At 50.5% G+C, this 57,671-nt stretch carries 49 protein-coding genes (2 of these 49 only partly in view); 28 read left to right on the top strand and 21 right to left on the bottom strand.

The features are described 5' to 3' along the window. Window positions 1-665, top strand: the 3' portion of a protein-coding gene (locus ACYU8Y_RS23150) for an RluA family pseudouridine synthase (RefSeq protein WP_460940516.1). Its footprint begins 58 nt before the window's first position; only the last 665 of its 723 coding nucleotides appear in the window; the start codon falls outside the window, past its left edge; it ends in the stop codon at window positions 663-665. A 125-nt stretch (window positions 666-790) separates the two neighbouring features. Here ACYU8Y_RS23150 and ACYU8Y_RS23145 read toward each other — a convergent pair whose 3' ends face one another. Further along, window positions 791-1,297, bottom strand: a complete 507-nt coding sequence (locus ACYU8Y_RS23145; protein ID WP_460940515.1) for a DinB family protein — start codon at window positions 1,295-1,297, stop codon at window positions 791-793. A gap of 123 nt (window positions 1,298-1,420) precedes the next feature. Here ACYU8Y_RS23145 and ACYU8Y_RS23140 point away from each other — a divergent pair, with 123 nt between their 5' ends. After that, a complete protein-coding gene (locus tag ACYU8Y_RS23140; protein ID WP_460940514.1) occupies window positions 1,421-2,386 on the top strand; it encodes an NAD(P)H-quinone oxidoreductase in 966 nt (321 codons plus the stop codon). A 56-nt stretch (window positions 2,387-2,442) separates the two neighbouring features. Here ACYU8Y_RS23140 and ACYU8Y_RS23135 read toward each other — a convergent pair whose 3' ends face one another. The 3 genes from ACYU8Y_RS23135 to ACYU8Y_RS23125 form a co-directional block, all read right to left on the bottom strand. Then, entirely contained in the window at window positions 2,443-5,625 is a 3,183-nt protein-coding gene (locus tag ACYU8Y_RS23135) for an efflux RND transporter permease subunit (protein ID WP_460940513.1), read from the bottom strand. A gap of 106 nt (window positions 5,626-5,731) precedes the next feature. After that, the gene (locus ACYU8Y_RS23130) at window positions 5,732-6,688 is read right to left on the bottom strand and encodes an efflux RND transporter periplasmic adaptor subunit (protein ID WP_460940512.1); all 957 of its coding nucleotides are present in this window, start codon (window positions 6,686-6,688) and stop codon (window positions 5,732-5,734) included. 2 nt (window positions 6,689-6,690) lie between these two features. Continuing rightward, window positions 6,691-7,986: a TolC family protein gene (locus tag ACYU8Y_RS23125; protein ID WP_460940511.1), complete on the bottom strand. Its 1,296-nt coding sequence runs from the start codon at window positions 7,984-7,986 to the stop codon at window positions 6,691-6,693. Between the two features lie 257 nt (window positions 7,987-8,243). Between ACYU8Y_RS23125 and ACYU8Y_RS23120 the strand changes: the two genes are divergently transcribed. Then, a complete protein-coding gene (locus ACYU8Y_RS23120; RefSeq protein ID WP_460940510.1) occupies window positions 8,244-9,182 on the top strand; it encodes a nucleoside hydrolase in 939 nt (312 codons plus the stop codon). 206 nt (window positions 9,183-9,388) lie between these two features. Here ACYU8Y_RS23120 and ACYU8Y_RS23115 read toward each other — a convergent pair whose 3' ends face one another. Further along, window positions 9,389-9,973, bottom strand: a complete 585-nt coding sequence (locus tag ACYU8Y_RS23115; protein WP_460940509.1) for a hypothetical protein — start codon at window positions 9,971-9,973, stop codon at window positions 9,389-9,391. Between the two features lie 229 nt (window positions 9,974-10,202). On the opposite strand from ACYU8Y_RS23115, the gene ACYU8Y_RS23110 reads away from it, so the two are divergent. The 7 genes from ACYU8Y_RS23110 (at window position 10,203) to ACYU8Y_RS23080 (ending at window position 15,547) form a co-directional block, all read left to right on the top strand. Next, window positions 10,203-10,781 carry an NUDIX hydrolase gene (locus ACYU8Y_RS23110; protein ID WP_460940508.1) on the top strand — a complete coding sequence of 193 codons (579 nt, stop codon included), beginning with the start codon at window positions 10,203-10,205 and terminating at the stop codon, window positions 10,779-10,781. A 131-nt stretch (window positions 10,782-10,912) separates the two neighbouring features. Then, a complete protein-coding gene (locus ACYU8Y_RS23105; RefSeq protein ID WP_460940507.1) occupies window positions 10,913-12,091 on the top strand; it encodes a pyridoxal phosphate-dependent aminotransferase in 1,179 nt (392 codons plus the stop codon). Between the two features lie 47 nt (window positions 12,092-12,138). Continuing rightward, window positions 12,139-12,996, top strand: coding sequence for a prephenate dehydrogenase (locus ACYU8Y_RS23100; protein WP_460940505.1), 858 nt, complete (start codon window positions 12,139-12,141; stop codon window positions 12,994-12,996). Between the two features lie 110 nt (window positions 12,997-13,106). Continuing rightward, a complete protein-coding gene (locus ACYU8Y_RS23095) occupies window positions 13,107-13,973 on the top strand; it encodes an aldo/keto reductase (RefSeq protein ID WP_460940504.1) in 867 nt (288 codons plus the stop codon). Window positions 13,974-14,052: 79 nt separating this feature from the next. Further along, window positions 14,053-14,406, top strand: coding sequence for a hypothetical protein (locus tag ACYU8Y_RS23090; protein ID WP_460940503.1), 354 nt, complete (start codon window positions 14,053-14,055; stop codon window positions 14,404-14,406). A gap of 106 nt (window positions 14,407-14,512) precedes the next feature. Further along, on the top strand, window positions 14,513-14,905 hold the full coding sequence (locus tag ACYU8Y_RS23085) for a hypothetical protein (RefSeq protein ID WP_460940502.1): 393 nt from the start codon (window positions 14,513-14,515) through the stop codon (window positions 14,903-14,905). 111 nt (window positions 14,906-15,016) lie between these two features. Further along, window positions 15,017-15,547 (top strand): ferritin, encoded by a 531-nt coding sequence (locus ACYU8Y_RS23080; RefSeq protein ID WP_460940501.1) that lies wholly within the window; start codon window positions 15,017-15,019, stop codon window positions 15,545-15,547. 74 nt (window positions 15,548-15,621) lie between these two features. Here the strand turns inward: ACYU8Y_RS23080 and ACYU8Y_RS23075 are convergent, their stop codons facing one another. Together ACYU8Y_RS23075 and ACYU8Y_RS23070 are read right to left on the bottom strand one after the other, a co-directional pair. Next, window positions 15,622-15,849: a hypothetical protein gene (locus ACYU8Y_RS23075; RefSeq protein ID WP_460940500.1), complete on the bottom strand. Its 228-nt coding sequence runs from the start codon at window positions 15,847-15,849 to the stop codon at window positions 15,622-15,624. A 12-nt stretch (window positions 15,850-15,861) separates the two neighbouring features. Beyond that, window positions 15,862-16,242 carry a hypothetical protein gene (locus ACYU8Y_RS23070; RefSeq protein WP_460940499.1) on the bottom strand — a complete coding sequence of 127 codons (381 nt, stop codon included), beginning with the start codon at window positions 16,240-16,242 and terminating at the stop codon, window positions 15,862-15,864. Between the two features lie 285 nt (window positions 16,243-16,527). On the opposite strand from ACYU8Y_RS23070, the gene ACYU8Y_RS23065 reads away from it, so the two are divergent. Further along, window positions 16,528-17,457 (top strand): DUF6607 family protein, encoded by a 930-nt coding sequence (locus ACYU8Y_RS23065; RefSeq protein ID WP_460941204.1) that lies wholly within the window; start codon window positions 16,528-16,530, stop codon window positions 17,455-17,457. 425 nt (window positions 17,458-17,882) lie between these two features. Here the strand turns inward: ACYU8Y_RS23065 and ACYU8Y_RS23060 are convergent, their stop codons facing one another. The 4 genes from ACYU8Y_RS23060 to atpA all read right to left on the bottom strand — a co-directional run bounded on the left by ACYU8Y_RS23060 (window position 17,883) and on the right by atpA (window position 21,647). After that, window positions 17,883-18,179 carry a hypothetical protein gene (locus tag ACYU8Y_RS23060; RefSeq protein WP_460940498.1) on the bottom strand — a complete coding sequence of 99 codons (297 nt, stop codon included), beginning with the start codon at window positions 18,177-18,179 and terminating at the stop codon, window positions 17,883-17,885. A 99-nt stretch (window positions 18,180-18,278) separates the two neighbouring features. After that, the gene (locus ACYU8Y_RS23055; RefSeq protein ID WP_046375685.1) at window positions 18,279-18,848 is read right to left on the bottom strand and encodes a DUF4136 domain-containing protein; all 570 of its coding nucleotides are present in this window, start codon (window positions 18,846-18,848) and stop codon (window positions 18,279-18,281) included. Window positions 18,849-19,110: 262 nt separating this feature from the next. After that, the gene (gene atpG, locus ACYU8Y_RS23050) at window positions 19,111-20,004 is read right to left on the bottom strand and encodes an ATP synthase F1 subunit gamma (RefSeq protein WP_460940497.1); all 894 of its coding nucleotides are present in this window, start codon (window positions 20,002-20,004) and stop codon (window positions 19,111-19,113) included. Window positions 20,005-20,072: 68 nt separating this feature from the next. Further along, window positions 20,073-21,647 carry a F0F1 ATP synthase subunit alpha gene (gene atpA, locus ACYU8Y_RS23045; RefSeq protein ID WP_460940496.1) on the bottom strand — a complete coding sequence of 525 codons (1,575 nt, stop codon included), beginning with the start codon at window positions 21,645-21,647 and terminating at the stop codon, window positions 20,073-20,075. A 378-nt stretch (window positions 21,648-22,025) separates the two neighbouring features. Here atpA and ACYU8Y_RS23040 point away from each other — a divergent pair, with 378 nt between their 5' ends. From ACYU8Y_RS23040 to ACYU8Y_RS23030, 3 genes are all read left to right on the top strand, one after another. After that, entirely contained in the window at window positions 22,026-22,799 is a 774-nt protein-coding gene (locus ACYU8Y_RS23040) for an FKBP-type peptidyl-prolyl cis-trans isomerase (protein WP_460940495.1), read from the top strand. 110 nt (window positions 22,800-22,909) lie between these two features. Continuing rightward, entirely contained in the window at window positions 22,910-25,060 is a 2,151-nt protein-coding gene (locus ACYU8Y_RS23035; RefSeq protein ID WP_460940494.1) for a carboxy terminal-processing peptidase, read from the top strand. Window positions 25,061-25,188: 128 nt separating this feature from the next. Then, complete coding sequence (locus tag ACYU8Y_RS23030; RefSeq protein ID WP_460940493.1) at window positions 25,189-25,428, top strand: hypothetical protein; 240 nt, start codon at window positions 25,189-25,191, stop codon at window positions 25,426-25,428. Between the two features lie 5 nt (window positions 25,429-25,433). Here the strand turns inward: ACYU8Y_RS23030 and ACYU8Y_RS23025 are convergent, their stop codons facing one another. Beyond that, window positions 25,434-26,837, bottom strand: coding sequence for an MATE family efflux transporter (locus tag ACYU8Y_RS23025; protein WP_460940492.1), 1,404 nt, complete (start codon window positions 26,835-26,837; stop codon window positions 25,434-25,436). Window positions 26,838-26,972: 135 nt separating this feature from the next. On the opposite strand from ACYU8Y_RS23025, the gene ACYU8Y_RS23020 reads away from it, so the two are divergent. From ACYU8Y_RS23020 to ACYU8Y_RS22990, 7 genes are all read left to right on the top strand, one after another. After that, complete coding sequence (locus tag ACYU8Y_RS23020) at window positions 26,973-27,821, top strand: DUF4290 domain-containing protein (protein WP_460940491.1); 849 nt, start codon at window positions 26,973-26,975, stop codon at window positions 27,819-27,821. Window positions 27,822-27,907: 86 nt separating this feature from the next. Next, window positions 27,908-29,215 carry a UDP-N-acetylglucosamine 1-carboxyvinyltransferase gene (gene murA / locus ACYU8Y_RS23015; RefSeq protein WP_460940490.1) on the top strand — a complete coding sequence of 436 codons (1,308 nt, stop codon included), beginning with the start codon at window positions 27,908-27,910 and terminating at the stop codon, window positions 29,213-29,215. Between the two features lie 74 nt (window positions 29,216-29,289). Further along, on the top strand, window positions 29,290-30,417 hold the full coding sequence (locus ACYU8Y_RS23010) for an outer membrane protein assembly factor BamB family protein (protein WP_460940489.1): 1,128 nt from the start codon (window positions 29,290-29,292) through the stop codon (window positions 30,415-30,417). A 121-nt stretch (window positions 30,418-30,538) separates the two neighbouring features. Continuing rightward, window positions 30,539-31,201 (top strand): DUF305 domain-containing protein, encoded by a 663-nt coding sequence (locus tag ACYU8Y_RS23005; RefSeq protein WP_460940488.1) that lies wholly within the window; start codon window positions 30,539-30,541, stop codon window positions 31,199-31,201. A 63-nt stretch (window positions 31,202-31,264) separates the two neighbouring features. Continuing rightward, window positions 31,265-32,071, top strand: coding sequence for a bacteriorhodopsin (locus tag ACYU8Y_RS23000; protein WP_460940487.1), 807 nt, complete (start codon window positions 31,265-31,267; stop codon window positions 32,069-32,071). Continuing rightward, entirely contained in the window at window positions 32,068-32,880 is an 813-nt protein-coding gene (blaOXA, locus tag ACYU8Y_RS22995) for a class D beta-lactamase (protein ID WP_460940486.1), read from the top strand. Before ACYU8Y_RS23000 ends, blaOXA begins: the two co-directional genes overlap by 4 nt. A 70-nt stretch (window positions 32,881-32,950) precedes the next feature. Beyond that, window positions 32,951-33,844 carry an SAM hydrolase/SAM-dependent halogenase family protein gene (locus ACYU8Y_RS22990; protein WP_460940484.1) on the top strand — a complete coding sequence of 298 codons (894 nt, stop codon included), beginning with the start codon at window positions 32,951-32,953 and terminating at the stop codon, window positions 33,842-33,844. Window positions 33,845-33,862: 18 nt separating this feature from the next. Here ACYU8Y_RS22990 and ACYU8Y_RS22985 read toward each other — a convergent pair whose 3' ends face one another. Then, window positions 33,863-35,695, bottom strand: a complete 1,833-nt coding sequence (locus ACYU8Y_RS22985) for an ABC transporter ATP-binding protein (RefSeq protein WP_460940483.1) — start codon at window positions 35,693-35,695, stop codon at window positions 33,863-33,865. A 215-nt stretch (window positions 35,696-35,910) separates the two neighbouring features. Here ACYU8Y_RS22985 and ACYU8Y_RS22980 point away from each other — a divergent pair, with 215 nt between their 5' ends. Then, window positions 35,911-36,777 carry a tetratricopeptide repeat protein gene (locus ACYU8Y_RS22980; protein WP_460940481.1) on the top strand — a complete coding sequence of 289 codons (867 nt, stop codon included), beginning with the start codon at window positions 35,911-35,913 and terminating at the stop codon, window positions 36,775-36,777. 397 nt (window positions 36,778-37,174) lie between these two features. Here ACYU8Y_RS22980 and ACYU8Y_RS22975 read toward each other — a convergent pair whose 3' ends face one another. Beyond that, window positions 37,175-38,272, bottom strand: a complete 1,098-nt coding sequence (locus ACYU8Y_RS22975) for a glycosyltransferase family 4 protein (RefSeq protein ID WP_460940480.1) — start codon at window positions 38,270-38,272, stop codon at window positions 37,175-37,177. 185 nt (window positions 38,273-38,457) lie between these two features. Here ACYU8Y_RS22975 and hemE point away from each other — a divergent pair, with 185 nt between their 5' ends. After that, complete coding sequence (gene hemE / locus ACYU8Y_RS22970) at window positions 38,458-39,492, top strand: uroporphyrinogen decarboxylase (protein WP_460940479.1); 1,035 nt, start codon at window positions 38,458-38,460, stop codon at window positions 39,490-39,492. A gap of 54 nt (window positions 39,493-39,546) precedes the next feature. On the opposite strand, the gene ACYU8Y_RS22965 is transcribed toward hemE, so the two are convergent. From ACYU8Y_RS22965 to ACYU8Y_RS22955, 3 genes are all read right to left on the bottom strand, one after another. Continuing rightward, the gene (locus ACYU8Y_RS22965; protein WP_460941203.1) at window positions 39,547-40,536 is read right to left on the bottom strand and encodes a bifunctional heptose 7-phosphate kinase/heptose 1-phosphate adenyltransferase; all 990 of its coding nucleotides are present in this window, start codon (window positions 40,534-40,536) and stop codon (window positions 39,547-39,549) included. A 108-nt stretch (window positions 40,537-40,644) separates the two neighbouring features. Then, complete coding sequence (locus tag ACYU8Y_RS22960; protein WP_460940478.1) at window positions 40,645-42,213, bottom strand: NADH-quinone oxidoreductase subunit N; 1,569 nt, start codon at window positions 42,211-42,213, stop codon at window positions 40,645-40,647. Between the two features lie 87 nt (window positions 42,214-42,300). Beyond that, the gene (locus ACYU8Y_RS22955) at window positions 42,301-43,113 is read right to left on the bottom strand and encodes a TerC family protein (RefSeq protein ID WP_460940477.1); all 813 of its coding nucleotides are present in this window, start codon (window positions 43,111-43,113) and stop codon (window positions 42,301-42,303) included. Window positions 43,114-43,477: 364 nt separating this feature from the next. On the opposite strand from ACYU8Y_RS22955, the gene ACYU8Y_RS22950 reads away from it, so the two are divergent. Both ACYU8Y_RS22950 and tamL read left to right on the top strand, forming a co-directional pair. Further along, window positions 43,478-48,550, top strand: coding sequence for a translocation/assembly module TamB domain-containing protein (locus ACYU8Y_RS22950; protein WP_460940476.1), 5,073 nt, complete (start codon window positions 43,478-43,480; stop codon window positions 48,548-48,550). A gap of 6 nt (window positions 48,551-48,556) precedes the next feature. Next, window positions 48,557-50,980, top strand: a complete 2,424-nt coding sequence (gene tamL / locus ACYU8Y_RS22945) for a translocation and assembly module lipoprotein TamL (protein ID WP_460940474.1) — start codon at window positions 48,557-48,559, stop codon at window positions 50,978-50,980. 45 nt (window positions 50,981-51,025) lie between these two features. Here tamL and ACYU8Y_RS22940 read toward each other — a convergent pair whose 3' ends face one another. Further along, the gene (locus ACYU8Y_RS22940) at window positions 51,026-51,730 is read right to left on the bottom strand and encodes an arylesterase (RefSeq protein ID WP_460940473.1); all 705 of its coding nucleotides are present in this window, start codon (window positions 51,728-51,730) and stop codon (window positions 51,026-51,028) included. 119 nt (window positions 51,731-51,849) lie between these two features. Here ACYU8Y_RS22940 and ACYU8Y_RS22935 point away from each other — a divergent pair, with 119 nt between their 5' ends. The 3 genes from ACYU8Y_RS22935 (at window position 51,850) to ACYU8Y_RS22925 (ending at window position 55,980) form a co-directional block, all read left to right on the top strand. Continuing rightward, complete coding sequence (locus ACYU8Y_RS22935; RefSeq protein ID WP_460940472.1) at window positions 51,850-52,530, top strand: ABC transporter ATP-binding protein; 681 nt, start codon at window positions 51,850-51,852, stop codon at window positions 52,528-52,530. A gap of 88 nt (window positions 52,531-52,618) precedes the next feature. Further along, the gene (locus ACYU8Y_RS22930) at window positions 52,619-55,117 is read left to right on the top strand and encodes an ABC transporter permease (protein ID WP_460941202.1); all 2,499 of its coding nucleotides are present in this window, start codon (window positions 52,619-52,621) and stop codon (window positions 55,115-55,117) included. A 170-nt stretch (window positions 55,118-55,287) separates the two neighbouring features. Then, a complete protein-coding gene (locus tag ACYU8Y_RS22925) occupies window positions 55,288-55,980 on the top strand; it encodes a class I SAM-dependent methyltransferase (protein WP_460940471.1) in 693 nt (230 codons plus the stop codon). Window positions 55,981-55,996: 16 nt separating this feature from the next. Here ACYU8Y_RS22925 and ACYU8Y_RS22920 read toward each other — a convergent pair whose 3' ends face one another. The 3 genes from ACYU8Y_RS22920 to ACYU8Y_RS22910 all read right to left on the bottom strand — a co-directional run. Next, window positions 55,997-56,617 carry an ABC transporter ATP-binding protein gene (locus tag ACYU8Y_RS22920; RefSeq protein ID WP_460940469.1) on the bottom strand — a complete coding sequence of 207 codons (621 nt, stop codon included), beginning with the start codon at window positions 56,615-56,617 and terminating at the stop codon, window positions 55,997-55,999. 78 nt (window positions 56,618-56,695) lie between these two features. Next, on the bottom strand, window positions 56,696-57,493 hold the full coding sequence (gene lpxA, locus ACYU8Y_RS22915) for an acyl-ACP--UDP-N-acetylglucosamine O-acyltransferase (protein ID WP_460940468.1): 798 nt from the start codon (window positions 57,491-57,493) through the stop codon (window positions 56,696-56,698). A gap of 120 nt (window positions 57,494-57,613) precedes the next feature. Further along, window positions 57,614-57,671: the 3' end of a bifunctional UDP-3-O-[3-hydroxymyristoyl] N-acetylglucosamine deacetylase/3-hydroxyacyl-ACP dehydratase gene (locus ACYU8Y_RS22910; RefSeq protein ID WP_460940467.1), read on the bottom strand. It continues 1,337 nt past the right edge of the window; only the last 58 of its 1,395 coding nucleotides appear in the window; the start codon falls outside the window, past its right edge; the stop codon is at window positions 57,614-57,616.

The raw sequence follows: 57,671 nt of genomic DNA, 5'->3' as shown, positions 1-57,671 counted from the left end.
ACAAACCGCCCCACGTAGCCTCCCTCGACGAGCGAACAACCGACCGGGGCGGTCAGAGCATTCTACGTCTGGCTAAAGGGTACCACGCCGACGCGCAACTCGGCCATCGACTCGATAAAGAGACGTCGGGCGTTCTGGCCATCGCTAAAAATCCGGAGGCTTACCGCCACCTGGCCATGCAGTTTGAACACCGCGAGGTAACAAAGCGCTACCACGCCGTAACAAACGGGGTACATAACTTCGAAGGTATTTCAGTCTATCTGCCCATTTCGCCCATTAAAGATGGAACCGCTGTCCGGATTGACCGCGAACATGGAAAAGTGGCCGAAACGATCTTTAATACACTGCAGGCTTACCGGACAGCGACTCTGGTCGAGTGCATGCCTGTTACGGGCCGAATGCACCAGATTCGGGTGCACTTGATGTGCCTGAAAGCCCCCATTGTCAACGACCCGACTTACGGCGGAAAGCCCGTTTTTTTATCCGATATAAAGCGGAACTTCAACCTGAAAGAAGGTACAGAAGAGCTTCCGCTCATTCACCGGGTTGCGCTGCACGCCCACTCCCTGACCTTTGCGCTGCTGGATGGCGAAGAGCAAACGTTTGTAGCGCCTTATCCAAAAGATTTCAACGTGCTGGTGAAGCAATTGGAGAAATTCGCGTAAAACGAGTGATAAATGACTATCTCCCCGGCTCGTGTCCTCACGGGCCGTTTTTGCGTCAACCATAATGTCGCCACAATCAAGCGGTTCGTGAGGACACGGACCGAGGAAGCAATCAGCAGCTTTACCTACTTCTTCCACGCATCCAGCAACCGCCGGATAATGATTATTTCGCCAACATGGTAAGCCGTATGGTCGGCAATCAGCAGCGCTTCGCGGAGCAGATTCTGGCCATCACCATGATCGAAGGGTGCATATAGATCACGGCTGGAATCGTTCAATAGGGTGACAAAAGCAGCCCGATCTTCCCTGATTTGCGTCAACGCCTGCTGCCAGGCTCCCTCATCCGCCGGAGCCAGTTCCTTCGGCCAGTATCCCGATGGCCAGGGTGGCGATTGATGGCTGGAATCGCGGGAAAATTCGAGAATATCCCATTGGGCGATACGAATATGATCGACGAGTTGCCAGATACTATACGGCAATTTGTCGGGCTTTACGCCACGAAGTTCAGCGGGTAAATCCTGAACTGCATCGTCGAATGACTGATGCGCATTACTGCCAGTCAGTAAGGAAATCAATTGCTTACGAACGGCATCGTTTACCTCGGCGATAGATTGATTGGGTTGAGTCATCATCCAGTTTGTAGGGTCTTTTACCAACTACTCATTTTCGGATAGAGTGGTTTAATAAAAGAACACTTCCGGTTCTGGCAGTAGCTTTCTTTTCTGACAAAAGGCGACCACAATGGTTATACCGGTATGAAAGCAATCCTAATCACCCGCCCCGGCGATAGTTCCGTCCTTGAGTTACAGGAACGGCCTACTCCACTCCCTCAATCAGGACAAATTCTTGTACGCGTACGGGCAGCTGGCGTCAATCGAAGTGATCTTCATCAGCGAACGGGTGGTTACGGAACGGACCCGACGGGGCAGATTCCCGGCCTGGAAATAGCGGGTATTGTTGAGCAATGTGGACCCGACACCAGCCGCTGGCGGGTCGGCGACGCGGTATGCGCCCTGATTAGCGGAGGAGGCTATGCCGATTATGTAACGGTCGACGAGCGGCACTGTCTCCCTGTCCCCTCGAATCTGACCTTTGCGGAAGCAGCCTCTCTACCCGAAACGATCCTGACCGTCTGGTCGACGGTTTTTCGATGGGGGCATTTGTCTAGTGGCGAAAACCTGTTGGTACACGGAGGCAGCAGTGGCATTGGCGTAACCGCCATTCAGCTAGCCAAAGCGTTCGGGGCCAGGGCCTACGCCACGGCAGGAAGCGACGACAAATGCGCTTTCTGCGAACAGTTAGGCGCTTTAAAGTGCGTCAACTACAAGAAAGACGATTTTGAAAAGACACTGAATGGCATAGCTATCAATGTCGTTCTGGATATGGTTGGCGGAGACTACACATCCAAAAACCTGCGCTTGCTGGCCACGGACGGTCGGCTCATGTTTATTAATGCTATGCAGGGTGCCAACAGCCAGATTCACATTCCAACGCTGATGAAAAAGCGAATTACGATAAGCGGGAGTATGTTAAAGCCGCGCGATGCCAACTTTAAGGCCAACCTCACCGCCGATGTTGAAAAACAGGTATGGCCACTCCTGAACGATGGCCGATTCAGACCGATTATCTACAAGACCTTTCCCCTATCTGAAGCAGCCAAAGCTCAGGAGTTGATGGCCAGTAGCGAGCATATCGGCAAAATTATTTTGGAGGTTGATTGACATCATCTCCTCGGCCCGTGTCTGCACGGGCCGAGGAGATGTACCAGTAAATGACCTTACAGCTCCGTCCCTTCCTCGATGGGCTCCGGGGCAGGATGCCCGGATGAGTCGACGGCGGTTGGGCGGGGACGTCGGCGGTTGACCAGATAAAACAAAGGCGGAATGATGAGTGGCGCGAAAAACAGTGTCGTTGTCAGGCCACCGATGATAACCGTTGCTAATGGCCGCTGAACGTCGGAACCAATACCGCTCGAAATGGCAGCTGGCACAAGGCCGATGATCGCCACGACCATGATGGCCATAATGGCCCGGAATTGCTCCTGCGCCGTTTCGATGGTAATTTCCTTCAGCGACTTCGGATTATTAATGAGGTTTCTATTGAGGGCCGACACGAGTAACACGCCCGCCATAACCGAAATTCCGAAAATCGATACGAAGCCCACCCCCGCCGATACATTGAAATTATACCCCCGCAGCAGCAGCGCGCCAATGCCCCCGGCCAACGCGAACAGCAGACAGGTCAGCGTTAATAGCGTATCGCGGACGTTTCCGTACAGCATAAACAGAAATAGAAAAACCACTACGATCGTCAGCGGAATGGAGACCTCCAACTGCCCGCCAGCCCGTTCGAGGTTTTCGTACTGACCGCCGTAAATGACGCTGTAGCCTTCCGGAATTTTGACGTGCTGCCGAACCTTCTCGCTGATTTCTTTCACAAACCCGCCCTGATCGCGGCCGCGAATGTTGGTTCGAACGGTGACCATCCGCTTCCCGTTGATCCGGTAAATATTCGTTTGGCCCTGCACATACCGAATATCGGCCAGCTCACTCATGGGGATAAGCGCACCCGTTGCCGAGGGTACCTGCAGCAGTCGAACAGCCTCGATACTTCCCCGGCTTTCGGGCGTGAATCGTACCACAATATCGTAGCGCTTGGCTTCGTCGTAAATAGATCCGATGGCTTTGCCCCCAATGGCGGCTTCGATCATGTTTTCAATCTCGGCTACATTGATACCGTATCGCGCTGCCGCCGGTCGGTTAATGTTAATAGCCAATTGATCCTGCGGACCCTCCTGCTCGATGTTTACCGATACGGCACCGTTCATGCCTTTCACCAGAGCGGCAATGCTGTCCGCTTTGGCGCGCATCAGCGTCAGGTCATTGCCTACTACCGAAATCGCCAGGTCGGCCGCGCTACCCGTCACGATTTCCATTACCTGATCAATAATCGGTTGGCCTGATGAGAAAAATGCCCCCGGAAAAGCCTCCTGTAACTTGGCCTGCATAGACCGCACGATCTCTTTTTTCGAGATCGTGTCTGACCAGGTACTGTAATCTTTAAGTCCAATCAGGATTTCGGTACGATCGGTTGGAAAGGGGTCAGTACCATCATCATTACGTCCCGACTGGGTGATGACAAAACTGACTGGTTTGTAGGTGCTGATGATGTCCCGAATCTTGGGGGCAATCTTCGCATTTTCCTGAATGGTAATACCCGATGGCATAAACGCCCGCATGAAAATCGAGCCCTCATCGAGCTCGGGCAGGAATTCGGTGCCGAGCTTCAGCCCAAAGCCAATCATAATCAGCACGATTGTCATGCCAATGCCAACGACCATACCCGGTGCCCGAAACAAGGTCGATGTCAGGAGCCACTGATAGCCCCGCTCCAGGGGCGACAGCAGGAAGTTTTTGTGTTCTTTCAGGGGTTTACCATCAGGGGCCAGCACTTTACGGAACGCAAACGAAATAAGAACCGGAATCACCGTCAGGGCACAAATCAGCGAACCGATGACGGCGAACGACAAGGTCAGCGCCATTGGACTGAATAGCTTTCCTTCAACGCGCTGCATCAGCAGAATCGGCATGTAGGCCAGTATGATGATGGTTACGGAGAAAAAGATTTCTCTGGCTACCTCCCCGGCCGAGCGAGCTGTAACGTTCACAATTCCCTGGTTCCGATCAGCTGGCCCCGCAGATCGATAACGCCGTATAAGGTGTTCGGCCATCACGCTTGCCCCGTCGACAATGATACCGAAATCAATGGCTCCCAACGACAGCAGGTTGGCAGGAATCCCCACCAGTTTCATCAGAATAAAAGCAAATAACAGCGAGAAAGGGATGGTCACCGTAACGACCAGCGCGGCCCGCAGACTACCCAGAAACAGCACCAGCAGGATCGTCACAATGGAGATACCTTCGATGAGCGTATGGGCAACCGTTTCGAGGGAGTGGTCAATTAAAAAGCCACGGTCGTACAGTACCCGTAAATGAACTCCTTTGGGAAGTTCGCGGGCTTCGAGGTCAGCAATTTTCTCTTTGAGTAGTTCCAGTACCTCGCTCGGGTTTTCGCCCCGGCGGAGTAAAACAATTCCCTCGGTAGCCCCAATCACGTCCAGCTTTTCGTCGGGAATCCGGTAGCCCAGAATACCTGAAGGGGACGGTGGATTTATTTCAACGCTGGCGACATCACGCACCAGAATGGGCACACCCTCATTCGCCTTGAGCACAATGTTCTGCACATCATCGGGCGATTTGAGCGCACCCAGCCCGCGCACCGCAAAACCCTGCCCGCCCCTGGAAATGATGTTCCCTCCCGTATTCTGGTTGTTCTTCTGAACAGCCTCGATAACGTCCTGTAACGTCAAACCGAACTTACGCAGCTTTGCCGGATCCGGAATGACCTGGTACTGCTTGATCGGCCCGCCAAACGTCGTTACGTCCGCCAGTCCGGGCACCTGAAGCAACTGCGGAATAATAACCCAATCCTGCAAATCGCGCAGTTGCATGGGCGTCATGCTCGCTGGCGCTTCAATCACATAGCGGTAAATTTCGCCAACGGCCGTGGTCAACGGAGCCAGCTCCGGCGAAACACCATCGGGCAACTGGGCACTGCTGAGCCGCTCAATGATCTGCTGCCGGGCAAAATAATCGGTCACCGTTTCATCAAAGTTCAACTGCACCACCGACAAGCCAAAGATCGTCCGCGACCGGCGATCCGTTACGTGTGGTACGTTGTTCAGTACGCGCTCAATCGGGATGGTCACCTGCTGCTCAACTTCTTCGGCCGCCCGGCCATCATATTTACTGATGACAATTACGTTTGTATCCGCAATATCGGGGTAGGCTTCAATCTTAAGTAGTTTGAAACACCACAACCCCAGCCCCATGATCGCCACCGCAAGACCCACAACGATCCAGCGGTTTTTGAGGGAAAATAAAATCAGTTTCTGAATCATAATTGTAGGGAACAGCATCCTGCTGTACCAGCCGTGTCAACGGCTAATATGTATATAGATAGTAAAGCTAGCCTGACGCCTGGCACAGCAGGATGCTGTACCTTACTCAATACCCAAAACTTAATCCTTTCAATTGCAGCACATTAGCAGTGACGACCTGATCATTTTCTTTCAGTCCATTCTGCACGACCACCCGGTCGGCACGTTGCTGACCTAATTCAACAGCTCGCCGTTCAACAGCTCTTGGCCCCGTCTGGACGAAGACATAATCGCGCCCCTGCACGGTTACGATCGCATCGCGCGAGACGGTCATCAGGTTGCCTTCCGAAACACCAAATTCTGCCTGAGCAAACATGCCCGCTTTCAGTCGGCCATCGGGGTTAGCCACCGAAATACGTAGCTTGATCTGGCGGGTCGTGTTATCAACGTAGTCGTTGACATTGTCAATGACGCCCACGAACCGCTCGTTGGGGAAAGCCGTAAAATTGAGTCTACAGACCAGGCCTTTCCGGATGCTGCCAAACTGATTTTCCGGGATTTCGCACACCACCAGAATCGTATTCGGTCGTGCTTTCCGGAGGGCTTCGGGGTCGAAACCCGCCAGTTTCAGGGTTGCTTCGTCCGAAATAATGGCCGCTTCTTCGTTGGCCAACTGCGTCTGGGCCTCAATTACTTCTTTGCCCGATGCGGCCCCATGCGCCTGCAAATCCTTTACCCGTTCCAGGTTGCCGCGTTCTGTCTGTATATTGATCCGGTGCTGTAAAATAGCCGTGTAATTATCCGACAAACTTGGTTCGTCGAACAGCACCAGTCGCTCAGACGGGTTCTCGGTTGAGCGCAGAACCATAGCCGCCACATGCCCCGGAGCCGAAAAGTCGGTACGGATAGCCCCCGACCGGGCTGGCTGGGTTGTAAAGGGGCTCATCATCAGCGAATCTGGAAACGTGATGCGGGCCCCATCGGTACTGACAGTTGGGTGAGGTATGGATGTAACAACCGGTTTTGGCTTGTCTTTGCAGGCAACCGTCAGAAAAGCCAGTAGTACTAGTGAATGAAATTTCATGGTCAGTAAGCGTTAATCTGCCCGGTTACGTACAGTAGCCGGACATAGTTTTGGCGGTGGGTGTAGAGAGCCTGATAATACGCGGTTTGTGTATCAAACCAGGACGTTTGCGCCTGCAACAGGTCGATTAACGTAGTCGCTCCCCGCAGATACGCGTACCGAACCGATGCCAGTACCCGATCGGCATCGCGCCGGATACCCACATACTGTTCGATATTCCGGCGGCTTGTCGTAAACGATTGGTAAGCCGTTTGTACTTCGGCCCGTATTTGCCGTTGAACCAGCGCAGCCGCCTGGCCAGCCTGTTCCTGCAACACCCGCGACTTCTGAATTTCACCCTGATTGCGGCTGTAGACCGGCAGTTCGAGGGTTAAAAAAATACCCGCGTAGGGAACCGCATTCTGGGGGTTCCAGATGAAACCAGCTTCATTGCGCGGTTTGGCCAGCACCTGCTGTAAGGCTACGTTACGCCGTGCCGATTCCAGGTTAGCTTCTGCAGCGCGAACATCGGTGCGGGTTGTAGACGCCAGTTGCATCAGACTATCGGCGCTGGCATTAACCGACGGATACAAACTCAGCGGATTGGTAAAGGCGGGATTGATGATCGAGTCGTTGAGCGCCACATTGATACTGTCAGCCGTGCCAATCACCAGGCGCAGATCATTCAACTTGTTTCGAAGATCCTGTTGAGCGGTACGGGTCTGAATGTCATACTGATCCGAGATCAACTGGGTTCTGGTCAGATCCGTACTACTGATAACCAAATCCTTAAGGCGAACCCTGTTTAACTGTACCAGTGTATCGACATTGGCTTTGGCCCGTTGCAACAAGGCCAGTTGAATGCGTGCATACCAGGCATCCAGGTAACGGCTGGCCGCATCGAACAGCAACCCTCGCTCCGTTTCGGCCACCGACCGGACGGCCAGGTTGGTGTTGGCTTCGGCAAAGCGGTTGCGATACGTGCGCTTGTTGTGAATATCAAATTCCTTCGTGGCCTGTAGCCAGAACTGACGTCGCTGACGGTTCAGTACGCCTGCGCCCTCCATTCCTGGTGCCACAGCTCCTGGCACTTGTTGAAGCTGGAACAAAGTCTGGTTATTCAGAACAGGATTTGGCCGTAAGTTAGCCGTAATCTGGTCAGCCTGGGCGGCAGTGATATTCAGCCGCTCAACACGGAGGGCCGGACTATTCTCACGCACTTGCTGAAGTGTTTGCCGCAAGGTCAGTGTCGTCTGAGCAGAGGCCGTTATAACCGTACAGACGCACAGCAGATATAAGATGGTTTTCTGAAAAATCATTCGAAGAGCGGAGCCCGGGACTAATCTATGGTATCAGTGCTAAAACCGCAAAATTGCCGTTAAACAGTCCAAAATTATAATTAAAAAATAGTTAAATATACTTAAGGAAGGTTAAGTAACCGGTTATCCCTCGCCTGTGAATTATATATTGGTGGTAGAACCTAGTGGCAGGTCGTTACACAAAAGTCCCAACGCCTGTATCTTAGTGCCCGAATAAACCGCTTTTGCGTAAGCCAACTTATTCTAACCAGCAACCAATGAAGAAAATACCCATACTTATTGACTGCGATCCCGGACACGACGATGCGGTCATGCTGATGCTCGCATTTGGCAGCGGCTTGTTTGATATCAAAGCCATCACTACATCGGCGGGCAACCAGACGCAGGAGAAAACGCTGAAAAATGCGATGAAAATCACCACGCTGATCGGGGCAGATATTCCTATCTATAAAGGCAGTGAGAAACCCCTCTTCCGGGAGCTTATCATTGCTGATTATGTACACGGAGAAATGGGACTGGACGGTCCGATTTTGCCAGAGCCCGTCTTAAAAACTGAACCCATGTCGGCCATCGAAGCGATGGCGGCTATTCTGTCGGAGAGCTCGGAAAAAATAACCATCGTACCAACAGGACCCTTGACAAACATTGCGGCATTTCTGCTGGCGTATCCGCACCTGAAACCGAAAATCGAACGCATTTCGCTAATGGGTGGTGGCGCTTTTCGGGGCAACATCACTCCTACCGCCGAATTCAATATTTACGTTGACCCCGAAGCGGCAGCCATTGTGTTCAGGTCGGGGGTGCCCATAATCATGTGCGGTCTGGACGTTACCCACAAGGCGCTGGTCTTCCAGGATGACATCGAGCGGTTCAGGACAATCGGGAATAAGTCGGGGCAGGTCATTGCCGAATTGATGGACTTTTTCTCGATCTATTACCGGCGCGAACGGCCTGAGCTGAACGGTGGCGCAGCGCTTCATGACCCATGCTCCATCGCCTGGCTGATCGATCCATCTATGTTCACGTCGAAGCCGTGTTATGTCGATGTTGAAGTGAATGGTACCTTAACGGCGGGCACAACCGTCGTTGATTTCTTTGATGTTCTGAAGAAGACGCCGACGGTAGAGTTTGTCTACGACATCGACCGCCCAAAATATATTCAGTTGATTTACGAAGCGGTGAAGGGATTGCCTTAAGTAAGGAGGCCAGTTAGAAAGTTCATCAGTCGATCTTAATTCTAAAATACCCTAAGGGGCTGTTAAATCCTGCTACAAAAACCCCTAAATCCCCTGAAGAGGACTTTGCTCTCACTTAGACAAAGTCCCCTTCAGGAGATTTAGGGGTAAAGTCGACAGAAAAAATTAGCTTTAAAACAAATCAGAAACTAACCCTCGTTAAAAAATCAAAACCAGGGGCGCCTTACTTTAAAGGACCGCTTGAGGCCGCTGATGAGCAGGAATGCCCCGACAATACCGAAGATAATAGCGAGTATAGTAATGTGTAAAATAGCAAATAAGACGGCAACCAGAATGACAAGTACGGATGCTTTCAACTTCCAGCTGATGCGTTGCCACCAGTTGAGTTCTGGTCGAAGTTTCATACCCAGACTCTGACGGATCTGATTCCCTAGTTTAAGTTTCTTCTTGGGTTTGGGTCCCGGTTGATGATCCACAGCTTCGGTGGCTGGACTCGTTAACCGGGAATGTATTTGGTGCATTCGACGCTCAATGCGCATATCCCGTGTTTGCGTAGGCTGACTAGCCCGACTGGCAACAGCGGGCGTAGCGGATGGCGGAACAATAGCCACTGGAAGAACGTCCTGCTCGACCAAACCGGTTTCCGATTCGTCTGCCTGTGCCACGGGCTGCCCGATCGGAGTTCTGGCAGCCGCGGGATGAGAAGTAGGCTGGAAGTAAGCTACGGGACGATGGCAGGACGAAAAGAAAAGGCAGCACGCGGCAGCGAACAGGGCAATGATGTTCTTCATCAGGTTTCAATTTGGACAAACGTAATCCGCAAAAGCTAAAGTCCTCTCTACAACGAATCAGGCAGGTTGGTTAATATGATGTCCGTAAAAAAGCCATCATTTCGGCCACCTTCCACCCGGTACGGCCCAGCTCAATAGCCGTCAACTACGACGCTGTGAACTGCGGTTGGTAACAATACCTGCGCATTGCGGATGAATTAGTCCGCTAGGTCTGCCTACCTTTGCGGCTATGATTCCCGACAATGATCCCCGGCCCTGGCAGGTCGAACAATCTGAATACATCCATCAATTACCGTGGTTCACGGTTCGGAAAGAAGCTATCCGGATGGAAAATGGTGGCACCATTCCTAATTACTTTATTTTCGAATACCCGGACTGGGTCAATGTGGTAGCGGTTACGACCACGAATCAACTGGTTTTAATCCGGCAGTATCGGCATGGTATCTCGGGTGTTCATTACGAGCTGTGCGCCGGTGTCGTTGACCCCGGCGAGGACCCGCTTGTGGCGGCTCAGCGCGAATTACTGGAAGAAACCGGTTTTGGTGGAGGCCACTGGGAACCACTGATGACCCTTTCGGCGAACCCAGGCACGCACTCTAACCTGACGCACGCCTTTCTGGCCACGGGTGTTGAGTTGAAACAGGCTCAACACCTCGAATCGACGGAGGAGATTACCGTCCATCTGGTATCGTTGGATCGAGCAATGGAGATCATTAATACTGGCGAAATGATGCAGTCATTGCATCTGGCTCCCCTCCTGAAATATTGCCTGAATCGGGATTCCGATGCTTCGTCTGACCGGCCCTGATTTCTATTATATACGCCTGCAATGATTCGTGGCATTGGGCCGACTAGTATCTTTGCACTGCATAGACCTCACTAATCTATCTTTTATAAAATCAGGGAAATCGAAAAAATCCCATAAATCCCGGTTCAGAAGTGATTATCCCTCTTGCCCACCGCGCCGACCAAACGCAGGAATATTATTTTTCAGTAAAATTAGCCGAAGTCCGTCGCCTTCAGGCGGCTGGTCACGACGTGATCAATCTGGGAATTGGCAACCCGGACCTGATGCCGTCACCAAATACGATTGATGCCCTTATTCAGTCTGCGCAACAGCCAACGGCCCATGGGTATCAGCCTTACAAGGGCACTCCGGCGTTTCGGCAGGCTATCGCTGCCTTTTATGGTCATACATACGGCGTTACGCTCGACCCGGATACGGAGATTCTGCCCCTCATTGGCTCTAAAGAAGGCATTACACACATTTCGCTCACCTTTTTGAACGATGGTGACGGGGTGCTGGTGCCTGAACTTGGCTACCCGGCCTACCGGGCGGTAAGTACAATGGTTGGTGGAGCTGTGCGGGAATATCCACTCATGGAAACGAACGGATGGCAACCTGACTGGGACATTCTGGAAGCCATCATCGCGAATACCGATCCGTTGCATCCGGTCAAAATTATGTGGATGAACTACCCGCACATGCCAACCGGCGCACCCGCAACCCGCGCCCTGTTCGAGCGGGCCGTTCGCTTTGCGCACGACCATAAATTACTGCTTTGCCACGATAACCCATACAGTCTGATCTTGAACAAGAAGCCGCCAATCAGTCTGCTGTCTATCGACGGTGCCAAGGAGGTAGCCGTTGAACTCAACTCGTTGAGTAAGTCGCACAACATGGCGGGCTGGCGCATAGGCTGGATGGCGGGGGCCAAGCCTTACGTAGATTCGGTATTGTCGATAAAAAGTAACGTTGACTCCGGGCAATTTAAACCGTTGCTGGACGCAGCTACTGAAGCCCTGGCCAACTCCGATGACTGGCACCGGGAACGCAACGCGGTTTATCAGGGTCGGTTAGATGCCATCCATGCGTTGCTGGATGCGCTGGACTGTAGCTATTCCACCGATCAGGAGGGATTATTCATCTGGGCCAAACTGCCTGATTCGGTGCCTTCTGCCGAAGCATTGGTCGATGATCTGCTTCTAACGAAACATGTGTTTATTGCTCCCGGCTTTATCTTCGGCCCGAAAGGAAACCGTTACGTACGCGTGTCGTTATGTCTGCCTAAAGAGCGTATTGAGGAAGCAACAGCCCGGCTGAAGGCCGTGGCGTAACCCATCAAAAAAATCATAAAATACGCCGGGTTGCCGGTGCAATTCAGATGGTTGTCAGCATTATAGGAATAGGCTTGCTAGGTGGTTCATTTGCCTTGGCCGTTCGCGAGAAATACCCAAAAATGCGCTTCATTGGCGTCGATACATCCGTCGTCAATGGACAGCTGGCGTTAGCAAAAGGTATTGTCGACGAAGTGCTGCCACTCGAAGAAGCCGTTGCCCAAAGTACACTCGTGGTTCTGGCAACACCCGTCAATATCATTATCGAGCTGTTGCCTACGGTTCTTGACCACCTGCCGGCAGGGGCAACCGTAGTAGATCTCGGCTCTACCAAGGGCCTGATTTGCGAAGTGGCCGATGCGCATCCGAAACGAGCCCAGTTTGTGGCTGCTCACCCCATGGCGGGCACCGAAAACTCCGGGCCGGGGGCAGCCTTTAAAGAATTATTGTTGGGGAAAAACCTCATTATCTGCGACCGGACAAAAAGTCACCCGGATAGCCTGACGCTAACCGAAAGCCTGTTTCGGGATGCGGGCATGCGGTTATTTTATATGAATCCGCAGGAACACGATCTGCATCTGGCTTACGTATCGCACCTGAGCCACATTAGTGCCTTTGCCCTCGGCCTGACCGTTCTGGAGAAGGAAAAAGATGAGCAGGCCATTTTCGACATGGCCAGTACCGGCTTCAGTTCGACTGTGCGTCTGGCAAAAAGCTCACCGGCCATGTGGGCTCCTATCTTCGATCAGAACCGGTCGAATGTCTCGGATGCGCTGGCGGCTTATATTGAGTTCTTACAGCAGTTCAAGCAGGTCATTGATGATCAGGATGTACGCACATCCCTCGATTTCATGCAGCGGGCCAACGTTATCCGGCGGGTATTGGACGGCATTGAGAAGCGGTAAAATTAAAAACTTCAGAAGGTAACTTATACAAAAAGGTTTTCTGTTGGTTTATGCATAGGATACACCCCCTATCCAGGGTAGTGTACAACGGGTAAACAAGCAGAAATACCATGCAAGCAACAGACCAACAGCCAGCCGCTCAAGCTGGTACAATTACGATTGGTGGCGACTTGACCGTCAATCGACTGGCATACGGTGCCATGCGCATCACGGGTGAAGGCATCTGGGGGCCGCCCAAAGATCATGACGAGTGCATTCGCGTATTGAAACGCTCCCTTGAGTTGGGCATTAACTTCATTGACACGGCTGATAGTTATGGGCCCTATATTTCTGAAGAACTGATTGCCGAAGCCCTTCATCCTTATCCGGATGGCCTGGTTATTGGTACCAAAGGCGGGTTACTCCGCACGGGACCCAACCAATGGCCGGTCGACGGCAGTCGCAAACACCTCGAAGAAGCGCTAAACGGTAGCCTCAAGCGCCTGAAACTGGAGCATATCGACTTGTATCAGCTTCATCGGTTCGATCCGAAAGTTCCCTCAGAAGAATTCCTCGGCTTTTTGCAGGAAGCCCAGCAGCAAGGCAAAATCCGGCACATTGGCCTATCGGAAGTAGGCATCGAACAGATTGAAGAAGCGAAACAATACTTCGATGTCGTTTCGGTGCAGAACATGTACAACTTTGGTGAGCAGCGCTGGAATGACGTACTGAAATACTGCGAGCAGAACAACATCGCGTTCATTCCCTGGTTTCCGCTCAATGCCGGCAATGTTGCCGCTGAAAATGCAATTAAAAAAGTAGCTCAACGCCATAGTGCGACTGATTACCAGATTGCGCTGGCGTGGCTATTGGCGGCATCACCCGTTATGCTTCCCATTGCCGGAACATCGTCGGTAAAGCACCTGGAAGAAAACGTAAAGGCGGCCACGATCAAACTGACGGAAGAAGATTTGCAGGATATGCCGTTGCCTAAGTAAGAATTGATAGAGTTTACGGTAGCTGGTTTATGCTAAAGCGTATCAGCCCACTACCGTAAACTCAAATCTCTTTACCACTATGTCAGCTCAACCGAAACAGGACCCACAACAATTGCTGGCCAGAACGCTACAACGGCTACAGCAAAACGCCGAACACATCAGCCCGGTTAATGAGTTAATAAACGAGTGGAGCGACATCCTTGGTGAAGGCAGTCTCACCCTCGAAAACGTGGCCGATGAACTGTTTTCCCTCAAACAGGCCATACACGAAGGTAAACCTGCCAGGATCTCGGACTCGTTGCACACCCTGAGTAAACTTACCAAACAGGCAGCCAGTGAGTCATCGGATATAGGTTTGATTGGCCAACTTCATCAACTAGCACACCTGCTCGATACTTTATCCGAACGGACAAAAGGAGACCGTGTGGTGTAACCTAAATAGATCGATTTGCAGTATCGTTGCCCAGGCGTTACCGTTCACTAACCAGATCAGTGAATAGACGCAAAAAATATTGTTTAGAGTGTTTCTAAACTAAGGAATGCATTGTATCTTTGTTTATTCATTTTTGACAATGGTGGGCAAAGAAGTAGCTGCGACGTATCAGGAAGTATTTCGAACCGATAGAGGAGTAGTCTATCAGTGTGATACGACCAATCGGTTGATTCTGGAGTTTTGGGATACGCATACGCCCCTATCGGCACGCGATTTTGCTCAGTTTCGGCGTATGGTCGAAACGGTCGACATTCAACAGATGGCCTTGAGTACCGCTGCCGCTGATGATGTTGAAATTCTGACACCTCCTCGTTCTGAGCGATGTTATGTCTTGACGCTCTGCGAAATTGTGCACTTACGCGAGCTTCTGAACGGCGCTAAACTCATGCTGGAACTAAACGCTATGCTTCGCGAATGTGGTTGCACAACAGCGAGCTAACCCTAAATAGACTTTATCTAAATTTCTTATAAAACAGGCGGGTGCATAACAACACCCGTTTTTTTTATGTTGTTTTGTTTCATAAACGTCTCACCGAAATTAGTCACTAGTATGAAAGACTTAGCAAGATTACGCAGCTCCGTTAAGGAAAGCGTTGAACTAGCCCTGAATCAACAGATACAAATGGAAATGGTATCGTCGTCGAAATACCTGGCGATGGCGGGCTGGTGTGATCGGAACGGGCTTGATCATAGCGCGGGATTTTTCTACAACCAGTCGGAAGAAGAGCGTAAACACGCGATGAAGCTGTTCCATTACCTATGCGACCAGGGCGCTACCGCTTATTCGCCCGAAGTACCAGCCGTAGGCCAGGAGTTCGATTCGTTGCGTTCGGTGTTCGAAGGCGCTCTTGATCAGGAGATTGCCGTCACCGATTCGATCAACCGGATCATCAGCATTTGCCGCCGTGAAAGCGATTACGCTACGGAAGAGCTTCTGAAATGGTTCGTGAAAGAGCAGATGGAAGAAGAATATATTGCTCGTCGCTGCCTCGAACTAATCGACCAGATTCCAGCCGACCAAATCTACTACCTGGATAAAAAACTCGCCAGCGTTACATACGACGGCAATCCATTCGAATAAACGCTTTAGTTTGTCTAACACAGAAAGACACCTGTAAAGGGTGTCTTTCTGTGTTTATAGGATGTAGCCAGTAATTAATTCAATACCTCGCACTGCAACCCGGCAGCAGTCAAAAGTCGGATTACATCGGTTTCAGTGAGCGATTCGGTTTCGATGCGTAGTATGCATTGGGTCGTGCCTTCTCCGTCGTCGAGATCAATACGCCACCGACAAATTCCTTTCAGCAAACATAATCGACAGACAGCCCGGTGAATTCGCTCATCGGTGTTAATATCGGTTCGAAACACAAGAACATTTGCCATGGCAAGTCAGGCTTAGTTCTGAGCATTGCGCAGTACCTCAATCCAGTGCAGGCGTGCCACTGCACGACTCAGCATCTTCCGCAGTTCAATGAGTTCATGCAGCCGGAAACTGAATCGGAGGAAACGGGACGGCGTACTCAGATGAATCCGTTCTTCGTACGGATGTGCCTCGAAGTAGGCGGAGGTATCGATACTCCGCACGTTCCATTCGAGCGCCAGAAAGTCATCATAGCAGAGCCATTGCGTGATATTGTTAAACTCTAGCGCAATGTTATACAGGCTTTGCGACGGTGTAGCCGTTGGGCCTGTCTCACTGACGGTTGAGTCGTCATGTAGTGTAATGCGACCATTGACAGAATCAGATAAAAGGAGGCACTGGCAATTCTTACACATAGATCTTAGGTGATTTAAATAACTGATAGCTACTTAGTTTTATAGTCAATCTCGATTTCCAGGCCCATCGCAGCGTCGTATACCCTACGTGATCTGATTCATTTAGTTTGTGCACCAAGTCCGTGTAACCCGTTGTCGTATACGCAGCATCCTGCCGAACTGGTTTGTACCACAAACGTAAAGTCTATTTAGAATTTGTCCAAACAATCAGAAAAATAATTTGGACAAATTCTAAATAATTATAATTTTGTCAAATAGACCTTTGCCATCTAAAGTACTCTCGTTATACGTCAGCCGTTATTTATACTAGCTTTTCTGTTAGCCATTAGTCCCCTCTGCGCACAAACGGCTCCAAAGTCAGAAGATATAGCAGCCATAAAAGGTCAATGCGGGTGCCACGATATCACTTTCCTGTATGCCGAAACATTCTCACCCGATAAGACATATACCTTTAAAGACCGCTACACCGCAAAAGGCACAGAACTTGTTTTTGTGGATGAAGAAGCGGGCCCGACAAACAGGCCAACTAAGCTTGTTATTCAGCATTTATTGGTAGTGAATGACACTATGGTCATTAAGCACTGGCGTGAAGACTGGGCGTTTCAGAACACGAGCCTCCTCAAGTTCGACCGGAATGCTTCCTGGAAACGCGTAAAACTGACTCCTGCTCAGGTAAGAGGCCAGTGGACTCAGAAAGTGTTTGAAGTAGATGACAGCCCCCGCTACGAAGGGTCGGCAACCTGGATTCATGCCGATGGGCGCACCTATTGGGAAAGTACCGTCGATGCACCCCTACCCCGGCGCGAATACACCAAACGTACCGATTACAATGTAATGCGCCGAACGAATCACCACGAAATCCGGACGGACGGCTACGTTCACGAGCAGGACAATGATAAGATTATCCGATCGGAAGCAGGCGATCAGTTGCTGGCTTCGGAAAAGGGACTGAACACCTATCGGCGCACAGACGACGCTAAATGCAAAGCCGCCAAAGACTTCTGGACCAGGCACCGGGCGTATTGGGCCGACGTTCGGTCGGTTTGGGAGGAAGTATTGGCCAAACGGGAAGTGGTAGCCATAAGAGGTCAGGTAAAGGGCCAGACGCTGGGGTATGAACTCGACGAATTGGCTATCACGACGCAAAAAACGACATACAACTCGGCATCGAGTCGACAGTTGATTCAGCAAGCAATCGAAAAATACTTGAAGTAAACGCTCAACAAGCGCACAGACGGGGCCTTGGTTCAGAACCAGTTACCCGCCGGTGTATTCAGTCGTCGTAGTACGATATGGCTTTTATTGGTACCCTGATACGGTCCTCCCGGTGTCTATGGGTGGCCACCAGTTTGGACGTTCATCACAACGTATTGATCGCCGGGGTACCAGTCGGTGGGGTGTTTTTATACCGATGCCACTACGTTCGACATTGCCGCTGTGCTGACCGAAAGACGAACGCTATCAGCTCATCCTACGCTATGCGACATTGCCGCTGTTGCCCTGCCATCGAGAAGTTTTGGGCAGCCGATGTCCCTATTCTCTGGCGGCCATGACACGAAGCACCCAGCGGCTGGTTCTGGTAGAGCGCTAAAGGCCCGGTCCGTTAAAAGAACGTTGGCGTATTCTGGCCCAAATAACGTTTAAAATGAATGCGGTGAAATAGTCTGACTATCCTCAGATGTAGTGTCTGCCTTGATAGGCCCCCAACCCGAATCATCGGGGATAACTGCGCGGACGGTATCACAGTTTTCGAGCCGTTGCTGAAGATCCTTTATTTTTCCCTCTTTCTGACTCAGATTTCGTTGGAAATCAATAGTGGCATCTGCCAGACGCTGGTTTCGCTGCGATGCTACCATAACTAATGCCGCGATGCCTAACAGTAGTACAACAACTACTGCCAGGAGCGAATAAACTACTCCTCGGCTTACAGCAGGCATGACACGGTGGGAAAAGATACAAATTAACGAAAAGCAGTAACCATAAAAAAACCTGCCAACCGTTGGGTAGCAGGTTTTTTAACTCGATTAGTTACTTAATCAGCGGGCAGCGCCGTAATCCTGCCCGGCACTTTCCGGAAAGTTCTTCATGATACTGGTGATCGTTTCGCGGAAAGCCTGATCACGATCTCGCTCTTTGTTGCGGTTGTTCAGTTGTCCCGTGGCCCAACCCTGCCAGATGATATCGTTGGTACGAGCATCGGACACGTTCACAACAACGCGGTTTTCTTCGTACTGACGCGAGTAAACGTTGTTGCCCATGCCACCATACCACCATGAATACGGCGAGTACATGTTGTTGGATTGAATTTGCTGCTTGTCCTTCGAATCCATAAAGAACCGAACAACTAAGTCGGCTTCACCCTGGGTTACTGGTTTGTAACCCCGAGCCTTGAGCGATTGATCGAGGGCATCAGCAATCCGGCGTTGGTTCAGGTTACTGCCTACGATAGGGTCAGCGTTACGTTGGCGGTCAGCTTCGATACGATAAGTGGCAAACTGCCGAACGTTTACTTTAGGGTCGTAGTCGTATTTGACCGTAATGGCCGGAGCGCAGGACGCCAGCGTGCCGGCGACTAACAAACTGGTGATTATGCGGTTAATTTTCATTTTTTTGAATCGTTAGATGGTATCAAACCGATTAGTAAACGTTGAAAAAAAGCGGTTCGTATATCCTATCAAAATAACTAAAAACAACCTCTATTCGTTCGAATCCACAGGACCATTTACTAAATCAGTGCAGCACACAATCTGTTGATAACTAACAAGTTAAGATGAGTTAAGTAATTTTAACAGACAGTTAATCCGTAATAAACGAAGCCACCATCCGTTAGGACAGTGGCTTCGTTTATTATTCAGTAATCAGACAGGATTAGGCGCTGGCCAACGCTTCGGCACCACCCACAATTTCGAGGATCTCGGTTGTGATGGCTGCCTGACGCGTCCGGTTGTACACCAGGCGCAGTTCTTTTAAGAGTTCACCCGCGTTTTCAGTTGCTTTGTCCATAGCTGTCATCCGGGCACCATGCTCCGATGCGTTAGAGTCCAGAACGGCTTTGTACAACTGAATTTTAATCGTTTTAGGAATCAGCTCCGTAATAATTTCTACTTCGGAAGGCTCAAAAATGTAGTTGACCGCAGCGGCTGGTGTGCCTGAGGCTCCCGGCGTTTCAGCGGAAACGATAGGCAGCATTTGCTCCGTTCGCACAATCTGCATGGCGGCATTCTTGAACTCGTTGTAGATGACTTCAACAACATCGTAACGACCGTTGGCAAAGCCTTCCATCGCTTCTTCCGCGGCCGTCCGAACGGTAGCAAAGCTCAGCGAGGAAAAAGCATCGACATGTGCCGTATTGACTTTAAAGCCCCGGCGTTGGAACGCTTCAGCGCCCTTCTTGCCAATGGCCATAATCTCTACATTACCTGAACGAGCCTGAGCCGAATATTTCTCATCCATGACAGTCAACGCGCCTTTCACCACGTTTGTGTTGAAGGCACCGCACAAACCACGATCTGAGGTCACCACAATCAACAGAACGCGCTCAATAGGACGAGCCTGTTTGTATGGGTTCTCCGATGCGGTTTCTGCTCCGGCTGAAACCGTTCCGAGCATCTGGCTCAGTTTCTGAGCGTAAGGTCGTAATTGCGTAATGTTATCCTGCGCACGACGCAGCTTGGCAGCCGCCACCATCTTCATGGCTTTGGTAATTTGCTGAGTCGAGTTAATGGACGAAATCCGAGCGCGTACTTCTTTTAGTGATGCCATGTGTGGTATTCGGCTTACGGTTTACGATTTATGATTAGCTAACCATAAACCGTAAACTCAAAACCATATTAATAATTTGCCGACAGATCAGCCGCTACTTTCTTCAACGCAGCCGTCGCTTCGTCGGTCAATTTCCCAGCCCGCAAATCGTTCAGGACATTGGGGTATTGCGCACTCAAGATCATACCGAACTCGCTCTCGAACTGCTTCACTTTATTAACGGGCACTCTGTCGAGCAGACCGTTGGTCGATGCGTAGATAATGGCTACCTGCTGCTCAACGGGTACTGGTGAGTACTGAGGCTGTTTCAGCATCTCCTGGTTCCGGCGACCCCGTTCGATGGTCAGTTTGGTCGACGCATCAAGGTCAGAACCGAATTTCGCAAATGCTTCCAGCTCGCGGAACTGCGCCTGATCGAGTTTCAGCGTACCGGCTACTTTCTTCATCGACTTGATCTGGGCATTACCCCCTACCCGCGATACCGAAATACCTACGTTGATGGCCGGACGGATACCAGAGTTGAACAAGTTCGACTCCAGGAAGATCTGACCATCCGTAATAGAAATTACGTTTGTTGGAATATAAGCCGATACGTCACCAGCCTGCGTTTCAATAATTGGCAGCGCGGTCAATGAACCACCACCTTTTACCCGGTCTTTCAGACTTGGGGGCAGGTCGTTCATGGTTTTGGCGATATCGTCATTGGAGTTAACCTTGGCAGCCCGCTCTAGCAAACGGCTGTGCAGGTAGAATACGTCTCCTGGATACGCTTCCCGTCCTGGTGGGCGACGCAGCAGCAGAGACACTTCGCGATAAGCAACCGCCTGTTTCGACAGATCGTCATAGACCACCAGCGCCGGACGGCCCGTATCGCGGAAGAACTCGCCGATAGCGGCACCCGTAAACGGTGCGAAGAACTGCATCGGCGATGGATCCGATGCGTTGGCCGAAACGATTACGGTGTAATCCATGGCTCCAGCCCGACGCAGTGTTTGTTCGACTTGCTTCACGGTCGATGCTTTCTGACCGCAGGCAACGTAGATACAGAACACAGGCTGTCCTTTGTCGTAGAATTCTTTCTGGTTAATGATGGTGTCGATAGCCACCGCCGTTTTACCGGTCTGGCGGTCACCAATGATTAATTCCCGCTGACCACGACCGATGGGAATCATAGCGTCGATAGCCTTGATGCCTGTCTGTAGCGGTTCGGTCACTGGCTGGCGGAAAATTACGCCCGGTGCTTTACGCTCCAGTGGCATTTGATACAATTCACCCTGAATAGGACCCAGCCCATCAATCGGCAAGCCGAGGGTGTTTACCACGCGGCCCAGAATACCATCGCCAACGTTTACGTAGGCAATCTGATCTGTACGCTTAACGGTATCACCTTCCTTGATTTCTGAGTAATCGCCGAGCAAAACTGCTCCGACGTTATCTTCTTCCAGGTTCAGAGCCATTGCCTGAAGTCCATTGTCGAAAGACAGCAATTCGCCGGCCTGCACTTTCGAGAGGCCGTAGATACGCGCTACGCCGTCACCGATTTGCAGCACCGTACCGACTTCTTCGAGTTCAGCCTCGGTTTGTGTTCCGGCCAGTTGCTGGCGAAGGATGGCTGATATCTCGTCGGGTCTTACGGATTCCATATGTGTATAATGAGAATTTGATGTTGTTTTTTCGGCCGCAAAGGTATGATTAAAAACTGATAAAAACGAGATAAAATACAGAAACAACTGCTGAATGTTAGACTTTTCCGATAACCCGTCAACTTAAATTCAACCATTGGCCAAAGCCAGTCAACCGTTCATCCGATTTAACAGTATTTAAAGTAGCCAAATCGATCATCTGCCAATCTTTTCTACTACTTTTATTTGTGTACTCCTTTTCAGAACGCAGTCTTTTGACCAGGTTACCTGCATACTCTTTTTCATTAAACCGAACCCTATCTAAACTTTTATCCTACTTATTCACGTTTAAATAGGGTATTACGTTTCCTTCATATTATACCCCCGTTTCGTTTTCGCATGAAGTTCAACAAATGGATGCTGGCCAGTATGGCGTCAGCCGTTTTTGTCGCCGGTAGCGCGACTGCCCAAGTAAAGAAACCAACCGCAAAGAAGGCTACACCTGCTAAGTCAGCTACGGCCGCCAAACCAGCCACAGCGGCATCGGCACTGGCCTCTACGAAAGACTCTGTCAGTTATAGTATTGGGTTGTTTATGGCGCAGAGCCTGAAGCAACAGGGAATAAATGACCTTAATAACGCCTTACTCGTTCGTGGTCTGGAAGATGCGTTGAGCGGTCAGTCAGTAAAGCTGACTCAGGAGCAGGCAATGCAGGTGATGAATGGATTTCAGCAGAAACAAATGGCTGTTCGGAATGCGGAAGGCATGAAGGCATCAGCTGAAAACAAAAAAATCGGAACCGCTTTTCTAACAGAGAACAAAGCGAAGGCTGGGGTAGTTACTACCGCCAGTGGTTTGCAATACTCGGTTGAAAAAGAAGGAACCGGTGCTAAACCGACAGCTACGGATCGGGTAAAAGTACACTATACCGGCCGTTTACTCGATGGTAAAGTATTCGACAGTTCAGTGGAGCGCGGTACGCCCGCCGAGTTTGGCGTAAATGAAGTGATTAAAGGATGGACAGAGGCCTTACAATTGATGCCTGTTGGCTCAAAATGGAAACTGTACATTCCCTCAGAGTTAGCGTACGGAGACCGCGGTGCCGGAGCCGATATAAAACCCGGTTCAACATTAGTCTTCGACGTGGAGTTGCTTGATATTGTTAAACAATGAGTGAATGACTGAGTGATAGAATGAGTGAATAGCTGGCGCGCGAATATGTGGTCGGAGAGTATTCACTCATTCTATCACTCAGTTATTCCCAATTAACCTGGGTAGTATAGATGAAAAAGTATCTGGTAACCCTAGTACCCGTGCTGATGCTGAGCTTTCAGCCGGATTCACCATCGAATGGAGCGCCCGGCGTGGATGCGGCCGGTAATTCCGTTAACGCAACGCATGGTAGTGCGCTATCGTCGCCAACTTCGACAACAGCCGCTGGTGATCTCCAGCCCACAATCTCGCAGGAGAAAGTGGAGACGCTCGTGGCGAAGTTGCTGACCACCTATCACTACCGCAAAGTACGGCTCAACGACTCACTGTCGTCGGTCGTTTGGGATAATTACCTGAAAGAAGTAGATGGCAATAAAGCCTATCTGTTAGCGTCGGATGTAGCGTCGTTTGAGAAATACCGCTATCAGATCGACGATGCGCTCGTTAATGGCGATCTGACAGCGGCTTACGATCTGTTCAACGTCTATCGGAAACGGTATCAGGAACGCAGCGCTTTCATCAAGGAGCAAATCAAAAAGCCGTTTACGTTCACAGCCGACGAGAGCTTCAACACAGACCGGGAAAAAGCCGCCTGGCCTAAAACGGTAGAAGAGCAAAATGAGCTGTGGACCAAAATCCTGAAAAATCAGGAGTTGGAACTACGCCTTGGCAATCGGAAAGATAGTGCGGTGGTGGCTTTGATGAACCAACGGTACACGAATCTTGATAAAGCCATCAATCGGGTGAAGAGTGCGGATGTCTTTCAAATGTACATGAACTCGTTTGCCGAAGCCCTCGATCCGCACACGAACTACTTATCGCCGACCAACGCCGATCGTTTCAATCAGGAAATGAGCCAGTCGCTGGAAGGCATCGGAGCCATGCTTCGCGAAGACGGCGATTACATTCGTATTACGGATGTGTTGCCCGGCGGCCCGGCCTTCAAAAGTAAATTGCTCAATAAAGAAGACAAGATCGCGGGAGTAGCTCAGGGCGATAATGGCCCCATGGTGAATACCATGAACTGGCAGGTCGACGAAGTGGTCAAATTGATCAAAGGTCCCAAAGGAACGGTTGTTCGTCTGCAGGTTCTGTCGCCCAACGCGATCGCCGGAGCACCACCGAAAGAAATCCGACTGGTGCGCGAGAAAATCAAACTGGAAGAGCAACGGGCGAAGAAAGAAGTGATTGAGGTGACTGATAATGGCAAGCCGTTTAAGATTGGCGTCATCAATATCCCCATGTTCTACCGTGATTTTGAAGGTGCCCGTAAACGGGAAGAAGGCTTCAGCAGCACGACGAGCGACGTGAAGAAGTTTGTCGAAGAGCTGAAAGGCGAGAAAGTGGATGGTATTGTGATTGACCTTCGCGACAACGGTGGTGGGTCGCTGACCGAAGCTATTGACCTGACCGGCATATTTATTCCGAAAGGACCCGTTGTGCAGGTAAAAGAATCAACCGGCGAGACTGAAGTGTATTCCGATAAAGATGGCGGTACGGTTGTGTACGATGGCCCACTGGCTGTGTTGGTAAACCGGTTCAGCGCTTCGGCTTCAGAAATTTTTGCGGCTGCTATTCAGGATTACAAACGGGGTGTCATTGTCGGCGGACAAACCTTCGGCAAAGGAACCGTGCAAACGCTCATCGATCTCAACCAGTGGTTGCCTAAAGAGCCCGAAAAAGTTGGTCAGGTGAAAATGACCATCCAGAAGTTCTATCGCATCAACGGCAGCAGCACGCAGCACAAAGGCGTAACGCCAGATATTCAGCTGCCATCGGCTTTCTCGGCTGAAGAATACGGTGAAAGCTCGCAACCTAGCGCATTGCCCTGGGATCAGATCAACACCACTCGGTACGAGCAATCTCGCGGTCTGGACGACAAAATTCTGAGCCGTTTGCGTGATCGTTTCGACCAAAGGCTCAAGTCTGATCCAGAGTTGAAGCAATTGGCGCAGGATCTGGCCGACTTCAAGAAAGCGAAGGAGAATACAGTTGTATCGCTCCAGGAATCGAAGCGCCGGAAAGAGCGTGACGAAGCTGAACGGAAACGTGCCGCAGCCAATAAAGTATCGCAGGCATCGGCCCCCGTTGACGAAACGGGCACACCGGCCGCAAGTACAACGGCTGCAGCACCTAAAAAGAAAAAGGACCTGTATCTAAATGAAGCGGGGTTAGTGCTGGCCGATTACATCATGGCGGCTCACTTGGCTGTCAACAAATAATCAGGTCAGTTCATACGGATACAAGAAACGCGCAGCGAACCGTTGCGCGTTTCTTGTGTTTATATAGGGCATCCACGGCAATAGCTGCGGATGCCTATTGACTTGTTAATTATTCCGAAAAACCTGGCATGTGGTACTTTCTTATCAAACAAGCGGCAATCGACAATGCGCAATACCAGGCTTTGCAAAAGCGAGCCGCCTTGACCGAAGTCGAGTTGTTTAATGAACCCTACGAGAACTGGTATGTCTTTTCGGTCGAGAAAGACGCCTACACTCCTTTTATGGATTACCTCGACCGCGACGGTATCTTATATGATCTGACTGCCGACCGACCCACTCGGGAAGAGATGCTGGCGGGAATGCGCTGACTGACTCAGCGGATTTGAGGTTCCGGGCTACTATTACCCGAGAACAACTTTGCCCGTCGGAAAAAGCGCCAGGTCAGTAAAACAGCCGCAATACTCAAACCAGCCAGTAAGCCAATCCAGACACCAACGGCGTCCATACCGAATGGAAAAGCCAGCACATAACTTAATGGTAAGGCAACGACCCAGTACGAAAATAAGGTGATTAATGTAGGCACGTTAACATCTGACAAACCCCGCAGGCCGCCCAAAGCGACCACTTGTATCCCATCGGAGAGTTGAAAAAAGCCAGCCATGATAACCAGCGAGGCTGCAATAGCCATTACCTGCGGGTTATCGCGGATGTAAAGCGTTACCAGCCAATCGTTGGCGGTCAGAAACACAAGGGCCGTTACACTCATAAAACTGACTGACAGCAGAAAAGCCGCGACACCGGCCCGCCAAATGCCATCCCGGCTTGATCGACCCACGGCGGCACTGACCCGGATAGCAGCCGCCGACGAAATACCCGTTGCCATCATGTACGTGACGGACGCCATGTTGATCGCAATCTGGTGAGCCGCCAACTGCGCTTCGCCCAGCCAGCCAACAATAACGACAGCCAGCGAAAAAGTAGCGACTTCAAAGAAAAACGTTAGCCCGCCCGGAATACCCAGCCGCAGGATTGTCCAGGCTTCAGTGGTTGTGGGCAGCGAGTTAAATTCCTTTTTCAGATAAGCCCGAAAGTTCGGCGTTCGGTACACATATACCAGCATCGCACCGGCCATAAACACGCGCGATAGAAGCGTCGCTGTTGCCGAACCCATCAGCCCTAGTGCAGGAAACGGCCCGACTCCTTTAATGAATAGGTAGTTGAATAAGGCATTGACTCCGAGCGCCGACAGGGTGATGGCCATCGCAACCCGTGGATACCGAAGTCCATCGCACAACTGACGGGCCGCCACAAAGACCAGCAACGGCAGTAACGAGACGCTTAGAATAAGCATGAAATCACGAGCCAGTCGGGTTACTTCGGGCGTCTGTCCAAACACACTAAAGTTATAAGCGAGCAGTACCGACAAGCCGCCAACCAGTATACTGAGTAGCAGAGCTACGCGTAGCCCGGCCCGAAACAGGCAATTGACAGCCGCCGGACCGCCAGCCTGGTTATTGGCCTTTGATACCAGAGCCGCCACCACCGACAAGCCCCCTACCCCAATACTCGACATCAGAAAGGAAAGCGAGGTCGCCAGCCCGGCGGCACCCAGCGGCAACGCGCCCAGCAGCCGCCCAACAAACAGATTATCCGTAACACCCATCAAGACAACGCCTAACTGAGCAATAATTATCGGAATGCTCAGCCGAAGCGTGTCTATAAATTCGGCCCGGTAAGTGAGCAATAAAGCAGAAAACGGTCGTTGTACACGGAACATGGCGCAAAGGTAGCGCTTATCCCGTAGCAACCTTTGCCTGCTACCCATTGTCGCCGGGCCCTATGCTCGATACCCCTTGCCCCTTGGTCCATTCCTTCGTACTTTTGCTTTCTTTATCATCTATCGGGCAAGCCCTTGAAAGAATACGGCAGTAGTATCCAAAAGTTAGTTGACAACATGGTCAACATTGACGATCGCTCAACCCGAACTCGGTATGCACATATCCTGATCGAGTTGATGCGGCAAATCCATCCGAACATGAAGGATGGTCAGGACTACTACAATAAATTGTGGGACGACCTGTACATCATGTCCAATTTTACCCTGGATGTTGATAGCCCTTACCCGCCCCCATCGGAAGAAGCGCTGGGCAAAAAACCACAACGGGTTCCTTATAATACACATCACCTGAAATTCAAGCATTTCGGACGAAATGTGGATTTACTCATCGCCAAGGCTGTAGCGCTGGAAGAACCCGAAGAACGACGTGCCTTTGTGTCCTATCTGACACGGTTGATGCGCACCTTCTATCAGGCATGGAACAAAGAATCTGTTGAAGACGAAACCATTTATCAGAGCCTGATTGAACTCTCCAACGGAAAGCTTTACGACGACATAAAGCTCATTCGGGAAGAAGGGCTCGTTGAAGCCACCCCCCGTGAGCGTACCGGGGATCAGCCCCAGCGAATTGGCAATAGCAATTACCGAAACGACCGGAATCGGGAAGGCAGTATCGGGCAACAGGGCCGCTCAAATAATCGCAACGACCGCGACGGCGGATCGCGCGACAACGGGGCTCGCAACAACAATAACCGGAACCGCGACGGCGGACCGCGCGATGGCGGGAATAGCCAGCAGGGCCGCTCAAATAACCGAACCGATGGCTCACAACGCAATTTTGGTAACCGGAATCGCAACGACCGCGATGGCGGACCACGCGATGGTGGGCCACGCAACGACGGACCACCTCGCCGGCGCCGGTAGCATTTTTTCGTGAAGACTGGTTAATGACGTTTGCCAAACAGGCTCGTTGACCAGTCTTCGTTTTCTCATTATTCATTATTTCCTAAATGGCATCTTTTCAAATCACAGGCGGGCGTAAGCTAAAAGGCGAATTAAATCCGCAGGGCGCTAAAAACGAAGCCCTGCAAATTCTCTGTGCCGTATTACTGACCAAAGACCCCGTTACTATTCACAATATTCCGGGTATCCGGGATGTCAATCAGCTTATAGATCTGCTTGGCGATTTAGGCGTATGGGTCACTAAAATCGGCGAAAGTTCGTACCGCTTTCAGGCCAGCGACGTTAACCTCGACTACCTCGAAACGGATACTTACAAACGCAAAGCAGCAGCCCTCCGGGGATCGGTCATGTTGCTTGGCCCTATGCTTGCCCGGTTTAAAAAGGGACGTATTCCCCGGCCTGGTGGCGATAAAATTGGCCGCCGTCGTCTGGATACCCACTTTCTGGGTTTCGAAAAACTCGGTGCTCAATTCAACTACGATGCCAACGATGGCGGGTATTATCAGGTAGATGCCAGTAATCTGCGTGGTACGTATATGCTGCTCGACGAAGCCTCTGTAACAGGCACGGCCAACGTTCTGATGGCCGCCGTCATGGCCGAGGGAACAACGCAGATTTACAACGCTGCCTGTGAGCCTTATCTGCAGCAGTTGAGCAAAATGCTCAATGCAATGGGGGCTAAAATCACCGGCGTTGGGTCCAACCTGCTCACCATCGAAGGCGTGTCGGAACTTACGGGCACGGAGCATACAATGCTCCCCGATATGATTGAGATTGGTTCGTTTATTGGCCTTGCTGCCATGACCCAGTCGGAGATCACGATCAAGAACTGTCAGATTCCTCAGTTGGGTATTATTCCCGACCAGTTTAAGCGGTTAGGTATTCAGATGGAGTTTCGGGGTGATGATATCTTTATTCCAGCCCAGGAGCGCTATCAAATCGAAAGCTTTCTGGATGGCGGCATGATGACCGTTGCCGATTCTCCCTGGCCAGGCTTTACTCCTGATCTGTTGAGCATTGTGCTCGTTACAGCCGTTCAGGCACAAGGTACCCTGCTGATTCACCAGAAAATGTTTGAAAGCCGACTTTTCTTTGTCGATAAGTTGATTGACATGGGCGCTCAAATCATCCTTTGCGACCCACACCGCGCAACCGTTGTGGGGCTTAACCGACAAATTCCGCTTAAGGGTATTCGTATGTCGTCGCCGGATATCCGGGCTGGCGTGGCACTGCTCATTGCAGCCATGTCGGCGCAGGGAACCAGTATCATCGATAATATCGAACAGATTGACCGGGGCTATCAAAACATTGATACACGACTCAATGCCATTGGTGCTGAGATTATCCGGTTGTAATTAAACTCCTTTCTTTTTCATCATAAAGTCTCTTTTTATTAGCTTGGAAAGAGACTTTATGCATATAACTAACCATGTTCAAGCATTGTCTTTTTAGTCTTCTTCCTATACTCTTTGCATCATTATTGTTCGTTACATGCCGACGACATCGTGATCCTGAACCTGATAAAAATTCGGTTGTCTTCATAGGTGCCTTTGATTATAAGGGCGGGACACTTAATGCGCTGGATGCTCAAACTGGTGAAATTAACTGGACATTTCAAACTCAAAGTGATATTCTTGGTAGCCCAACCGTTGCTAAAGGGGTAGTCTATATTGGCAGCGAAAAGCTGTATGCGATTGATATCAGCACAGGAAAGCAAAAATGGGCATATAACACAGGAGACTTTGTCTACTCTAGCCCGATAGTTGCTAACGGCATAGTATATGTAGGTTGTAACAATGGCTATCTTTTTGCACTTGATGCAGCTACCGGCCAGAAAAAGTGGGACTACAAATATCCCGAGCAACAAGGCTTGTCAGCGACTTTACTATCAAGTCCTCGCATAAGTGGAAGCCTTGTTTATATCAATACACTGGGTGGCCGAGTTCTGGCGCTTGATACGACGAGCGGTAAGTTAAAGTGGGAATTTTTAGCTGAAGACCACCTAAAATTCAATCCAATCCTTCAGGATGATACCGTCTATATAAACTGCCTACATATTTTATATGCCCTTGATGCCGGAAGTGGTAATCTAATCTGGCGCCAGCCGATTAATTTCGACCTGAATAGCAATATGGCGGCCAATAAAACGACGATCTTCGGTAATAACATTAGCACAGCACTTTGGGCGTTTGATAAAAGGACTGGCAAACCAATATGGACTGTATCGAATCAGGATACATTTATGATCGGGACCATGTCCGGTCCTGAACTGGATGCTAATTATGCTTATCTTAGTATGGGTGAAGGCAATCTATATGCTATAGATATAACTCAGAAAAAAATAAAATGGAGATTACCGACGGGTTCTCCTATTACAGCTAGCCCGACAGTGGCCAATGGTATCCTGTATATAGGCAACTTTAGAGGGCAGGTGTACGCTGTAAATGCCTCAACTGGCGAAGTAATTTGGTCTAAGCAACTAAGCCAAGCAATTGATGTGTCATCGGCCTGCGTCCTGACTACCTTTGGCAACATATACGGATCTAGCACTCCCTAAAACTACAAGGCTTTTTTGTAGATAACCTAACTGGACCGAGAACTTAGTTAAACCTTCCGTCCATTTTTTTGTCTTTAGGCTATAGTAGACTTAGTTTAACACCTAAAAACAAGTTCTCTCAATGAAAACGATCCAAGCTAATTTATCTATTTGGGCGCTGGCAGCTCTGTTCTCAGGTAGTACGTTAGTTGCCTGCGCGCAAGCAACCACGGGTGCCGCTACAACCGGTACCAGCTCGACACAGGCTAGTACAGCAGCAAAGACAATGTTTTTGACCCCTTTGCAACAGACGGTTACGAAAATAAAAAAATTAGTACCAACGGGCGATCCAGATTTTGATTACTCCTTTCAGGCCAAACTTCACACCCAGGGTATTCAGGATCTGCTGAAACAGGAGATCCAAAACGGCAAGGATACGGCGTTGATAAATCTGGCAAAATCAATGCTTCCAGCCACTGAGGCCGATGTTACCTTGCTGGATGGAACTATGCGGCAGTTAAAACCTACGCGCCCCAACCAGGCGTTTACACAGCAGCAAAGTCGCAACATTGAAGCCATGAGTCTGAAACTGCAACAAACCGGTTCGAGTGACAAGCTGACCAATAACGTAGATAGTAATTTTTCGGCATTGCTCCTCGATCAACGTCAGGATGCAATCGATATGGCGACAACTTATCTGCAATACGGTAATAACGGTACATTGAAGACATACGCTCAGCAGATGATCGACAAGTCCAAGCAACAGATGTCAGCGATAAAAGCAATGTCTGGGACACCTAAATAGGGTTTATCATTGCGCCATGAGTGCAGTAGCGTTAGTTTTGAGGTCATTAACGCTACTGCATTTATGGAAATAGCTGATTCTTTTGTCCCGACGGCGGGTGTCGTCGGCGTTTTTCCGTTAGTCACGTACTTTTTTCTGATCGTGGCTACGTATGGTTTTCTGGGTACTTTCATCTTCGCACTGGCTTCACGCACAAATATACCCTCGTCACAAGGCTCTACATTAGTCCCCCTTTTAACAGCCGTCATTGCGGCCATTTCCGCTCTTTCTTACTACCGAATTCAGGCCTATTACCACGATATGCTGGCTGAATTGGTAACAGTAGCTGCTGTCGGCGACAGGCAGGTATTCATCCGGGAATCATACAATGCCATTGGCCAATTCCGCTACATGGACTGGGCGATCACTATTCCGCTGCTACTGATTCAGGTGGCCTTAGTCGCCAAGCCTCAGCCAGCCCTTCAGACACAGACCTTAACCAGATTAGCGGCAGGCAGCTTTTTCATGGCGTTGGCTGGTTATATTGGCCATCAACAACTCGCTTTTGATAATGAAATTTTGATCGGGCCTAAGTTACTATGGGGAGCCATCTCTCTGCTTGGATACGGTGTTGTTCTACACACTTTACTCCCAGTATGGAGGCAGCTTGCTGGACCTGTCCAGCCCACTTTGACACGCAAGTATCGGTTGGTTGCTTACTCTCTTGGCATTTTTGGCGTTATTTACCCACTTGGCTATATTCTGACATTTTTTGATATCGACTTCAACTGGATTCACATTGCCTATACGATTGCCGATGTTAGCAGCAAAATCGGAATAGGCCTGTTCATCTATTTCGCAAACACGAGTCTTTCCCAACCAAACGAATGAAATCGTTAGCCTTCCTGTCCATTCTGGTTCTGTTGGCAGCCTACCAGCCTCCTTCTGTAACTGACCGACCTGACCTGGGCCGTTTTTTTGACGCGGAGAAATTACCCGGTTCATTTTTGCTGTACGACCTCAAAAAAGATGCGTACACCGCCTATCGGTTCGAGCGCTGTCAACAGACATTTCTGCCTGCGTCGACATTCAAAATTGCCAATACACTGATTGGCCTGGAGACGGGAATCCTTCAGAATGAAAACACACCCATGAAATGGGACGGGGTCAAACGGGACGTTGCTGCCTGGAATCAGGACCATACTCTTCAATCTGCCTTTCAGGTGTCCTGCGTCCCTTGCTACCGCGAACTCGCCCGGCAGATTGGGCTGGAGCGAATGACCGCGTTTGTCAAAAAAGCGCACTATGGGCACATGGATATTCACGCGGACAACCTCGATCAGTTCTGGTTAACGGGAAAATCACGCATTTCGCAGGTAGAAGAAATTGATTTCTTAAAGCGTATCTATCAGGGTAATGTCCCTTTCTCCGAAAGAAACCGCGCTGTGCTGAAAAAAATCATGCTTATGGACGAGAAGCCAACCTACAAATTATACGGCAAAACAGGTTGGGCGACCAACATAGACGGAACCACCGTTACTGGGCCAAACATCGGTTGGTTTGTAGGATACGTTGAAAAAGGCAACGATGTTTATTTCTTTGCCACGAACGTTGAACATCCAACGCCTGTACCCGATACGTTCGTGCCCGGCCGTCGACGAATTACCGAGAAAATTCTGGCTGAGTTGGGTATTCTATAACATCAAAGCGGTCTTAATCCTTCTATTTGCCACCACCAGCATTCTGACCAATGCTTATTTCGATTTGCCTATGCGTTCTTTTTACAGCTCGATTCTCTTTGTCCTGTTTATTCTGCCCCTGGCCAGCGCGCAAAATGGCATTGTGGTTTTTCAGTCTGACTTTGGCCTGAAAGACGGAGCCGTATCAGCGATGAAAGGGGTGGCCGTGGGCGTATCACCAGGCCTCACGCTACTGGACCTGACCCATGAGATTCCTCCCTACAACATTTGGGAAGCGGCCTATCGGCTCCATCAAACGGTCCCCTATTACCCGAAAGGCACCGTGTTCGTTTCTGTCTGCGACCCCGGCGTAGGTACGGAACGACGCTCGGTTGTGCTGCTGACGAAAACCGGCCATTACATTGTAACCCCCGATAATGGTACACTCACCCTAGTTGCCGAACATCTCGGCATTCAGGAGATTCGCCAGATCGATGAAGCCATTAACCGACTTAAAAATTCAGCCGCATCATACACGTTTCACGGACGCGATGTCTACGCGTATACGGCCGCCCGTCTGGCCTCTAAAACGATTACATTCGCGCAGGTAGGACCTACGTTAGCAGCCGAAGTTGTTCGCCTTCCCTATCAAAAAGCAGTGCAGGATAAAGGGTTGGTAAAAGGAAATATCCCGGTTCTGGATGTTCAGTACGGCAACGTCTGGAGCAATATTCCTAAAGTCATGATTGACCAGTTGGGTGTTAAGCCCGGCGAAACGCTTCACATTCAGATCTTTTTCAAAAATGACCTACGCTACGACAAGCGCGTTCCGTTGGTCAATACGTTCGGTGAAGCCCCCACTGGCGACGATGTTGGCTATGTAAACAGCCTGCTGAATTTCTCCGTTGCGGTAAACCAGGGCAATTTTTCTGAGAAATATAAAGTGCTGAGCGGGCCAGACTGGACGCTCGTCGTCAGCAAATAATGCAGTAAACCTATCACGCTAAACGCTTTGCATGGTGCTCAGTCGCCGATAGAAGCCTTCGTCCAGCGTCAGGAGCTCCTCATGGCGACCCTGCTCCACAATACGCCCCTGATTCACCACCAGGATCTCGTCGGCGTGTTGAATGGTACTGAGCCGGTGCGCAATAACCAGAGTTGTCCGGTTAGCCATCAGGCGTGTCAAGGCTTCCTGTACCAGTTTTTCAGATTCCGTATCCAATGCCGAAGTGGCTTCGTCGAGAATCAATATCGGCGGATTTTTCAGGATAGCCCGGGCAATACTGATGCGCTGCCGTTGGCCGCCCGATAGTTTGCCCCCCCGGTCGCCAATGATGGTTTGATAACCCTCGGTCTGCGCCACAATAAACTCGTGGGCATTGGCAATACGGGCCGCTTCCATTACCTCGGCTTCTGTAGCCGCACTACCAAAGGCCATATTGTTGAAGATTGTATCATTGAACAGAATACTTTCCTGGGTCACAATGCCCATAAGCCCTCGTAGAGAAGCCATTGTGCAGTCGCGCAGGTCAACGCCATCGATCAGAATACGGCCAGCAGTGGGGTCGTAGAACCGGGGCATCAGATCAGCAATGGTCGATTTTCCGCCACCCGATGAGCCCACGAGGGCGATGGTTTTTCCTTTCTGAAGATCGAATGTTATGTCGCGCAGAACGGGGGTATCGGCATTGTAAGCAAACGATACCTGCTGCACCGAAATTCTATCTTGAAAGCTGGTCAGCGTAACCGCATTTGGTTTATCCTGTACGGCAGGGATGGTATCGATCAATTCCAGCACGCGCTCGCCCGAGGCCAGTCCCCGCTGCGACCCGCTGAAAGCGTTCGAGATGTCTTTGGCGGGCCGGGTTACCTGCGAGAAAATAGCGATGTAGGTAATGAAGGCAGCCGCTGTCAAATCGGATTGGCCGCTCAATACGAGCGAACCACCGTAAAACAAAATACCGGTTACAACCGCCACGCCCATCACCTCCGAAAAGGGAGAGGCTAATTCGCGTCGGTTGGCCAGCGATCGAATAGCATTCCGGTAGCCATCGTTTTCGCGCCGAAATTTATCCAGGATGAATCCCTCCGCTACGAATCCTTTTACTACGCGCATTCCGCCAAACGTCTCATCCAGCAAACTTACGAGCCCACTCAACCGCAGTTGAACTTCCTGCGCGTCCCGCTTCATCCGGCGGACAAGCGTAGCAATAAAACCGCCTGAAACGGGAATAACGATAATGGCAAACAAGGTCAGCTTGACCGAAATACCCAGCAGCGCGATAATGTACCCAATCAGCAGAAATACTTCTTTCGAGGCAGCCGACAGTGTGTTGGCGATCGAGTTCTCTACTTCCTGCACATCGGTTGTGGTGCGCGAAATGAGGTTACCTTTGCGCTCGTTGGAGAAGAAACCCAGATGAAGGTGCAGCGTCCGGCTAAAGACCGCTTCGCGAAGCTTGGCCACCATGCGCGCCTTAAACGACTCCAACTGCCTGATCGAAAGGTATTTAAATAAATTATTGAGCAGTACTGACAGAATAATGATGAAGCAGACAAATTGCAGGGCACCAACTTTGCCGTATTCCTGAAACACCTGGGCAAAGTAATACCGGAAGAAGTCGCTGGGGCCTGTTTCGATGGATGGGGCGGGTTGGTTCAGGAACGCCTTCATTTCGGTGGCATCGACCTTATCGAACAAGATGCTGAGCAGCGGTATGAGCAGGGTAAAATTTAACACACCAAAGACACTGGACAGCAACGACGTCAATACGAACGGCGTCAGGAAGCGACCCAGCGGTTTGGCAAACGAGAGTAATCGGAGGTATGTTTTCATTCTTCCTGCAAAGGTAATCCGAACCGGGATTTATATAATTGATCTGAAAGACGATGATTCGTCTTCCTGAAAAACGCCTTTAGTGAAATAGATGGTTTGTGAAAAGGTCTGGTACATTAAATAGGCATTTTTAGGGATTGTTATCAGCCTACAGGTGTTGTAAAAGAAACGGTCAACGGCCCACTTTTTGACAAATCGTACCCTACTAACGACTTATGCTTGAATTAATCTTAGTGTCTGCTTTTGTCGGTTATCTCATTTACCTGCGCTATTATGCCGATCAACGGACAAACGCCCAGAAAGAAGCCGAACAGCTTCAGGAAGGCATCACACTCTACGAAACAGGGCAGCTTGCCAAATCGCTGACTTATTTCAACAATGCCATTAGCACCCGACCAACATCGGCGGTAGCCTACTTGTACCGTGCCCGGATTTACCGGGAACTGGGCGACCAGCAGGCGGCTATGGCTGATCTGAATCAGGGCAAAAGCTACGACGACAGCATTGCCGAACTGCATTTGGAGAGCGGCCAGATTCACTACCAGCAAAAGGATTATTCGACAGCGTTTCAGGATTTCGACAAAGCGATCTTTCACACCCACGGCGACATGGCCGAGCCGTACCGCTGGCGTGGTTTGGTCCGTCAGCAACTCCACCAAACCGAGCAGGCCGAACAGGATATAGCCAGAGCCAGTCAACTTGAGCAGGCAAGAAAAGACCAACCATTGGCCGCCCAGGCCGAGGGGAAAGGCTTTTTAAACCGGCGCTTTTTGCTCAATGCGGGCCTGACAGTAGTGGCGAGTCTGATTCTGCTGTATCTCATTAAACTAAGCACGGTTATTCACTGGCCTTACCTGTGGGCTGCCTCATCGGCCGTTGGTATCGGCTTTCTGGAACCTCGAAAAGGGTGGGCCGTGGCTATTCTACAGGCCTTAACAATCCTAATCGGGTATTATGTAGTGGTAGGGCCGGACCCGCTCAGTACCCATCGAGAGGTAGAAACGTTCAGTCTGTATGGCTCCATTGGGCTGACCTTTGTCGGTAGTCTGATCGGCAGTGTTCTGCGTAAGGCCCAGCGTTAACAAAATCGCAGCTCAGGCTCGGCAATAGACAATCTGCACGAAAACTAGTCGATGCCCGGCATATATGCGTGAGTACATGCATAGCTTGCGTAGAAAATCACCCTGGAAGCTACCCTGCCTAGTACATTCTTTTATCAGAATCGTCGTGAGGTAAATTATGCCATTAGACTACCAAGTTCGCCAGTATATATTATCGCTTATAGTGTGAGTATGTTACTACTGCTACTAAATAAATACTTGCTTCCAAACTATGACGCTGGACTCTCAGCCCAGATGATTATCCTATTGGAGAGCTTACTGGAAACCTTGTGCTTTATTTATTACACATCGATTGTCCTGGCAATCAGAAAGGTGTAGACGAATAATCGAAATAACCCTCTTCAAAAGGCCGCTTAACTCAGGGTTTTGGTTTCGCCAACTCTTCATACAATTTCCAATACTCTCCCGCGGCAGTTGGCCAGCTAAATCCGGCAGCCCGACGACGTAATCTGTCTTCGCGCAACGGATTTTGACCAAAATCGTGCAAGCCATCATGAAGGACTTTAGCCATGTTCTCCGGCTCAAAGTTTTCGAAATAATAGGCCTCCTTACCTCCTACTTCGGGTAAGCTCGTCCGGTCCGAAATGAATACCGGCTTGCCGAACATCATAGCTTCGGCCACCGGTAAGCCAAATCCTTCGGTAAGAGAAGGAAACAAAAACGCTTCGCAGTGGGCGTAAAGCCATAACTTAGTCGCTTCATCGACCGAACCAGGTAACAATAAACGGTCAGCAATACCGAGTTTCTGGGCTTGCTCGCGAATGTGCTGAGCATACGGATGACGGTCCGGTCCCGCTAAAACCAATCGATAATCGGGAAAAGCTTCGAGCAGCGGAAGCAGCGTATGCACGTTCTTTTTGGGATGAATAACGCCGATGAATAACAGAAAAGGTGCCTGGGTAAACGCACGGATAGGGGCATCGGCAGGGGCTGAGTCCGGCGGAATGTTCGTTGGCGTAGCTGCCGGATCAACGGCAACACCATTGTGAATGACGCGTATAGGCATGGCCGCCGGAATGTGCAGATGCTCCTTCAGCACAGATGCTGTATAGCGGGAAATAGCCGTCAAGCCCGTAGCTTGATCAATGACCCGTTGACTATGCTGCAGTTTGCGTGCTTTTTTTCTGGCTGAGTAATCGGAACGTTCCAGAAAATTCAGGTCGTGAATCGTTACAATTAATTTCCCCTGCGATTTACCGGGTAAATACCCGGAATCCTGATGCAAGCAGTGCCATACCGTGTACTGCCCCCGAATCCAGAGTTTCTGCAACCAGGACGCTTCAATATAGCTCACCGAATCACCGAAAACTCCCGACTGCCCTTTGGGAACCAGAAAAGTCAGATTCCACCCACCAGGCCGTTGGCGAACAAGTTCGTGGCCAAGATGCAGGCAAACCTGGCCCAAACCACTATTCAGGTCACGCAGACGTTCGGCGTCGATAAAGAGAGAAGGCATAGTATCGTCTAATTTTAGCAAAATTGGGAAATTTTGATAGCACCCCACCAAATAAATTCAGAACGGTCGTGGCAAAACGCTGACATGGAGCGATACCACAACCGTTGGTAAGAAAAATCATCGGAGCCTCATTCTCCACAAAACTCCTGACACATGAATCATAGTTCAGGGCTTATCTTTGTCGCATGACTTTACAAAATGACTTATTACTGCGCACCGCACGGGGCGAATTGACCGAGCGAGTGCCGGTCTGGATGATGCGTCAGGCCGGGCGTGTGCTTCCACAATATCGGGCCGTTCGGGAGCGGGCCGGGAGTTTCATTACGCTGGCAAAAACCCCCGAACTAGCCGCCGAGGTGACCATTCAGCCAGTCGATGCGTTCGATGTGGATGCCGCCATTATTTTCTCCGACATTCTGGTCGTACCCGAAGCGATGGGGCTGCCCTATGAAATGATCGAAAGCCGGGGCCCCGTTTTCCCGTCGACGATACGAAACCAGGCCGACCTGAGTCGGTTGCGCGTTGCCGATGCCGAAAGTGATCTGGGTTATGTGCTCGACGCCATCAAACTCACGAAGAAAGAACTGAACAATCGGGTGCCGCTCATTGGCTTTGCCGGAGCGCCCTTCACTATTTTCTGTTACATGACCGAAGGCAAAGGCTCAAAAACCTTTTCGGTTGCCAAGAAACTGCTCTACACCGACCCCAATTTTGCCCACGCGCTGCTACAGCAAATCACCGATAGCACGATAGCCTATTTGCAGGCGCAGATACGGGCGGGTGTCGACCTGGTCCAGATTTTCGATTCATGGGCGGGTATTCTCTCCCCCGAACAATACAGAACGTTTTCACTGCCTTACATCAAGCAGATTTGTGATCTTGTCGGTGGGGCATCGGACCGTCAGGTACCGGTCACTGTTTTTGCCAAAGGGGCCTTCTTCGCCCGTCACGAAATTGGTCAGTTAAGCTGTGATGTGGTCGGGCTGGACTGGAATATGGACCCGAAAGAATCACGGGAATTGATTCCGGACCGGGTCTTGCAGGGAAACCTGGACCCCTGCGTACTGTACGCTGATTTTGCTCAGATTCGGGCCGAAGTAAAACAGATGGTCAGCGACTTTGGTCACCAGCACTACATTGCCAATCTCGGCCACGGAATTTATCCGGATACCGATCCCGATAAAGCCCGCTGCTTTGTCGACGCGGTGAAAGAAATGTAGGACGGTGGTGCGGCTGGTCGGACCAGATGTCGGTAGGCCGCACCACCACTCTACTCACAAGCTTTCTTTTGCTTCCTGTTTCAGTTGGGCTTTATCGATAGGCACGACGCCAACGGATTCACACACTAACCCGCCCCCCAGGTTAGACAGCCCGGCAATGATACTCGGCGGCTGTTTCAGCGCTACGCAACAGGCGGCAATGCTGATAACCGTATCGCCCGCACCTGACACATCGGCAATTTTGCGGATATGAGCGGGCAGCTTCAACTTCTCGTTGTTATAATCAATAAATGCGCCCCGCTCCGATAAGGTTATCAGAGCGCCTTTCAGGTTCAGCGTTTCCTTTAACTGGTCGACCACCGCTTCGAACTCCTCGGCATTATCAACATCGAAGTCTACTTTCAAGCCCTCCCGCAGTTCTTTCAGATTCGGCTTGAAAAGCGTTGTATTCTGGTACGACAGGAAGTTGCGCTTCTTAGGGTCAACCACCGTGGGCACCCGCTGTTCATTGGCGAAGTTAGTGATCTCGGTAATGGCTTCTTTACTCAGAACGCCTTTGTCATAATCTTCAAAAATAACGACGTGACAGCTTGGAATAAGTTCTTTCGCTTTAGCAATTAGTTGCTCGCGCTCGTCGGTTGTAATGTATTTATCCGTTTCCGTATCGACGCGAACCACCTGCTGGGAACCAGCGATGATACGTTCCTTGATCGTAGTAATGCGGGATTTGCTCCGAATAAGTCCATCGCAATTCAGTCCCCGATCACAAAGCTCCTGTTCCAGTAGATCGCCTGGCCCATCCGTCCCGATAATCGAACAAATGATGGCTTCGGCCCCCAGTGCCTGCACATTCAGCAACACGTTGCCAGCCCCCCCCAGGCGCCGTTCGCGCCGGTCGACGGTTACTACGGGGACGGGTGCTTCGGGCGAGATCCGCTCCACCCGTCCCCAGACGTACGAATCGAGCATGACGTCGCCAATAATCAACACACGAAGTTTGTCGAACTGATCGAACAGTTCATCCAGGGACATATCTAAGACCATCAGGTCGCGAGCAGAACTCATAGGTGCAGCGGGATTGGTATAATACAAATAAACAAAACACGAACGCCTTTTCCGAACAGATAGGATCTCTTCGAGTAAACGGGAAAATCACTGTCTATCAACAAAGTACAGTAACACATCAGGTTTTAAAAACAACAGAACCACAGGCAATGTCAGACTGACCGCTAGCCAGACCAGAGCCTTGGGCAAATCAATGGGCTCCGATGCGTCGGTTTGAGCAGCCATTGGACGAAAAAACAGCAGGAATGGAATCTTCAGATAATAGACCAATGAAATCAGGGCGTTTAATAAGCCTACTGCAAATAAAGCCAGTAGCCAGTTATCGCCCGTTTGCTGGTAAGCTTCGTAAAGCGCCGAAAAAGACAGAAGTTTTGCCGTGAACCCCACCGTTGGCGGCAGCCCTGTCAGCCCCAGCATCACCACCGTCAAAGCAATAGCCAACAGGGGCTGCTTTGGGCCCAGACCGGCAAAATTGCGAATTGTAAGCGGTTCGTTCGATAGAACGCCGGTGCTACGCGCCAGCAAATCGACCAGAAAAAAAGCCGCCAGCGACATAAACAGGTAGGTTCCTACGTAAAACAAAACCGCTTCGAAACCCGCGTTGTTCAACGCGACCACACCCACCAGCAAAAACCCAGCATGGGCAATGGTGGAATAAGCCAGCAGCCGCTTGGCGTCCGTCTGCCGAAGTGCCGACAGGTTACCGATCAAAATACCCGCCAATGCCAGCACGGCCAACGGCGTTTGCAGAACGGCCGCAGTTGTGCCACCCATCCCCGATTCGGCGGGCAGGGCTGTTATTACCCGCATCAGTACCAGCACGGCAGCCGCCTTTGGTCCAACCGAAAAAAACGCAGCGACGGGTACAGGAGCGGCTTCGTACGCATCGGGCGTCCATATGTGGAAGGGTACTCCGGCCAGCTTGAACAGCAACCCAGCCGCCGTAAGCAACATGGCGACAGCCACTACCGAACCATCCTGATGAGCGAGTTCGGCCCCGAAAGCATCCGCTGTCAGATCGAGTGTACCGGTCATCCCGTACAGTAACGACATACCATACAGCATGATGGCTGAACTTACGGCCCCAAATAAGAGGTATTTGATACCACCTTCGGATGCTTTTCGATCGGTGGTGAGCGCGGTAAGTAGGTAGGAACAAATAGAAACCAGTTCGATGCTCAGATAAATACTGAGCATATTGACCGACATTGTCATCAGAAACAGCCCCAGCACCATAGCGACCAGCAGTGGATACCACTCGAACGGCAGTCCGGCGCGTTGAACAAAACCACGACTATAGCGAGCCTGGCCCGCTTGTCCGGTTTCCGCCTGCTGAAAGGATAAAAACTCATACAGGATAACCAGGATAGCCCCTAATGCAACAATAGCCTGTACAAAAATAGCCTGCTGGTCAATGAACAGTACGTTCATGAACAGGAATCCCCTTGTGGACTGATACACCGCCCAAAGTCCCGCCACTAAAAGAAAAATGATACTCAACCCAGCCAGATAACGACGTACCGTCGGCAGTGGCATGACCCGAACAAAAATCAATTCAGCAATCAGCAGCAGACAAAATGAGATGGATAGCCATAGTTCAGGCCCGAAGCCCCGAAGGCTACTGAGAATGTCGGTGAGTTGATCGGTAAGAGACAAATCGTGAATAATGAATGGTGAATGGTGAATTATGAACGGTCTGTAGCCAGTGTGCGTGTCATTTATAATTCAGCATTTATCCTAAGTTTAAACCATTCCGTCGCGGTCGGGTTGGCCTTCGTAGCTGCGCAGTTTCACGGGGGCCTGCTTCTTGCGAAGCCGGATATTCAGGAACTCGACCAGCAGCGAGAAAGCAATAGCGAAGTACAAATACCCTTTGGGCACCGTACCGACTTCCTGATCGAAGATGACCACTTCGGACAAGTGAGCGCCTTCGGCCACCAGCATAAACCCGATCATAATTAAAAAGGCAAGCCCTAGCATCTGAATAGTCGGGTGTTCATTGACGAATGACCCAACGGGTCCGGCAAAGAACATCATAATCAGGATAGACAGCACAACGGCGATCATCATAATAGTCACGTTCTGCGTCAGACCGATGGCCGTTAGAATAGAGTCGATCGAAAAAACGATGTTTGTGATGGCAATTTGCGTAACCACGCTCGATACCGTGGCTTTTCCTTTCACGTTCCCTTCAGCCTCCTCTTCGGCACCACCTTCTAATTTATGGTGAATTTCGGAGGTAGCTTTATAGAGCAGAAACAGCCCCCCGGCAAACAGAATAAGACTCTGCCCCGTCAGAGCTGCCTTGAACCAGCCCGCGTCAATGTGCGTAAATGGCTTGCTCAGGGATATAACAAAGGAAATGCCCATCAGCAACACCAGCCGGAAACCCATAGCCAGCATTAAACCAATATTCCGGGCCTTGGGCTGATCATTGCGGGCAAGTTTGTTAGCCGCAATGGAAATAAAAATAATGTTGTCGATACCTAGAACAATTTCGAGAAATGTCAGGGTCAGAAGGCTAATGATGGACTCGGCGGTAAAAAGATCGCTCATGGTTGAACTAAAGTGAAAGCCAAAATTACCCCCTTCGGTCCGGGTCTGCAACAACTTGTCGAAGAAAGAACCGGCAACTGGACAAAAGGTTACCGGATCGGACAACTGGTTATTGGCATTAAAATAAGGTTAGAGCAACAATTCAGGGCCAAACGGCGTATAGTGGTAAACGCTACTGGTATGGCCTTGTGACTAGCTCCGTGAGTAGCCGGAACCGATGCCGGTTAAATAGGATATATTTAAGGACATTAGTAGCTTTGACCGTAATCTGGTAACATAATAGCGCCTAGCTCGTTATAAAATGACGTATCACGTCCTGACGTAATTCCAAACTGATTAGTTTTTCGCCAAAACTCAGCGTCTTGTGTCAAAATTGTTTGTCCGTATTCTGCTTGGTCTGATTGCCATCATTCTGCTGCTGGTCGGGTTTGTGGTTATTGTTGCTACCACACCCTGGGGGCAGCAACTGGTTACCAATCAGGTGAATTCATACCTTGCTCAAAAACTTCAATCGCCCTTTCGAATTGGACGCATCAGTTATTCGATTCCCGACTGGATCGAACTGGAAGACGTGTATTTTAAAACGCCCAAAGGCGATACTCTGATCGACGGGGGCCGTATGCGCGTAGACCTCGACATGTGGGGCCTGCTCAATAACCGGGTCGCCCTAAATCAAATCGAACTCGAACATATTCGCCTGAATATAAGTCGTACGTTACCCGAGCGCAACGGCGCACCGCCGACCTTTAACTTCCAGTACATCCTCGATGCTTTTGACACAGGAACCGCTCCGGAACCTTCAGATACCGTATCGACGCCAATGGCCATCAACCTGAATGGTATTGCCTTGAAAGATGTGCGAATCAAGTATAAAGACGATGTTGCTGGTGCCGATGTGAATGCGTATCTGGATAGTCTGCGGGCTTCGTTCAGCGAGACCGACGTAGCCACGTCGAAATACCATTTGTCGAATGTAGCCGTCAATGGCCTTAACCTCTATACTCGGTTATATGAAGGTCTACCGACACCACCAAGTGCTCCAAGTAAACCGGGAGACACCCTCAATTTAGCCCTGGGAAAATGGCAGATAAACAAGGCGAAGTGGGATGTTCGCGTTGAAACCGCTGATTTCCAGACCAGAGGTAACGCCGAACGACTCGCCATGGAGTCGGACTATTTCTACCTGGAAGGGGAAAAAATAGGTATCAAATCGCTTGAACTGAGTAATGCGGACATAGCTGCTCTACTAACCAAACCGACAAAAAAAGCAGTCGTTCAACCCGAGGCTCTAACACCGGTTACGCCCGGCTGGCAAGCCAGGCTTACGAATGTCCGCTTTGCCAACAACCGCATCCGCTACGACGATGAGACGGCCCCTCGTCAGAAAAAAGGCCTTGACTACGGTCACCTCGATTTACAGAACCTGGGTATAGATGGGCGCTTTCTGGTCTACCAAGACCTGGGCAAACGAGGCCAGAAAATCAGTGGCCAACTGCGCAACGGCAAGTTCCGGTCCACCAGCGGTTTTGTTCTCCAACAACTGGAAGGTAACGTCCTTTATACCGACACCACGACAACACTGACCAAGCTTTACATCCAGACGCCAACCAGTTTGATCCGCGACCAGATGGTGTTGCGATACGACTCGTTGGGCCAGTTAACAAACCCACGTTTCGCGAAGCGCGTAGGCGTTCGTGTAAACCTGCGTCAGAGTCGCTTATCGGTAGAGGATGTGCTGCAACTGGCTCCATTCTTAGCCGATACGCCCCCCTTTGCGGGCAATAGCGGAGGTGTTTTCAGGGCCAATGCGCAGGCAACAGGTACACTGGCCTCGCTGAACTTGCCGCGCCTGGAATTCGATATGCTTTCGGGCACAAAAATACGGGCCAGCGGACGCCTGACGAATGTGACGGACCCCGATCATATTGGCGTCGATATGACCGTGCAGCAGGCCGTAACCAGTCTGGCCGATATCAATAAGCTGGCCCCCAAAGGCTCCATCCCCTCCTCCATTGCCCTGCCACCCTCGCTTCAACTTACCGGAAAGATCCAGGGGCAGTTGAACGATCTCGTTCTGGATGCCAAACTAAACACCGCCTGGGGCACGGCCGCTTTTGATGGAAAACTAACCGGTTTTGTAGCGGGTAAGAATCAAACCTACAAAGGCACGTTGGACCTCAACGACTTCGATGCAGGCAAGTGGTTAAAACAACCCGAAACCATTGGTAAAGTAACCGGCCGGGCTACGGTCGATGGGCGCGGTATTGACCCCAAAACGTTGTCGACCCGGTTCGACCTAGCGGTTCAATCGGCCGAACTCAGCGGTTACACGTATCAGAACCTGGATGCCGAAGGCAATCTGGCGAATGGCAACCTCAACCTGGTTGGTTCATTAAAAGATCCGAATGCTAGCCTGACTCTCGATACAAAAGTTGGCCTTCAGGGCGACTTTCCGAGTATTAAAGGGCAGGCCGTCGTGAATGAATTAAACCTGCAAAAACTGAAGCTGTACAGTGACCCGCTGTCGCTTAAAGGTCGAATTATTCTCGATATGGCGTCAACGGACCCCGCCAAGCCCGTTGGTACTGTGTCGGCCAGCGATGCAATCCTCAGTCTGAATGGCAAAAGCTACCCAATCGACTCACTGTATGCCCGGCTGTCGGCCGATGGCGGCACCAAAAATGTAGTCGCTCAACTGCCGGGTGCCCGGATGACGCTAAATGGTCAGTTTGAATACACGCAGCTATACGACATTATTGCGGGCGAAATCAGCCAGTATATTGCCTTACCCTCGCTGACCTATAAACGAATTCCGCCCCCGCACGCCTTTACACTGGCGCTGAAAGCCTACCAGAATCCACTTTTCCAGGCCTTTGTGCCAGCGCTGACGCGACTGGATACGGTTCGGTTCAATGCTTATCTGGACAACACCCGCGACACCACACTCTCGGCTACCCTTCGCATCGGCGTGGTCGTTTATGATACCACTACCTTACAAGGTAGCACGATGACCCTACGGGGAGCCAATAACCAGTTGAAAGTTGATGGACGAATCGACGGGATTCTATACGATGGTATAACCATTCGCCAGACAAATCTGAACGGTATAGCGGCTAATAACAAGTTCCGGTTTGCGGTTGTCAACAAGGATTCGATTGATCAGGACTTACATGGCGTTTCGGGTACGCTGAGCATTGTCGACTCCAGTTACCGGTTCAACTTTGCTCCAAATGGGCTACTGACCAATTACCAGCGCTGGCAAACGGATACGGCCGGTTTCGCGCAGTACGGTAAAGACGGGGTGCTACTTAACCGGCTCCATATCGAAACCGATCAGCAATCGCTGGAAATAAGTAGTACGGAGCAATACGGCAACGCGCCAATTCGGGTAACAGCCCGTGCAATTGAACTAGGCAATCTGGCACGCCTGGCCAATCAGGATACGACCCTGGCCAGCGGGCAGCTTAACGGCACCGTAGTCGTGCGCGACTATATGAGTACCGATAGTAAGCTGGCATTTATCGGGTCTGTCTATGTCGACAGCCTAAAAGTCATGACCAAGCCCATTGGCAATCTCACGGCCCGCTTTAACAATACATCCGACGGACGCATCAGTGTAAATACAGCCCTCTCAGGGCCCTATAATGACGCAACCGTTACAGGATTCTATAATCCGGACGATGCCAAGAAAGCCCTTGATCTGGCTATTAAGCTGAACCGCCTGGATGCGCGAACTATCGAAGCCTTTAGTTTTGGCGAGCTGCGGCAGGCTAAGGGAAATCTTACCGGTGGATTTACCGTAGAAGGCGCTGTGGACAACCCCAAAATGGATGGCAGCGTTGCGTTCGATTCCGTCGCGTTCAACATTAAGCAGCTTAATGCAACCTACCGCATCGACCAGGAGAAGCTGGCTTTTTCGGGACAAACGATTACGCTGGAAGGGTTTAACCTACGCGACGAGCAGGGACGAACCCTCACGACGGATGGTACTGTTACGCTAAAAAACCTGCCCAATGCTGCCTATAATCTACGCGTTCGGGCCGATCATTTTCAGGTGCTCAATGCTGGCCGTAAAGACAATGACTATGCTTACGGGCAGGCCTCTGTCAGCACCGATCTGCGCATCAAAGGGGCGGGTTCCAACGCGTCGATCAATGGCACCATCCGGCTCGAAGATGGTAGTAAAGTAGCAATGGTGCTGCCCGATGATGCCGCCAGTGCCAATGAAGCAAACGGGATTGTGACTTTCATTAACCATAACGATTCACTCGCCCTGGTTAAATACCTGTATAAACCCAAGATTGATTCCCTTAAACCAAGACTGGCCTTTGACGAGTTGAGCAACTCAACCATCTCTGTCGATCTGGAGGCCGACGAAAAGTCAGAACTAACGATTGTTGTCGATGAACTAAATGGCGATTACTTACGCGCACGAGGTAATGCTCGCCTTAATGTAGGCGTCAATGCCGCAGGGCAAATAACGGTACTTGGTCGTTACGAAGTAACCGAGGGTGAGTATTCGCTGACGTATCAGGTTCTGAAACGGCAATTTGAACTCCAGAAAGGGGGTTATATCAACTTCACCGGCGACCCTCTGAAAGCCGACATTAATATGACGGCCGTCTATAAAGTGTCGGTTCCTCCCGGCGACCTTATTGGCAACGAAACGTCGTCAACCGACGCGGCATCGCTTAAACGAAAACTTCCCTTCGAAGTTGATCTTACCATCAGTGATAACCTGGCCTCGCCAAAACTGAGCTTCGATATCCGACTTCCCGAGGTAGAGAATTCATCTATTGATCAGGGTAATGGCCTCGGCTCAAGCGTTGAATCAAAACTCAAAACACTCCGCCAGGACCCCGCCCAGATAAACAAGCAAGTCTTTGCATTGCTCATTTTGAATCGTTTTCTACCCGAGAATTCGTCGGACTTCTTCTCCGGATCGGATAATGGTGGGTTGAATACCCAGGCCGAAAACATTGCCCGTAGTAGCGTCAGTAAACTCATTTCGGATCAGTTGGGCCGGTTGGCGTCGGGGGTTCTGAAAGGGTTTGACGTTGACTTCAACTTGCTATCGCAGGCGGGCAGCGGTAATACGGGAGGAACAACGAACGGCTCCCGAACCGACCTGAATGTAGGTTTATCACGGAGTTTTCTGGCTGGCCGGGTAACCGTCTCGGTAGGCAAAAACTTTGTGCTCGACAACTCGGCCAACGCTGCCGTCCCTAGCCAGAATCAGGTATTTGACAACTTGTCAGCCAACTATAATATCACCCGTGATGGCCGGTATGTGCTGCGCGCTTATCGACGCAACGACTATCAGGCCGTATTGGATGGCTATATTATTGAAACGGGGGTTGGGTTCATCATTTCGATGGATTTCAATACACTATCCGAAATTTTCCGCCGATCATCTGCCGGGCCCGTGCTGAATTAATTCGTTATGATCTTTTTATCAACCAGAAAAATCAGTCATTCTATACCTACCCTTGTTTCGCCCATACGAGCGAAGACTTTTTTTCATTTACCAGTTTCGACCTTTGTCGTACCCCTGATGGTGTGGCTGTTCAGCGCCTGTAATATAGCCAAGCACTTACCGGCCAATGAGCGCTTGTATATGGGCACGGATATTAATATACATGCCGACTCAACTATTTCGGCAGTGGAACAGAGCGGCCTGAAAGAGCAGTTAGCGGCCCAGGCACGCCCCCGACCGAACAAGCAGTTATTTGGTTACCCGTATAAAGTAGGTTTATATTATCTGTTCGGCGAGCCTAAAAAAAATGGTTTCCGGGCCTGGTTCCGCAAAAAATTTGGTCAGGAACCCGTGTTTGCCAGCGCGAAAGCCATTACCTCAAACATACCTGTTTTTAAAGCGACCCTTCAGAATCAGGGCTATTTCGGGTCAGAAGCTGCCGGTAAAATTGTTGAAGAAGGGTATAAAGCACGGGGGGTGTACGATGTCGACGTAAAGCAACGCTTTTATATCGATTCTACGGGTTTTTTGGTTGACTCGACCCCCGTTCGCAAAGCCCTTCTGGCTTCATCCAGACGAACAGTTATCAAGAAGGGAGATCCTTACCTGTTCGACAATATCAAGCTGGAGCGAGAGCGTATTAGTCAGTCCATCAAACAGCGTGGTTTTTACTATTTTTTGCCCGACTACATTGCGGTCATTGCCGATAACGATACGGCACGACACCGGACAAAACTCTATTTTGCCATCAAGCCCGACATGCCTGAAGCGGCTGGCGTGCCTTATTACATCCGCGACGTCTTTATTTACTCGAACTACAACCTGTCGACGGCTCGAAATGACACTAACCAACGGCAGGCATTCAAGACAGACGAACAATTCAGGGTTGTCGACTCCACGAATCGGTTTGATCCAAAATTATTTCGTGACATCGTTACGGTGCAGCCGGGCAAGCGCTACAACAGCCGTATGCAGGACCTTACCCTCTCGCGATTCATCAATGTGGGCGCCTTTAAATTTGTCCGAAACCGCTTCGAACCAGATCAGCAGGGAGACACAGCCGTGCTGGACGTTCACTACTACCTGACGCCTTATCCGGCAAAAGCAGTGCGTGTCGAGTTGGATGGCACATCCCGTTCCAACAACTTTAACGGTACGCAAATAATCTTGAGCTGGCGCAATCGAAACGCACTCCGACGGGCGGAGTTATTGACAATCAATGCCAATGCCGGGATCGAGTTTCAGGTGGGGGCCGCTGGCGAAGGAATTACTAATTACCGGTATGGACTCGATGGAACTTTGAGTTTTCCCAGGCTGGTGGCTCCTTTCCGGTTTAAGTACGATCAGCGCCAGGCTCTGCCCAAAACCAACCTCACGTTAGGTTATCAGACAATACTTCGCGGGGGGTTGTACCGGATCAATTCGGCTCAGACGACATTTGGCTATGCGTGGCGGCAAAATCAGCAGATCGAACATGTATTCCAGCCTTTTAATATCAACTATGTTTTTGTGCCCCAAGACCAGATCGGTGACCGCGTTTACGAGATTATACAAGATCCTAATATTCCTGAAGTGGTAAGAAAACAATATCTTAATACAGTATTTTTCTCTGATCAGCTTATTTTAAGCTCTATATACACCTTCAATTTCAATTCGCCAGTTCGTTCATTGTCGCCCACCTCCTATCGAATAACTGCCAATGCAGAGGCAGCGGGTAATCTGGCAAGCCTCTTTTTTCGTAAGCCCATCCTAAATGATAATCGGAACGGAATCTTTGGCGCGGCTTATGCACAATTTCTGAGATTCGATGTTGATGGTCGACTCTATCGACGGTTGACGTCAAAAATAACCTGGGCTAATCGCCTGTTTGCGGGTGTTGGAATTACCTACGGAAACTCGGCGAATAGATCTTTACCCTTTACCAAACAGTACTTTGTTGGAGGCAGTAACAGTATTCGGGCCTTTCGGCCAAGGGCGATTGGTCCTGGTTTATTCACCCGGGATACCATCCGTAACGTGCCAATTTTTCAGGATGGTGGGGGCGATATCAGACTGGAGGCCAATACAGAAATACGCGCCAAATTTAACAAGTATATCGAAGGGGCTGTCTTTGTCGATGCAGGGAACGTCTGGTCCTATTCTGACTCAAATACGTTTGGCCCTGAAGCATTGTTCACCAATACGTTTTATAAACAAATCGCTATTGGTACAGGCGTCGGCATCCGAATTGACTTGTCCTATTTCCTGATCCGGCTCGATGTAGCAACACCCCTGCGCAAGCCTTATAAAACAGAGGGCAGTGAGTGGATTATCGACAAAATGGCGTTCGGTAGCCGAGACTGGCGCAAACAAAATCTGGTTTTTAACATAGGCGTCGGCTATCCATTTTAAGCTTTGTAACGAGGAGATGCGGCATTCCGACACACCTTGCCCACTCTACAAAACAGGCTGAAGCACTTTCCAAACCGTATTGGCTACAATTTTATGGCCAGCGGGGGTTGGATGAATGCCATCGGGCTGGTTCAGTTTAGGAATACCGCCTACGTTTTCGAGCAAAAAGGGGATCAAGACAACCTTATTCTTGTCGGCTAACGCCTTAAACATCTTCCTGAACTCCTTCGCATACGAGGTTCCCATATTTGGCGGAATCTGCATACCTGCCAGCACAATTTTGGCCTGCGGGCTCTTCCGGCGAACGGTATCCATAATGGCCTGTAAATTTTGGCGGGTTGCCGTTAAGGGAAGTCCCCGCAGTCCGTCGTTACCGCCGAGTTCCAGCACAAATACCGCTACGGGTTTGCGCAACACCCAACCGATTCGGCTTTTGCCACCGGCAGTCGTTTCGCCACTCAAGCCCGCGTTGACAACGGTATAATTCAATCCGGCAGAGTCGATCTTTTGCCCGATCAGGGCAGGAAACGCCTGGGCCGGCTCGACACCGTAACCCGCTGTCAGGCTATTGCCATAGAACAGAATAGTTTGTTTTTGGGCCGTATTGGCTGGTTTGGCATCCGCTTGTTTGGTCGGATTGGCTGGCTGGGACGTTTTGGTATCGGATGAACCACAGCCCCAGACCGTTAAGACCAGCATCAACCCGCTTATCACAGAAAAGGGTGTTTTGCTCATTGTGAAGAACTTCATCGGTTTTGCAACGGTTAAATCAGGTAAACGCAAACGTAAAGGCGAGGTTCGCAAAGTACGCTAAGAATCCTTTGTGAACCTCGCCTTTATTTGCCCTGTTGCGATTAAAACCTGTTTCCATGAGTATTCTTCGCGTCGAAAATCTAACTAAAACTTACTCCAGCGGGGGCCGGGAACTAACGGTTCTGCATGCTGTCAACTTCACGCTCGAACCGGGAGACACCTTTTCCATCGTAGGGCCGTCGGGCAGTGGCAAAACAACCCTGCTGGGCTTATGTGCCGGATTAGACCGGGCGTCGTCGGGCAGCGTTTATCTAAACGATGTTCGCCTGGATACACTCAATGAAGACCAGCGGGCGGCTATTCGGAATCAATACGTCGGGTTTATTTTTCAGAACTTCCAGCTTCTGCCCACGCTCACCGCTCTCGAAAATGTGATGGTACCCCTCGAACTACGGGGCGAGAAAGGAGTCGAGAAAGCGGCCCATGCATTATTGGAACGTGTTGGCCTGGGTCAGCGTGGGCACCACTACCCTACCCAGCTCTCCGGCGGCGAACAGCAGCGGATTTCGCTGGCGCGGGCATTTGCCAACCGGCCAAAGCTCCTCTTCGCCGATGAACCAACCGGCAATCTCGACGCCGATACCAGTGCCACAGTCGTCGACTTACTGTTCGAACTCAACCGCCAAGCCGGAACCACACTCGTCCTCGTCACACACGATATGGAACTAGCTTCCCGAACCCAACGCGTTATTCGGATCAAAGGAGGAAGCGTAGTATCTGATACAATGACTGAATGATTGATCAAGTAAGTGCCCAACGCTTATCTATTCACTCATTCCATCGCTCAGTAAATCAAACGTAATGAACACCTCCTGGCTCTTCCGCATGGCCTGGCGCGACAGTCGCCGGAGCCGACAACGGTTACTTCTCTTTATGTCTGCCATTGTGCTGGGTATTGCCGCGCTGGTAGCCATAAATTCGTTCGGCGATAACCTGGCCCGCAGTATTGATGAACAGGCGAAGGAACTCCTCGGTGCTGATCTTACACTATCCTGGAACCGGCCGCCATCGCCCAAAACAGCCCAACTGATGAAAACCATCGGTCGTGATCGAGCGTACGAAGTTTCCTTTGCTTCGCTGGTATCTATTCCCAAAACCGGGGGTGTTCGACTGGCGCAGGTAAAAGGATTACAGGGTAATTTTCCGTTTTATGGTACCTGGGAAGTTCAGCCGGTATCGGCCGTTCAAGCTTTTCGCCAGGCGACCACTCGGGTGGCCTTGGTAGACGATGCGTTGCTGGTGCAGCTAGGAGCCGTCCCCGGCGATTCTGTGCGCGTTGGAAACCTGTCTTTCCTTATTGCCGGACGGGTCACAAAAACACCCGGCCAGGCGGCTATTGCGGCTACTGTTGCTCCAACCGTTTTTATTCCAAATCAATTTTTAGCCCAAACCGGCTTGCTACAGCGCGGCAGTCGGGTGGCCTATAAATACTATTACCAGTTTGCGCTGGGCACTGCTGTCGATACATACATCAAACCAATATCGGCACGTCTGGATAAGGACGGTATAAGCTACGACACGGTTTCCGGACGTAAAAAACAAACCGGCCGTTCTTTCGCCGACCTGACCAAATACCTGAGTTTGGTAGCTTTCGTGGCCCTATTACTAGGCTGCGTGGGTGTTGCCAGCGCGGTGCAACTCTATGTAAAAGAAAAGGTTACGTCCGTGGCTATTCTACGAACCCTTGGTACCAGCGGGCGTCAGGCTTTTCTGATTTATCTTATTCAGACGGCCCTAATGGGCCTGCTTGGGGCCGTAATTGGCGCCTTAGCCGGATCAGCGATTCAACTGATCCTTCCACGTGTGTTCGGCAATTTCCTTCCCATTACGGTCGAAACCACGTTATCAGGCCCGGCTATTCTCGGTGGCATTGGTACCGGACTGCTCATTTCGGTTCTGTTTGCGTTGCTGCCGTTGCTGGCTATTCGCAATGTATCGCCCCTGCGCACCTTGCGTAATTCTTACGAAGCAGACCTGAGCAACAGAGACCCCTTCCGATGGCTTGTGTATTTGCTGGTGATTGGCTTCATTATTGGCTTTGCCTATTGGCAAACCCATAACTTCATGCTTGCTCTCGGTTTTACGGGTGGCCTGGCACTGGCGTTTGGCATCCTGACAGCGCTGGGGCTAGGTTTGATCTGGCTTGTCCGCCGGTTCTTTCCGACCTCCTGGAGCTACATCTGGCGACAGAGTTTAGCGAATTTATACCGTCCCAATAATCAGACGCTTATCCTCGTCACCTCCATCGGTCTTGGCGCGTTTCTCATTGCCACACTTTACCTGACCCAGGGGCTTTTGCTCGGTCGGGTGGAGTTGTCAGCTAGTGGAAATCAGCCCAATATGGTGCTGTTCGATATTCAGAATGAGCAGATTGCCGGTATTCGATCGCTGATAAAAACACAGCGCTTGCCTGTTCTGCAGGAAGTACCCGTCGTAACGATGCGTCTGTCTGACATTAACGGAACCACCGGCGCGGTTCGCCAGGATACCGCGCTCAAAACCCCAAAATGGGCCTTTACCCGCGAATACCGGGTTACGTACCGGGATACGCTGATCTCGTCGGAAAAATTAAGCTCGGGCAAGGCACCCTATCAGGCCAATGGGGCTATTTATGTCTCCATCGAGAAAGATTTTCTGGACCGGATGCACCTAAAACTGGGCGATACCCTCGATTTCAACGTGCAGGGGGCACCCATACAGACCATTGTTGGTGGCACCCGCGAAGTCGAGTGGAATCGGGTACAAACCAACTTCCTGGTCGTATTTCCGTCGGGCGTGCTGGAGCAGGCCCCCCAGTTCCACGTACTCATGACCCGTGTGCCCAACAACCAGGTTTCGGCGGTGCTTCAGCGGGCACTCGTGAGCCAATTCCCTAACGTATCGGCGATTGACCTGGGATTGATCTTAAAAACGGTGGATGATATTCTGGGGCAGATTTCGTTTGTTATCCAGTTCATGGCTCTGTTCAGCATACTGACGGGTCTGCTGGTACTGGCTAGCTCGGTGGTAATCAGCAAATACCAGCGGCTCCGCGAAAGCGTGCTTCTCCGAACACTCGGTGCCAGCCGTGCCCAGATACTGCGTATCACTGCGCTCGAGTATGGCTTATTGGGTCTACTAGCAGCCCTTTCGGGCATCCTGCTCTCGGTGGCTGGTACCTGGGCCTTAGCCCGTTACGTATTCGAGGTTCCTTATCGGCCCGATGTTTTACCCCTGGTCGTTATTTCTCTTTCCGTGACCGCGTTGACCGTATTTATTGGGGTCTTCAATAGCCGTGAGGTGCTCGTCAGACCACCCCTGGATGTACTGCGTGCGGAGGGTTAACGAAAAGCCAGGCATGAAGATAAATCCTGACTGCGTAGTTTTCCGTACCATGGCATGATCGGTGCGTGAATATACGGTTTAGCAAAAGCCGTACAATCGCTCTAAAACCTGGCCCAACGACATCGGAGATTTGTAGCACCAAAAAACGCTCTAAACTCTTAAATTTTGTCATGGAAAAAGCATTCTGGCTTAACTCCTGGGAATTAGAAGGCCCCTATACCAGTTTCCACCGTAAAGACATTCACCCTTACCTGATCAAGCACCTGCCCCCTTTTTCGCTGGAAGGCAAGTCGATTTTCGTTCCTCTCTGCGGCAAAAGCGTTGATATGATCTACTTTGGTCACTTCGCCCAGCGGGTTGTAGGAGTCGAGATTGTTGAGAAAGCCGTGCTACAGTTCTTTTCCGATAACCGACGGCCCTATCAGCGGATCGGCAACCGATTCATTTCAGGCAATATTACCATTTTTTGCTGCGACCTCTTTAGTTTAACCAGTGAAGATATTGGGCCGGTTGACGTTGTGTACGATCGGGCATCGCTAGTGGCCTTACCTAATTCCATGCGGATGCAGTATTTACAAACTCTCGAAAAATTAACGCCCGTAGGCGCCTTAACTTTTTTGAATACGGTCGAGTACGAACCTTCCCTGCCGACTCCTCCATTCAGCCTATCGTCCAGCGATGTTGCCAGCTATTTCCCGAATTATGTTATTAATCACGTGGAGAGCCCAACCTTACCAAATCATGGCATGGTACGAAAATTCAATCTAAAGTTTCTGATCGAACATGGCTTTCTAATGCGAAAATTATATGACACAACCGTTTACGCAGACGCAGAGGAAATGTCGGAGAAAGCGGTCAGGTAAAAACCTTACCCCACCATCACTTCCACTGCATTACATCCAGCACATTGGGGGAGAAATCATACTCTTCGGGTTGATTGGAGCCGATTAACAGAAGCTGGTCAGGGCCGAGTCGACGTACTTGCTCCTGATACCAGGCGGCTCCCTGCCGATCAAGGTTGGCAGTAGGCTCGTCCAGAATAACGACCGGTGCGTCAGAGAAGAAGGCCAGACCAAGTTTAACGCGCTGCTTCATACCCGACGAAAAATACTTTATTTCTTTATGACGAGCGTGGGTCAGCAACAGGCGGTCGGCAACGGCTTCACTGGTCAGGTTGTTCCGAAAAGGTTTGAAGGTCTGATGAAACGTCAGCAGTTCATCCAGTGTCAATTCCTCGACCAACTCAAGATAAGGAGCGGCAATGCTTACCTGCCGAAACCAATTGTCGGGATCAATCAGCACACCATCCTGCGAATACGTCAGATTGCCCTCGGTAGTGGGCAAATTCCCGGCTAATAATTGGAGCAGCGTTGATTTTCCGCTGCCATTGGGGCCGACAAACGTATAGCTTGTACCGGCCTTGAGCGTCAGGTTTACGTGACGAAAAATCCACTCCCTCCGGTACTTTTTACCGATTTTCTCGGTAGAGATTGTCAGCATTGTTGATAGTATGAGTGCCGCCGGAACGGATGGCGCAAGGCCGGGCCACATTGGCTCCAGCCTTGTGCCGTCATGCGTTTATTCGCGCTCCACGTTGCTGTTTGACGGGCCTTTCATAATGCCCCGCTCCGACGACCGAATGAAGTTCACAATTTCATCGCGCTCATCGGATGGAGGCAGCTCCAGCTCGATCTGTGTCAACGCATCGGCATTGTTTAACCCACGCATGTAGATATAGCGATAGATTTCCTGAATCTGGTTGATCTTGTCGTTTTCGAACCCCCGCCGACGCAGGCCAATGGAGTTGATACCGGTATAAGACAATGGTTCACGGGCGGCCTTCGTAAACGGTGGTACATCTTTACGCACCAGCGAACCGCCCGAAACCATGGCGTGGGCGCCAATTTTCACCCATTGGTGCACCGAGCTGGAACCACCAATGATGGCCCAATTGCCCATATGCACATGTCCACCCATTTGCACATTATTAATAATCAGGCAGTGGTTACCGATTCGGCAATCGTGCGCCACGTGCGCGTAGGCCATTACCAGACAATCTGACCCGATTTCGGTTTTCCAATGCTCTTCCGTGCCCCGACTGATGGTGGCATATTCACGAATGGTTGTGTTATCGCCAATGTAAGTTCGGGTGTACTCGTTATTGAATTTTAAATCCTGTGGCGTTGATGAGATCACCGCTCCTGGATAAATTTTACAGTTCCGGCCAATACGAGCTCCTTCGTTGATAACCGCATGCGAACCAATCCATGTTCCCTCGGCAATCTCAACGTCTTTATGGATAATCGCAAATGGCTCGATCACCACGTTCTGCGCTATTTTCGCTTCAGGGTGAATGTAAGCTAATGGTTGAATCATTTTTCTACTGATGAATGATGAATGATGAATTAAAAAAGATAACCAATTGATAGCCTTCTAGTTAATACAACTATCATTTATCATCCATCCTTCATCATTTTGCTCCGGCCGCCCGGTTCACTACTTTTTCTTAACCAGACTGGCGATCATGTCGGCTTCGCACACCAGTTGGTTGCTT

This window comes from Spirosoma humi, assembly GCF_054776575.1.
This window is presented reverse-complemented; position numbering and strand designations above follow the sequence as displayed.

Bases quoted from the DNA above. Each gene is read 5' to 3' on its own strand.
- ACYU8Y_RS22955 (WP_460940477.1), bottom strand. From the start codon at position 43,113: ATGAGCGATCTTTTTACCGCCGAGTCCATCATTAGCCTTCTGACCCTG.
- ACYU8Y_RS22940 (WP_460940473.1), bottom strand. From the start codon at position 51,730: ATGAAGTTCTTCACAATGAGCAAAACACCCTTTTCTGTGATAAGCGGG.
- ACYU8Y_RS23090 (WP_460940503.1), top strand. From the start codon at position 14,053: ATGTCAGCTCAACCGAAACAGGACCCACAACAATTGCTGGCCAGAACG.
- ACYU8Y_RS23005 (WP_460940488.1), top strand. From the start codon at position 30,539: ATGAAAACGATCCAAGCTAATTTATCTATTTGGGCGCTGGCAGCTCTG.
- ACYU8Y_RS22980 (WP_460940481.1), top strand. From the start codon at position 35,911: ATGCTTGAATTAATCTTAGTGTCTGCTTTTGTCGGTTATCTCATTTAC.
- murA (WP_460940490.1), top strand. From the start codon at position 27,908: ATGGCATCTTTTCAAATCACAGGCGGGCGTAAGCTAAAAGGCGAATTA.
- ACYU8Y_RS22925 (WP_460940471.1), top strand. From the start codon at position 55,288: ATGGAAAAAGCATTCTGGCTTAACTCCTGGGAATTAGAAGGCCCCTAT.
- ACYU8Y_RS23075 (WP_460940500.1), bottom strand. From the start codon at position 15,849: ATGGCAAATGTTCTTGTGTTTCGAACCGATATTAACACCGATGAGCGA.
- ACYU8Y_RS23055 (WP_046375685.1), bottom strand. From the start codon at position 18,848: ATGAAAATTAACCGCATAATCACCAGTTTGTTAGTCGCCGGCACGCTG.
- ACYU8Y_RS23085 (WP_460940502.1), top strand. From the start codon at position 14,513: ATGCATTGTATCTTTGTTTATTCATTTTTGACAATGGTGGGCAAAGAA.
- ACYU8Y_RS22930 (WP_460941202.1), top strand. From the start codon at position 52,619: ATGGCCTGGCGCGACAGTCGCCGGAGCCGACAACGGTTACTTCTCTTT.
- ACYU8Y_RS23000 (WP_460940487.1), top strand. From the start codon at position 31,265: ATGGAAATAGCTGATTCTTTTGTCCCGACGGCGGGTGTCGTCGGCGTT.
- hemE (WP_460940479.1), top strand. From the start codon at position 38,458: ATGACTTTACAAAATGACTTATTACTGCGCACCGCACGGGGCGAATTG.
- ACYU8Y_RS23115 (WP_460940509.1), bottom strand. From the start codon at position 9,973: ATGAAGAACATCATTGCCCTGTTCGCTGCCGCGTGCTGCCTTTTCTTT.
- ACYU8Y_RS23025 (WP_460940492.1), bottom strand. From the start codon at position 26,837: ATGTTCCGTGTACAACGACCGTTTTCTGCTTTATTGCTCACTTACCGG.
- ACYU8Y_RS23120 (WP_460940510.1), top strand. From the start codon at position 8,244: ATGAAGAAAATACCCATACTTATTGACTGCGATCCCGGACACGACGAT.
- blaOXA (WP_460940486.1), top strand. From the start codon at position 32,068: ATGAAATCGTTAGCCTTCCTGTCCATTCTGGTTCTGTTGGCAGCCTAC.
- ACYU8Y_RS23095 (WP_460940504.1), top strand. From the start codon at position 13,107: ATGCAAGCAACAGACCAACAGCCAGCCGCTCAAGCTGGTACAATTACG.
- atpG (WP_460940497.1), bottom strand. From the start codon at position 20,004: ATGGCATCACTAAAAGAAGTACGCGCTCGGATTTCGTCCATTAACTCG.
- ACYU8Y_RS23060 (WP_460940498.1), bottom strand. From the start codon at position 18,179: ATGCCTGCTGTAAGCCGAGGAGTAGTTTATTCGCTCCTGGCAGTAGTT.
- atpA (WP_460940496.1), bottom strand. From the start codon at position 21,647: ATGGAATCCGTAAGACCCGACGAGATATCAGCCATCCTTCGCCAGCAA.
- ACYU8Y_RS23035 (WP_460940494.1), top strand. From the start codon at position 22,910: ATGAAAAAGTATCTGGTAACCCTAGTACCCGTGCTGATGCTGAGCTTT.
- ACYU8Y_RS23070 (WP_460940499.1), bottom strand. From the start codon at position 16,242: ATGTGTAAGAATTGCCAGTGCCTCCTTTTATCTGATTCTGTCAATGGT.
- ACYU8Y_RS23125 (WP_460940511.1), bottom strand. From the start codon at position 7,986: ATGATTTTTCAGAAAACCATCTTATATCTGCTGTGCGTCTGTACGGTT.
- ACYU8Y_RS23140 (WP_460940514.1), top strand. From the start codon at position 1,421: ATGAAAGCAATCCTAATCACCCGCCCCGGCGATAGTTCCGTCCTTGAG.
- ACYU8Y_RS23030 (WP_460940493.1), top strand. From the start codon at position 25,189: ATGTGGTACTTTCTTATCAAACAAGCGGCAATCGACAATGCGCAATAC.
- ACYU8Y_RS23130 (WP_460940512.1), bottom strand. From the start codon at position 6,688: ATGAAATTTCATTCACTAGTACTACTGGCTTTTCTGACGGTTGCCTGC.
- ACYU8Y_RS23080 (WP_460940501.1), top strand. From the start codon at position 15,017: ATGAAAGACTTAGCAAGATTACGCAGCTCCGTTAAGGAAAGCGTTGAA.
- ACYU8Y_RS23110 (WP_460940508.1), top strand. From the start codon at position 10,203: ATGATTCCCGACAATGATCCCCGGCCCTGGCAGGTCGAACAATCTGAA.
- ACYU8Y_RS22965 (WP_460941203.1), bottom strand. From the start codon at position 40,536: ATGGTCTTAGATATGTCCCTGGATGAACTGTTCGATCAGTTCGACAAA.
- ACYU8Y_RS22920 (WP_460940469.1), bottom strand. From the start codon at position 56,617: ATGCTGACAATCTCTACCGAGAAAATCGGTAAAAAGTACCGGAGGGAG.
- ACYU8Y_RS22975 (WP_460940480.1), bottom strand. From the start codon at position 38,272: ATGCCTTCTCTCTTTATCGACGCCGAACGTCTGCGTGACCTGAATAGT.
- ACYU8Y_RS22985 (WP_460940483.1), bottom strand. From the start codon at position 35,695: ATGAAAACATACCTCCGATTACTCTCGTTTGCCAAACCGCTGGGTCGC.
- ACYU8Y_RS23100 (WP_460940505.1), top strand. From the start codon at position 12,139: ATGGTTGTCAGCATTATAGGAATAGGCTTGCTAGGTGGTTCATTTGCC.
- ACYU8Y_RS22935 (WP_460940472.1), top strand. From the start codon at position 51,850: ATGAGTATTCTTCGCGTCGAAAATCTAACTAAAACTTACTCCAGCGGG.
- ACYU8Y_RS23040 (WP_460940495.1), top strand. From the start codon at position 22,026: ATGAAGTTCAACAAATGGATGCTGGCCAGTATGGCGTCAGCCGTTTTT.
- ACYU8Y_RS23010 (WP_460940489.1), top strand. From the start codon at position 29,290: ATGTTCAAGCATTGTCTTTTTAGTCTTCTTCCTATACTCTTTGCATCA.
- ACYU8Y_RS23145 (WP_460940515.1), bottom strand. From the start codon at position 1,297: ATGATGACTCAACCCAATCAATCTATCGCCGAGGTAAACGATGCCGTT.
- ACYU8Y_RS22990 (WP_460940484.1), top strand. From the start codon at position 32,951: ATGCGTTCTTTTTACAGCTCGATTCTCTTTGTCCTGTTTATTCTGCCC.
- tamL (WP_460940474.1), top strand. From the start codon at position 48,557: ATGATCTTTTTATCAACCAGAAAAATCAGTCATTCTATACCTACCCTT.
- ACYU8Y_RS23135 (WP_460940513.1), bottom strand. From the start codon at position 5,625: ATGATTCAGAAACTGATTTTATTTTCCCTCAAAAACCGCTGGATCGTT.
- lpxA (WP_460940468.1), bottom strand. From the start codon at position 57,493: ATGATTCAACCATTAGCTTACATTCACCCTGAAGCGAAAATAGCGCAG.